General features: G+C 54.3%; 35 protein-coding genes, 4 tRNA genes, 1 other RNA gene and 2 pseudogenes. 19 read left to right on the top strand and 23 right to left on the bottom strand.

All coding sequences use genetic code 11. The features are described 5' to 3' along the window. The coding region (locus tag EV12_RS03195) for an iron uptake porin (protein ID WP_036911852.1) at nt 1-1,398 on the top strand (1,398 nt) is incomplete at its 5' end. A 348-nt stretch (nt 1,399-1,746) separates the two neighbouring features. Here EV12_RS03195 and EV12_RS03190 read toward each other — a convergent pair. Both EV12_RS03190 and EV12_RS03185 read right to left on the bottom strand, forming a co-directional pair. After that, nucleotides 1,747-1,995, bottom strand: coding sequence for a hypothetical protein (locus EV12_RS03190; protein WP_011826666.1), 249 nt, complete (start codon nt 1,993-1,995; stop codon nt 1,747-1,749). Nucleotides 1,996-2,088: 93 nt separating this feature from the next. Continuing rightward, nucleotides 2,089-2,754: a Fe2+-dependent dioxygenase gene (locus EV12_RS03185; RefSeq protein WP_036911839.1), complete on the bottom strand. Its 666-nt coding sequence runs from the start codon at nt 2,752-2,754 to the stop codon at nt 2,089-2,091. A 149-nt stretch (nt 2,755-2,903) separates the two neighbouring features. On the opposite strand from EV12_RS03185, the gene EV12_RS03180 reads away from it, so the two are divergent. From EV12_RS03180 to EV12_RS12870, 5 genes are all read left to right on the top strand, one after another. Continuing rightward, complete coding sequence (locus EV12_RS03180; protein WP_036911838.1) at nt 2,904-3,932, top strand: Fe(3+) ABC transporter substrate-binding protein; 1,029 nt, start codon at nt 2,904-2,906, stop codon at nt 3,930-3,932. Nucleotides 3,933-4,094: 162 nt separating this feature from the next. Further along, nucleotides 4,095-6,215, top strand: coding sequence for a ComEC/Rec2 family competence protein (locus tag EV12_RS03175; protein ID WP_241477265.1), 2,121 nt, complete (start codon nt 4,095-4,097; stop codon nt 6,213-6,215). A gap of 27 nt (nt 6,216-6,242) precedes the next feature. After that, nucleotides 6,243-6,327, top strand: a tRNA-Ser gene (locus EV12_RS03170). Between the two features lie 56 nt (nt 6,328-6,383). Further along, nucleotides 6,384-7,028, top strand: a complete 645-nt coding sequence (locus tag EV12_RS03165; RefSeq protein ID WP_036911836.1) for a TVP38/TMEM64 family protein — start codon at nt 6,384-6,386, stop codon at nt 7,026-7,028. A gap of 330 nt (nt 7,029-7,358) precedes the next feature. Then, nucleotides 7,359-8,207 (top strand): DUF4912 domain-containing protein, encoded by an 849-nt coding sequence (locus tag EV12_RS12870; RefSeq protein WP_052043457.1) that lies wholly within the window; start codon nt 7,359-7,361, stop codon nt 8,205-8,207. 109 nt (nt 8,208-8,316) lie between these two features. Here the strand turns inward: EV12_RS12870 and EV12_RS03155 are convergent, their stop codons facing one another. Together EV12_RS03155 and EV12_RS03150 are read right to left on the bottom strand one after the other, a co-directional pair. Next, the gene (locus tag EV12_RS03155; protein ID WP_036911835.1) at nt 8,317-11,991 is read right to left on the bottom strand and encodes a hydantoinase B/oxoprolinase family protein; all 3,675 of its coding nucleotides are present in this window, start codon (nt 11,989-11,991) and stop codon (nt 8,317-8,319) included. A gap of 78 nt (nt 11,992-12,069) precedes the next feature. After that, the gene (locus EV12_RS03150; RefSeq protein ID WP_011826631.1) at nt 12,070-12,312 is read right to left on the bottom strand and encodes a hypothetical protein; all 243 of its coding nucleotides are present in this window, start codon (nt 12,310-12,312) and stop codon (nt 12,070-12,072) included. Between the two features lie 90 nt (nt 12,313-12,402). On the opposite strand from EV12_RS03150, the pseudogene EV12_RS03145 reads away from it, so the two are divergent. Together EV12_RS03145 and EV12_RS03140 are read left to right on the top strand one after the other, a co-directional pair. Continuing rightward, nucleotides 12,403-13,636: pseudogene (locus EV12_RS03145) on the top strand (glycosyltransferase). 30 nt (nt 13,637-13,666) lie between these two features. Next, the gene (locus tag EV12_RS03140; protein WP_036911834.1) at nt 13,667-14,425 is read left to right on the top strand and encodes a sugar transferase; all 759 of its coding nucleotides are present in this window, start codon (nt 13,667-13,669) and stop codon (nt 14,423-14,425) included. 10 nt (nt 14,426-14,435) lie between these two features. Here the strand turns inward: EV12_RS03140 and EV12_RS03135 are convergent, their stop codons facing one another. The 6 genes from EV12_RS03135 to EV12_RS03110 form a co-directional block, all read right to left on the bottom strand. Continuing rightward, entirely contained in the window at nt 14,436-14,633 is a 198-nt protein-coding gene (locus EV12_RS03135; RefSeq protein WP_036911831.1) for a hypothetical protein, read from the bottom strand. Nucleotides 14,634-14,641: 8 nt separating this feature from the next. After that, complete coding sequence (cbiB, locus tag EV12_RS03130) at nt 14,642-15,634, bottom strand: adenosylcobinamide-phosphate synthase CbiB (RefSeq protein ID WP_152562316.1); 993 nt, start codon at nt 15,632-15,634, stop codon at nt 14,642-14,644. A gap of 2 nt (nt 15,635-15,636) precedes the next feature. Then, nucleotides 15,637-16,632, bottom strand: coding sequence for a ketol-acid reductoisomerase (gene ilvC, locus EV12_RS03125; RefSeq protein ID WP_036911828.1), 996 nt, complete (start codon nt 16,630-16,632; stop codon nt 15,637-15,639). Between the two features lie 104 nt (nt 16,633-16,736). Next, a complete protein-coding gene (locus EV12_RS03120) occupies nt 16,737-17,339 on the bottom strand; it encodes an ATP-dependent Clp protease proteolytic subunit (protein WP_011826624.1) in 603 nt (200 codons plus the stop codon). A 91-nt stretch (nt 17,340-17,430) separates the two neighbouring features. Beyond that, a complete protein-coding gene (locus tag EV12_RS03115; RefSeq protein WP_036911824.1) occupies nt 17,431-18,102 on the bottom strand; it encodes an ATP-dependent Clp protease proteolytic subunit in 672 nt (223 codons plus the stop codon). A gap of 30 nt (nt 18,103-18,132) precedes the next feature. Continuing rightward, nucleotides 18,133-19,254: a PIN/TRAM domain-containing protein gene (locus EV12_RS03110; RefSeq protein WP_241466987.1), complete on the bottom strand. Its 1,122-nt coding sequence runs from the start codon at nt 19,252-19,254 to the stop codon at nt 18,133-18,135. Between the two features lie 97 nt (nt 19,255-19,351). Between EV12_RS03110 and hemW the strand changes: the two are divergent. Beyond that, nucleotides 19,352-20,356 (top strand): annotated as a pseudogene (hemW, locus tag EV12_RS03105) (radical SAM family heme chaperone HemW); the annotation flags it as partial. Nucleotides 20,357-20,537: 181 nt separating this feature from the next. On the opposite strand, the gene panB reads toward hemW, so the two are convergent. Next, a complete protein-coding gene (gene panB / locus EV12_RS13105; RefSeq protein WP_072014269.1) occupies nt 20,538-21,356 on the bottom strand; it encodes a 3-methyl-2-oxobutanoate hydroxymethyltransferase in 819 nt (272 codons plus the stop codon). A 43-nt stretch (nt 21,357-21,399) separates the two neighbouring features. On the opposite strand from panB, the gene ffs reads away from it, so the two are divergent. Further along, nucleotides 21,400-21,496: signal recognition particle sRNA small type (gene ffs, locus EV12_RS13100), an RNA gene on the top strand. A gap of 14 nt (nt 21,497-21,510) precedes the next feature. On the opposite strand, the gene ftsZ is transcribed toward ffs, so the two are convergent. The 6 genes from ftsZ to EV12_RS03075 all read right to left on the bottom strand — a co-directional run bounded on the left by ftsZ (nt 21,511) and on the right by EV12_RS03075 (nt 27,003). Next, complete coding sequence (gene ftsZ, locus EV12_RS03100) at nt 21,511-22,620, bottom strand: cell division protein FtsZ (RefSeq protein WP_241466988.1); 1,110 nt, start codon at nt 22,618-22,620, stop codon at nt 21,511-21,513. 188 nt (nt 22,621-22,808) lie between these two features. Beyond that, complete coding sequence (locus EV12_RS03095) at nt 22,809-23,618, bottom strand: cell division protein FtsQ/DivIB (protein ID WP_036911816.1); 810 nt, start codon at nt 23,616-23,618, stop codon at nt 22,809-22,811. After that, on the bottom strand, nt 23,615-24,025 hold the full coding sequence (locus tag EV12_RS03090) for a hypothetical protein (RefSeq protein WP_036911846.1): 411 nt from the start codon (nt 24,023-24,025) through the stop codon (nt 23,615-23,617). The genes EV12_RS03095 and EV12_RS03090 overlap by 4 nt, the downstream gene beginning before the upstream one ends. A gap of 48 nt (nt 24,026-24,073) precedes the next feature. After that, nucleotides 24,074-25,135 carry a D-alanine--D-alanine ligase family protein gene (locus EV12_RS03085; RefSeq protein WP_036911813.1) on the bottom strand — a complete coding sequence of 354 codons (1,062 nt, stop codon included), beginning with the start codon at nt 25,133-25,135 and terminating at the stop codon, nt 24,074-24,076. 40 nt (nt 25,136-25,175) lie between these two features. Further along, a complete protein-coding gene (miaB, locus tag EV12_RS03080; RefSeq protein WP_036911844.1) occupies nt 25,176-26,618 on the bottom strand; it encodes a tRNA (N6-isopentenyl adenosine(37)-C2)-methylthiotransferase MiaB in 1,443 nt (480 codons plus the stop codon). Nucleotides 26,619-26,930: 312 nt separating this feature from the next. Next, nucleotides 26,931-27,003: transfer RNA gene (locus tag EV12_RS03075), tRNA-His, on the bottom strand. A gap of 120 nt (nt 27,004-27,123) precedes the next feature. Between EV12_RS03075 and EV12_RS03070 the strand changes: the two genes are divergently transcribed. The 3 genes from EV12_RS03070 (at nt 27,124) to EV12_RS03060 (ending at nt 30,560) form a co-directional block, all read left to right on the top strand. Continuing rightward, nucleotides 27,124-27,477 (top strand): DUF4359 domain-containing protein, encoded by a 354-nt coding sequence (locus EV12_RS03070; RefSeq protein ID WP_342626208.1) that lies wholly within the window; start codon nt 27,124-27,126, stop codon nt 27,475-27,477. Continuing rightward, complete coding sequence (locus EV12_RS03065) at nt 27,474-28,727, top strand: amidohydrolase family protein (RefSeq protein ID WP_036911810.1); 1,254 nt, start codon at nt 27,474-27,476, stop codon at nt 28,725-28,727. The genes EV12_RS03070 and EV12_RS03065 overlap by 4 nt, the downstream gene beginning before the upstream one ends. 492 nt (nt 28,728-29,219) lie before the next feature. After that, nucleotides 29,220-30,560, top strand: coding sequence for an FAD-binding oxidoreductase (locus EV12_RS03060; protein WP_052039468.1), 1,341 nt, complete (start codon nt 29,220-29,222; stop codon nt 30,558-30,560). Between the two features lie 11 nt (nt 30,561-30,571). On the opposite strand, the gene EV12_RS03055 is transcribed toward EV12_RS03060, so the two are convergent. The 5 genes from EV12_RS03055 to murA form a co-directional block, all read right to left on the bottom strand. Continuing rightward, nucleotides 30,572-31,111, bottom strand: coding sequence for a pentapeptide repeat-containing protein (locus EV12_RS03055; protein WP_036911805.1), 540 nt, complete (start codon nt 31,109-31,111; stop codon nt 30,572-30,574). 22 nt (nt 31,112-31,133) lie between these two features. Next, nucleotides 31,134-32,375: a bifunctional folylpolyglutamate synthase/dihydrofolate synthase gene (locus EV12_RS03050; protein ID WP_052039465.1), complete on the bottom strand. Its 1,242-nt coding sequence runs from the start codon at nt 32,373-32,375 to the stop codon at nt 31,134-31,136. Further along, nucleotides 32,376-33,557 (bottom strand): aspartate aminotransferase family protein, encoded by a 1,182-nt coding sequence (locus EV12_RS03045; RefSeq protein WP_036911802.1) that lies wholly within the window; start codon nt 33,555-33,557, stop codon nt 32,376-32,378. Between the two features lie 8 nt (nt 33,558-33,565). Then, a tRNA-Leu gene (locus EV12_RS03040) sits at nt 33,566-33,647 on the bottom strand. Between the two features lie 23 nt (nt 33,648-33,670). Then, nucleotides 33,671-34,975 (bottom strand): UDP-N-acetylglucosamine 1-carboxyvinyltransferase, encoded by a 1,305-nt coding sequence (murA, locus tag EV12_RS03035; protein ID WP_036911799.1) that lies wholly within the window; start codon nt 34,973-34,975, stop codon nt 33,671-33,673. A gap of 158 nt (nt 34,976-35,133) precedes the next feature. Between murA and EV12_RS03030 the strand changes: the two genes are divergently transcribed. From EV12_RS03030 to trpC, 6 genes are all read left to right on the top strand, one after another. Continuing rightward, a tRNA-Leu gene (locus EV12_RS03030) sits at nt 35,134-35,217 on the top strand. 1,118 nt (nt 35,218-36,335) lie between these two features. Then, nucleotides 36,336-36,560 carry a CCRG-2 family RiPP gene (locus EV12_RS03020; protein ID WP_036911793.1) on the top strand — a complete coding sequence of 75 codons (225 nt, stop codon included), beginning with the start codon at nt 36,336-36,338 and terminating at the stop codon, nt 36,558-36,560. 228 nt (nt 36,561-36,788) lie between these two features. Further along, nucleotides 36,789-37,037, top strand: coding sequence for a hypothetical protein (locus EV12_RS03015; RefSeq protein WP_036911790.1), 249 nt, complete (start codon nt 36,789-36,791; stop codon nt 37,035-37,037). 31 nt (nt 37,038-37,068) lie between these two features. Beyond that, entirely contained in the window at nt 37,069-37,896 is an 828-nt protein-coding gene (locus EV12_RS03010; RefSeq protein ID WP_036911788.1) for a TrmH family RNA methyltransferase, read from the top strand. Nucleotides 37,897-37,901: 5 nt separating this feature from the next. Beyond that, complete coding sequence (lpdA, locus tag EV12_RS03005) at nt 37,902-39,371, top strand: dihydrolipoyl dehydrogenase (protein ID WP_036911785.1); 1,470 nt, start codon at nt 37,902-37,904, stop codon at nt 39,369-39,371. Between the two features lie 63 nt (nt 39,372-39,434). Beyond that, nucleotides 39,435-40,319 carry an indole-3-glycerol phosphate synthase TrpC gene (gene trpC / locus EV12_RS03000; RefSeq protein ID WP_036911782.1) on the top strand — a complete coding sequence of 295 codons (885 nt, stop codon included), beginning with the start codon at nt 39,435-39,437 and terminating at the stop codon, nt 40,317-40,319. Here trpC and EV12_RS13970 read toward each other — a convergent pair. Then, a partial coding sequence (locus EV12_RS13970; protein WP_036911775.1) for a hypothetical protein occupies nt 40,296-40,780 on the bottom strand: 485 nt, incomplete at its 5' end. The genes trpC and EV12_RS13970 overlap by 24 nt on opposite strands.

Genomic DNA, 40,780 nt, shown 5'->3' with positions numbered 1-40,780 from the left:
TACCTCGGCAACAGAGCAATGACCCGCTTTGAAGCGGCTGCTCTATTGAATGCCTGCCTCGATCGCATCACTGAAGTTACCGACGAACTGCGTCGCTTGCTGCAGGAATTCGAGCAGGAGCTCGCAATCCTCAAGGGCCGTGTTGATGGCCTTGAGGCCCGCGTTGGTGAACTAGAAGCCACTCAGTTCTCCACCACCACCAAGCTGAACGGTAAGGCCCATATGGTGCTTGGCGGAACCAGCTATACCGGTGACGAGACCGATGACCTTACAGATGATGATGGTGATTACCTTGGCACTGACGCAGTTTCGTTTAACTACACTCTGCAGTTAGATCTGAACACCAGTTTTACGGGTAAGGATCTTCTCTATACTCGCCTGAAGACAGGCAACTTTGCAGATAGCGCATTTGGTGGCAAGGGTTACGTGAAGCCCGCCTACTTGAATGTTGCCAATAACAATCAAGATGTCGTTAAAGTTGACAAGCTCTGGTACACCTTCCCCATTGGTGACAGCTTCACTGCTTGGGTTGGTGCCAAGATTGAAAACTACTACATGCTTGGTAGTGCTCCATCGCTTTATCAGCCAATCTTGAAAGCATTCAAGTTGGGTGGTAACTACGGAGTTTATGGAGCCAGCACAGGGCAAGGCTTAGGTTTGGCTTGGAAGTCGCAAGTCGACGATCCGATGGATGCCAGGTTTGGTATTAGTGCCAACTATGTGGCCAAATATGGCTACAAAGGTGATCCTTCAGAAGGTGGTGTTGGTAACGGAAACTCCAAAGGTAAGTTCCTTGCCAAGGTCGATTACGGCAACCCTCAGTGGCAAGTTTCTGCTGCTTATGCCTACACCCAACAAGGCATGACTCAAGGCTTTGGTACAACAGATGGTGGTGCCAGTGTCTATAGCAAGTGCATAGGTACAAGTTCTTGTGGCGCTGATTCCAATGGAGTTGCGTTTAGAGCTTTTTGGCAGCCTGATGAGCCAGGTTTTATCCCTTCCTTCAGTGTTGGTTACGACTTCACTTCTTACAACCTGCCAGATGATGGGCCTGATGGCGTAGATCTGTCTGATAGCACACGTAGCCAAAGCATGGCTTGGTTCGCAGGCATGATGTGGAAGGATGCCTTCCTTCAGGGCAATACCCTTGGCGCTGCGGTCTCTGAGCTTCAGTGGGTGACTCAGATGAAGGGCGGTGACACCCCTGATGACGGCAACATGGCGTTTGAGCTGTGGTACAAGTTCCAGGTCACAGACAACATTTCTGTGACACCAGCTGTTTTCTACCTGAGCCGTCCGTTCGGACAGGAAACAGGTTCAGATGTAGAGCATGGTGGCGCCGGTGCTGATACTTTCGGTACCTTCGGTGGCCTCGTTCAAACAACATTTAAGTTCTGATCTGAGCTAGGGAGGGGATTTTCTTCCCTGGTTCGTCAGAACATCAAGGCGCCCCTCAAGCGGGCGTCTTTTTTTGTCTTTTGCAGTCATTCAATGCTGAAGAGAGCAAAGCAGAACACTTCATCACGCAAACAAGCTCTTGTTCTTTTATCAATAGATCCACGATCAGAGTGATAGGAAACTATGGGCCCCTTCTTTCTTTAGGGTTAGTATTATTGTCTCTTTTCTGAGCAGATTAGTTTTATTAGCCTTAATAAAAAAGGCTTCTTCCTGATTAGAAGAAGCCTGGGATTGAGCTTGTTTGTCTTCGTTTAGAGCGGTGTTCGTGAAAACTATTTCAGAATAGGTTCACCAGCAGTTTTCTCCTTCGCCGATCGGGACGCAAATATTAGATTTCTTTGCCTTTTTGGCAGCTTTCTTCGCATCTTCATCAGGTTTGCTTTCAGCATCGATGTCTTGATCAGTGGTCCACTCTTTCAGTCCTCCCATATCACCTTCACCTCCTTCACCAGCGTGACTCAGATTTGGCTGTAGTGCGTTTGCCGCCAGCAGAGCAGAAGCTGCAAGAAATATTGCTACGGGAGACTTTTTGCTCATGCTGATCGGCTCATTTTGAGATTCATTTTGACGCCTCCACGCCGCCATTGTTTGGCGATTCGATACCTGGCTTGGTATCAAATGACTCTGGCTTCAGTCGCCGAGGCGCCTGAGCAGGTTGGTGTAGGCCTGAAAAATCAAGTCCAGTTCTGGTGAACGGCCATGCTCGGCAAGAAGGGCGCGGGCACCAGCATTGAGGCCAAACAGAATGGTGCGGTCTTCATTGCTGCTGATATAGCTCTGGATCCAGCCAACACAAACCAGCCGCTCACCAGCAGTGACTGTTTCCACTGCATGCAGGCTTGTGCTGGGATAAATGATCACCTGGCCAGCTGGCAGCTTCACTTGCTTGCTGTCTTGCAAGGTTTGAATGCACAGAGCTCCTCCGTCGTAACTTTCTGGCTCGTTGAGAAACAGCGTGAAGGAGAGGTCGCTTCGTCCCGAGCTCATGTAAGCATTGTCGACATGCATTCCATAGCCCTGGCCCATACCGGATCGACTGAACATCACCCCGTGGATGTGCCTTGGCAAGGCAAAGCTCTTCACAAGCGGATCCGATTCAAGCTGCTTAATCACCAGTTGGCTGTTTTCTTTGGCGGTTTTTGAGTTGCGATCCAGTTGGAGGTTGTTCTTGACTGCGGCGGCTTGATATCCCGCTGTTTTACGTCCGTCCTGCCATGAGGTTTCGTCGGCCAAGAGAGTTGCACGCAATTGGCTCACAGTTGCCTCATCAAGCAATGGATGGGTCAGGGGCTCCATAGAGATTGCTGAGGAAATCCCATCATCAGAGCGTTGAGCCTCTTGGGTCGTGAGCGCATCATTTGTTACAGCGGCTGGTATGGAATGCGCAAGGAGGTTTTGAGTGCTCTCAATAGGGTGAGGCTTGCAACGTTAATGGTTTGTTGGCAATGGGTTTGAAGGCGCGTCTTACGTATTCAGGCTTGGCGGTCGTTCTCGCCCTTGGCACTGGATTCAGCCAAAACGGTGTTGCGAATGCTCGAGAAGTACGTGTTTATTCAGGTCGGCACTACAACACTGATCGTCAAATTTATAAGAAATTTTCTGAGCAAACAGGGATCAAGGTTCGGCTGATCGAATCTTCTGGTATTTCATTGGTAGAGCGTCTTAAACGAGAGGGGGCAAACTCTCAGGCAGATGTGATCATCCTTGTTGATGCGGCACGGATTAGTAATGCAGCAAAAGAGGGTCTTTTGCAACCTTCGCGCTCAGCACAATTGGATAGCGAAGTCCCTAGTGCCTATCGCGATCCGCAAGGCCGTTGGTATGGCCTGACCCGTCGCGTGCGGGTGATTGTTGCCAATCCATCGAAGGTGAACGTTGGCAGTATTCGCACTTATGCCGATCTGGCTAGCCCCTCACTTAAAGGGAAGGTGTGTCTACGCAAGCGCAACAACGTCTACAACCAATCTTTAGTCGCTGATCAGCTTGTGTTGCGCGGTGAGGCGGCAACCAAGAGTTGGTTGCAGGGAATGGTCTCTAACGTTTCCCAGCCTTACTTTGGAGGAGATGTCTCCCTGGCTCGTGCTGTCTCACAAGGCATCTGTGGCGTTGGCATCGTTAATCACTACTATGTTGCGCGGATGCGTGCTGGTGTGAGCGGATCGAAAGACAAGGCTCTTGCTAATTCGCTCACGGTTATCACACCTGATCCCGCCCACGTCAATGTCAGTGCTGGTGGGTTGGCTAGGTATGCAAAGAATAAGAAGGAGGCGATTCAGCTGCTCGAATTTCTTGCTTCCCCCGATGGCAGTCAAGGCATGGCTGGCCCCACCTATGAACATCCGTTGAATGGCTATGGAACGTCGTTAGAACTCAAAAAGTTCGGCACTTTCCGCCCCGATCGGGTCACGATTAACCAGCTCGGAGCCAATAATGCCAAGGCGATTCAGTTGATGGCTCAATCCGGTTGGAAATAGGGTTTTAGGCTTTTGGGTTCAGGGCTAGAGCCCTTCTTAGGGAGATCCTTTGAAAGGGTCTTCCTCGAACTCTGCAGACTGCGAAGCGCAGAGAGGGGAATTCTCGAGATAGTCGTTTGAGTTTATTTGCGAGGGTTTTCTTCGCCTTTGCTTGTTGCAGGTTTGGCCCTGACAGCACTAGTGCTTGGTGCCCAGCCCTTTCCTTCTCAGGCAATGGTTGTCGTTGCTCTGGTGTTGCTGATTACGGCTCGTTTCTGCTTGATTCGTCTCGGCATTACCCAAAGCAGGTCTACAGCATTGGCGTTGATGTTGCCATTGTTGTTGGCATGGGCTTGCTGGTGGGGGCAGCCGAGGCCGGGACCTTTGGACCCTGTGCGTTTGTTGGCGAGTGGCGATTCTTTTGATCATTCATCGCGCCTACCGCTTCGCAGCAGCATCGAAGGCCGGCTGCTGAGTGATAGTCGATTGCTTCGTGATAGCAGGTTTGTGGTTGATAGTTGCCGTGCATTGTTGGCGGTGAACCGGATCAATGGCCTGCCGAGGCATGGCCGTAGTGAAGTTCAGCTACGACCTTGCCCTCGGCTTTTGCAGCAGGGTTGGCGAATCCGTGTGCATGGTCTGTTGCGCGCTCCGGCTCTAGGGCCTCATTCGCTACTGCCTGGGCCAGCGGAGCGGCTTCAGCAGCAGGGAAGTTGGAGCCAATTTTGGGGTGATCAGGTGGAGGTGTTGGAACGTCCCTGGACGCCCATCGCCGATGCTCGTCGTCAGGTCGCCATGCGCTTACAGCAACTGGCCGGTCCACGTTCGGGCGGATTGCTGGCGGCTTTGGTTCTGGGTCGTGCCCAAGTTGATCTGCCGCTTGATTTGGTTAAGGCGTTCCGCGTTGCTGGCCTTTCCCATGCCTTGGCGGCTTCGGGCTTTCATCTTTCTGTGCTGTTGGGAGCGTCGCTGGGGATTGCTCGGTTGCTGCCAAGGCCCTTTCGTTTGACGTTTGCTGCAACGGCATTGATCAGCTTTTTGATGCTGGCCGGACCACAACCGTCGGTTGTGAGAGCTGTGTTGATGGGTAGCACGGTGTTGTTGATCAACGAGGGCGGAGGCCGCAGTCGTCCTCTAGGGGTGTTGCTAGCGACGTTGGTGCTGATGCTGTTGGTGAATCCCGCCTGGGCGCGTTCGATTGGTTTTCAATTGAGTGCGGCAGCTACGGCCGGATTGGTCGTCACAGCAGGGCCCCTAGAGCAGGCTCTATCCAAGCGTCTACCTACATGGCTTCGAGGGTTGGCACCGGCGCTGGCTATTCCTTTGGTCGCAATCGTCTGGACGATGCCACTACAGATTGTCCATTTTGGATCCACTCCTGTCTATGCCCTATTGGCGAATCTGCTGGTTGCTCCTTTGTTGGTGCTACTCACCCTCTCAGCGATGGCGTTGGCCTGGTTGTGTTTGCTCTTGCCTGCTGGTTTGCTGACTCCATTGCTGAACTGGATCAGTTGGCCGATCCAGCATTTGGCTGGGTTATTGATTGCTCTGGTGCGTTGGATCTGCACTTGGCCAATGGCGCAGTTGTTCACCGGTCATCCCCAGCCTTGGTTGGTGCTTTTGTTGGTGTTGGGATTGCTGCCTTGGTTGGTAACGGGATTGCGTTACTGGCGTCACTGGGGAGTGGTTGCGTTGTTGGTTTGTTCGTTATCGCAGGCTGTTGTACAGATGGGCGATGGATTCGTGGTGGTGCATCAGCGCAGTCGGCAATGGTTACTAGCTAGGCATCGTGGGCGGGCGGTTTTGGTTAGTACTCATGGAGATGGTCGTAGCTGTTGGCAGGCTCGTCGGTTGAGTGAAGCGTTTGGCCATGCCCGTCTTGATTGGGCGATGGTCTTGGATCCGGTTGCCAGTGAGGCGGCGTCCTGTTGGCGAAATCTGGCCCATACCGTGCTGGCTGAGCATCAGGGCGTGATGCCTTTGCAGGTTGGACAGCGGTTAGTCAGTCCTGGCCTGGAGGTGAGACCAATCGCTGCAGCAGAGCAGAGTTTGCAGTTGAGAGCTGGTCGTTTGCGTTGGCATCTGCTGCCAACGCGTCAGGCCTATTGGAGTTGGCGCGATCGTCAGGGTTTGGATGGCGTGGAGCGTCAACCTTTAGTCAAATCAGAGGGTTTGACAGGGGTATGGCTTGGCTTTGTACCAACCTCTCTTGAGCGGCGATGGTTGGTACAACACACTGCAGGGCGGCTTTGGGTCAGTGGTAGAGCCAGCGGCTCCTTCAGCATGGTGGCCTCAGCGTTTTAAAGTTGACTTGCGTCTTTACGGGCGTCTGGAGAGGTGGCTGAGTGGTCGAAAGCGAACGACTCGAAATCGTTTGACGGGAAACCGTCCGTGGGTTCGAATCCCACCCTCTCCGTTGCTTGATTCTTCTTCCCTGGTGCAAAATATGAAAATTGCTCGAGGTATTTCAAAATGAATAAATTGCGTAAGTTTTTCCTGATTGCATTTTGGCTAGGAGCATTTGTTGTTCTGGTTTACCTCATACAGACATATGGCATTGAGCCGCTTCGTAATGCGGTGGAAAGTATGGGCATTTGGGCCCCTTTGGGGATAATGCTACTTCGAGGGATTAGTATCATTTTGCCTGCTTTGCCTAGTTCTGCATATTCACTTTTAGCAGGTTCTCTATTGGGGTTTAAAACAGGATACATAACAATTGTTTTAGCTGATCTTATCTTTTGCCAAGCAGCATTTTTTATAGCTAGAAACTATGGAAGAGAGCCTGTTCGCCGCTTGGTTGGAGTTAAAGCAATGAAGAGAATCGAAGGCTTCAATCAAAATCAACTGGAAGGAAACTTTTTCCTTATGACCGGACTCCTTATGACCGGACTTTTCGATTTCCTTAGCTACGCCATTGGAATAGGCGGAACACGTTGGCGTCTTTTTACTCCAGCCTTAATTGTAAGTCTATTGATTAGTGATTCCATCATTGTTGCTGTCGGTGCTGGAGTAAGTCAGGGGGCTGGTTTGATGCTTGGAGCTGCTCTACTTGGGATGTTTGTACTTGCTAGTGTCGCTGGTCTTACTAAGAAGAAGGTCTCTAGTCCTAATCAATAGGATTCAAAAATGTCTTGTTACCACTATTTTTTTGAAATCAGTCTTTAGTAAAAGAGGCTTAGCAGAGATGGTTAAGTGCGCATGGATTTTTGAATCACTTTGAGCCAATTGTCACCATAGATTCCCCTTTGTTCTCTCGTCTCCCTAAATGCGAGGAGGCTCTTTCAGATTTTTGGCCGTTCAGCGGTGTTTGCTAGAGATCAGCACTACCAAAAGGTTTTGATTGCTGCTGGGCTCTTAGCTTTCCTTCCAGCCGAGGTTTGTTCTGCGTATGTCAGGAGATTCTGGCAAAAGCTTTTATCAAGCCAAAAATGGCCTAAATGAAATTAATTGATTTCTGCTGACCTTCCTGTGACAGGCCAAGAAAAGTCCACTAAAAAAGGGGTCTCTAGCCTGGTTCAGGGAATCCAGCAACGCTTTCAAGCCTTTGTTACTAAACCAAAGGGGGCGTCCAAGGCCACGCCACAGGCTTCTGCTAAGCAGCCCAGCAGGACCGAGGATAGGGTCCAGGATTTTAGTTATGTTTCACTGCAGCCCAAGGACTCAAACTGGGCACGCTGCAGCTGGAGCATCAGCAAAGCCGATCAGCAACGGGCAAAAAAATCAAAGGCAAAAGCCCTATGTCTGCGGCTGGTCGATCTGTACAGCCACGCCGATGCCTTGATCAGTAGGCATGCAATCAAAGAAATTCTTGTGGATAGCGAGGCTAATGAGTGGTTTCTTCCTGTGCCGATGGGCGGCCGTGACTATCTCCTTGAGCTGGGCTATCAGCTTCCTAAGGGAGGTTGGCTGTCACTAGCTTTCTCAGAACCGGTATATGTGCCGCAGAGCGATCCTTCTGAGCAGAGTTCTGATCCCTCATATAGCTCTTTCCGCCAGGAGCAAGACTTCGCCTCCCAACCTTTTTCTCCGACTTCGTCTGTTGCTGAAGTTGCTGATTTTGGTGATGACGGAATGCACGAGCAGATGTATCAGCGTGCAATTTCAAATCATCCCAACCCCAGCTTTGGCATTGGCTCGGAGACTCTTCAGGGAGATGGTCGTTCCGATCGCACCAGGCGGCTGAGTAATGATTCTGGCTCTGGATTGTTGGACAGTGGTCCTGGACAGTTTTTACGCCGCCGCCGTGAATCTCAGCAGAACGATTCCGACCATGCACCTGATTCTGATTGGTTCTGACCGGTTGGTGATCGCTTCGCTAATTGTTTACTTCAGATCTGTATTGGTTCAATCGTTGGTTCATACAGATCAGCAATAGGTGTATGAGTTGATGAATCGCTAATAAGGCTTAGTCAAGCTGTGTGCCGTAGCCTCCTGCCCCTGGGGTGCAGATCAGCAACGCCTCTCCAGCTTCGATATTGATCGTTGCGCATCCTTTCAGCGGCTCTCTTCTTCCATTGACGTGTTCAAGTTGGTTTGCTCCTAACGCCCCCGGCAGGCCGCCTGATAGCCCGAACGGTGCAATCCGTCTGGATCCAGAGAGAATCGACGCTGTCATTGGCGCTAGGAAGCGAAATTGTCGCAGCAGCCCATCACCACCACGCCATCGCCCAAGGCCGCCACTGCCATGTCGTAACGCAAAGAGCTCCAGCCGTACCGGATAGCGCTGCTCAAGGATCTCTGGATCCGTGAGGCGGGAATTGGTCATGTGCGTCTGTATGCCATCAGCACCATCAAACCCTTTGCCAGCACCACTGCCGCCGCCAATCGTTTCGTAATACTGATGTTCGCTGTCGCCGAAGGTGAGATTATTCATCGTGCCCTGGCTTGCTGCCATAACCCCTAGGGCAGCGAACAATAGATTGCAGAGCGCTTGGGAGGTCTCCACATTTCCTGCTACGACTGCTGCAGGTGGCTGCGGGTTGAGCAAGCAGCCATCGGGAACGATCAGTTCAAGCGGTTCAAAGCAACCGGCGTTGAGTGGGATCGTTTCTTTCACTAAACAGCGGAAGACATAAAGCACCGCTGCTTTTGTTACGGCTAGCGGGGCCTGGAAATTGTCAGAGCCCTGGGCTGAGGTGCCAGTGAAATCAAGCTTCGCTGTGCGCTGATGCTTATCAATTGAGATCTGTAGGCAAAGCTTTGCGCCATTGTCGAGCTCTACTGAGAAGGCGCGATTGTTCAATGTTGGGATCACATTGCGCACCGCTTCGGCCGCATTGGCCTGTACATAGGTCATGTATCTGTTGATTTGTCGATCACCTGTGCTGGCTACAAGAGCCGTCAGTTCTTGAACTCCTAACTGGTTGGCGGCGACTTGCGCTTGTAGATCGGCGAGCAATTCGGCTGGGTTTCGTGGCGGCATGTTGCCGCTGTGAAGCCTTTGCTCCCAGCTCTTTCGGTCGTGGTGACCATCGATCACAAAAGACACGTTACGGAGGAGAAGTCCTTCGTCTTTGATGCTGCGACTAAAGGGCGGCATCGAACCGGGCGTGAGTCCACCCACATCGGCATGATGCCCACGACAGGCGACGAAATAGCTTGGCTTGTCGCTTGTGGTGAACACAGGTGTGATCGCTGTGATGTCTGGTAGATGGGTGCCGCCATGGAAGGGATCGTTGCTGAGTACTGTCTCGCCTGGGCGCAGTGGCTCGCGTTCGCCAGCGGTAATCTGTGCCAGAAGATCGGCGACTGATTCACCCATCGAGCCAAGGTGAACCGGAATGTGAGGGGCATTGGCGACGAGTGCACCCTGATGATCGAATAAGGCGCAAGAGAAATCCAGTCGTTCGCGGATGTTCACTGAACGACTGGTTTGACGTAGTCGTTCTCCCATTTGTTCGGCGATGGCCATGAAGCGATGATGGAATAACTCCAGCAACACTGGATCTGGCGTTTGCTTGACGAGTGCTACAGGGTGTCTGGTAATCACTGAATCTGCAGGGATGGCATCGAGTACAAGAGCTCCTTGTTGATCGACGCTTGCTTGCCAACCGGGCTCTAGCACGATGCAACCTGTGGCTTCTAAGATCAGCGCTGGCCCTTCTAGTACAGACCCTGCTGTCAGACGATCGCGATGATGGAGGGGCACCTGCTGCCAGCCAAGATTTGGCCAATGCACCTCAGCATGTTGATGCTCGCCCCGTGGTGGAGTCGTATGTAGTTGGACGTCACCTCGACTTGATCGGCCTTGATCGCTTGGGGATGCGGTGGCCACTACTGCGACTTCGAGTCTTTCCACCACTAAAGGCTGATTGTGAGGAGGGATATAGCTAAAGCGCTGTTGGTGGGCGACCTCGAATGCCTTTTGTATATCCGTGATGCAAGTGGTTGGCTTCAGCGACAGCGTCAAGCCTTGTTCGCTGGATGCGTAGCGCAGTTCTATGCGGGCCCAACGCTTTGGGGGAGCTGCGTCAACAGCACTTGCAAGGTCTCCTGATTCTTGTAGTAGTTGTTCTGCTTGCGTCTGTTCCAGCTTGATGAGCTGCTGAAGTTTGTCCAATAAGTCTTCGTTAAGAGGTTCACGCACAGACCTTTCGCGTAATTGACGTTGACGGGCATGGCCCATCCCATGGGCTGAGAGCACGCCCGCTAAGGGGTGAAGCAGCACTCGCTTCAGTCCTAGCTGAGCTGCTAGTCGGCAGGCATGTTGCCCACTGGCCCCTCCGAAGGCCACAAGCACGCCTCCACGGATGTCATGACCGCGTAGTAACGAGACCTGTCGGATTGCATCAGCCATGCGTTCGATAGCGATTGCTAAGGCACCTTCTGCGCTGTCTTCTGGTGTGCTGCCGATCGTCTCCGCTAGTTGTCTAAAGCGCTTTTGGACAACGGTTAGGTCTGGGGGCTGGTTAGCCGATGGGCCGAAAAGTGCTGGAAATTCGTTCACCTGTAGGCGACCCAGCAAGAGATTGGCGTCCGTGATCGTCAGTGGACCGCCACGGCGGTAGCAGGCTGGTCCGGGGTCAGCACCAGCTGAGCGAGGCCCAACCTGTAGCCGTTCGCCATCACTGCTGATGATTGATCCACCACCTGCTGCCACGGTGTGGATTGGTAACCTCTGCGCCATTAAGCGCTGGCCGGCCACCTCTGTTTCAGGGCTGCGCTGCCAGTCTTCCTCCTGTTGCCCGGCAGGGACATGAAACACATCGGTGGAGGTTCCGCCCATGTCGAAGCCCAGTAGAGGTTGTTGGGCGAGGCCTGATGCTCGTGCTGCGGCGACAGCACCAACCATCCCACCTGCCGGTCCGGAGAGAATGGTGTCTTTAGCGAGTAACCATTTAGGTGTCAGCAATGAACCGCTTGAGCCCATGATGCGTAGACGTGTTGACGGTCCGAGCTCCTTGCGGACTTGGTTCAGATATTTGAAAAGTACTGGTGAAACAGTCCCTTCCACAAGTGTGGTTTGTCCTCTGGGTACCAGGCGTGGCAGGGGGCAAACTTGATGGGAGCAAACCACGGAGTTAAATCCCAGCTGATTTAACCAGTCCTGCAAGTGCAGTTCGTGTTCGGGGTTGCGGTAGGCATGTAGGAGAGCAATGGCACAGCTTTTCAAGCCTGCCTTGGCATGCCGCTGCACTTCATCTTCTAGGGCTGCATCGAAGCTGATCGGTTCGATTTCTTGCCCTTTGGCATCGAGGCGGCCTGGCACCTCGATCACGGCTCGGGCCAGGAAGGGCGTGCGGCGGATCTGTAGAGCAAATAATTCAGGCCGATGCTGATCGCCGATGCGGAGCAGATCTCTGAAACCTCGATTGCAGAAGAGAAGAACCGCTTCTCCTGCATTTTCAAGCAAGGCATTGGTCGCCACGGTGGTGCCGAGGCGCACTTCTTCAATCAAGCCGATGGGAATTGGTTGTCCTGCTTTGAGCTCCAACACCTCCCGGATCGCTCGGACGGCTGGATCACCAGGCTGGCCTGGCTGTTCCGAGAGCACCTTGCGGACAATGCATTCTCCAGCGGGATTGATTCCGACAAGATCTGTGAAGGTTCCGCCGCGATCGATCCAGAACTGCCAAGGCATGCAATTGAGCCAGTGGCTTGGCGGAGAATCGTGCCTCCATTATCGAGCCTTGCGGGAGTTGCTTACTAGGCCTTGTGTTCAGGAGTGAAACAGAAGCACAAGGCCTTGGCTGACTTGGTGGAATTCTCTCTCTTCGCGACTTAGGTCCAAACCGACTTGAAGAGCTTCTTTTAGTGCATCTTCAAAGGGGGGGGTGAGTGGGGCATTTTGTTGTCTACATAAAGCTGCAATGCCCACGGGAGTGGCATGCCAGCGAAAGCGCCCAGTTTCACCAATCGCAGGTTGATTGAGGGCATCTTCAAGGAGGGAATTGATCGGCATGCTTCAAGTGGGCTTACCCCAGCTTCGGAACGCAGCACTCTTGCTGCAATCGGCTGAGAGACTTCGTGATGAACTGAGGATCAATCCGCTATGGCTGGCAAGGCCCCAGAAGACTTGCCCAAACGGATTGCTTTGGTGCATGAATGGTTCACGCCCCGTGCCGTAGGGGGGGCTGAGCAGGTAGTGCAATCTATCGATGCTCTGTTGAGCAGATTGGGCTGTCAACCAGACTTGGCAGCTCTGGTTGATGGAGAAAGCCTTAGGCCAGGAAGCTGGCTGGAAGGTCGCGCCATTCAGACCAGTCCGATTCAACATCTCCCCTGGGGAGTGAGCCATGTGCAGCAATACCTGCCCTTATTGCCCCTTGCGATTGAGCAGTTAGATGTGGGTGATTACCCCTTGGTGATCAGCAGCAGCCATCTTGTGGCCAAGGGGGTACTCACCTCTCCTGAGCAGCTCCATGTGAGTTACGTGCACACTCCCGTTCGTTATGCATGGGATCAGATGCATGCCTATTTTGCGTCGCTCGGCCTTGGCACAAAGCGGTTTAGGGCCGTTGATCCGTTGGCAATTGCATGTTCTCAGGCAGTGGGATCAGCTCAGTGGTGCGCGCGTGAATCATCTTTTGGCCAATTCCCGCTTTACAGCGCGGCGGATTGCTTGTTTCTGGGGGCGTGAAGCGGAGGTGGTGCATCCACGGGTGAAGGTGGATCGCTTCCGCTGGGATCAGCCTCGCAATGATGTGTACCTCTGTGTTTGTCGCCTTGTTCCTTACAAGCGAGTGGATCTTGTGATTGAGGCCTTCAATCGATTGCGCTTGCCTCTGTTGGTGGTTGGCGATGGACCGGAGCGGACATTCCTAGAAGAGTTGGCAGGGCCCACAGTGCAGTTGCTAGGTCGTCAAGCCCAGGCGCAGGTTGAGGCCTTGATGGCAAGTTGCCGAGCCTTCGTTTATGCCGCTTAGGAGGACTTTGGAATTACACCAGTGGAAGCCATGGCAGCAGGTGCCCCAGTGATTGGCTTAGGGAGGGGTGGCTTGCTCGATAGCGTGCGTTGTGCGGCGGCGGGAAGGCCTTACCCAACAGGGGTCTTGTTCCCTGAACAGACAGTCGCATCAGTCGCGCAGGCGGTTGCCTGGTTTGAGGAACGTCAGCTTTGGCAGCAATTGACCCCTGAAGTCGTACGCCTTTGCGCAGAACAATTCCGTCCGGAAGCTTTTGCGTCGCGTTTTGAGACGGCACTGCGTCAGGCCTGGCAACAACATCAGCAGGCCTGTGCCGTTGCTGCGAGTGACCCTGTGGAGCTTTTAGAGTTTCGATCCTGATCTTGAGTAGGCGAGCCGCTTGGAGAGATCATGAGATTGGCCTCCAGGCGCTTTGTGTTTCATGGGGGTAGTAGAGCCCTTGGCCGAGGGGCTTCTCGTCGTCATCTTGAGGTGCTTGCAGCCCCAGCCTCAACGTTGCCTGCGAATGCCTTGATTGGGCAGCAGAGTCGCTTGGGGAGATCGATTAAACGATCTGGAGATGTGGTGTTTTCCCTTGCTGTGATCAGCCTCGGCTCTCCTGTCTTTCTCCTTTTGGCGTTGCTGGTCAAACTCAGCTCACCTGGGCCTGTTTTTTATGTGCAGCGACGAGTAGGTCGTGATTATCGACACTTTGGCTGTATCAAGTTCCGCACGATGAGAGCAGATGCCGACGACATCCTTGCAAATTTGCTTGTTAAATCTGCTTCGATGAGGGCTGAATTTGAGCGTGATTTTAAGCTTCGTAAGGATCCTCGGATCACACCAATTGGTCGATTTTTGCGTCGTTCCAGCCTTGATGAACTGCCTCAGTTTTTGAATGTGCTGCGGGGTGAAATGAGTTTGGTTGGTCCTAGACCAATCGTTGATAAAGAACTTGAACGCTATGGGGAGTTTATGCATGAAGTTGCTTCTGTACGCCCTGGGCTGACTGGTCTGTGGCAGGTGAGTGGTCGCAACAATCTCAGCTATGCCAAGCGGGTTCGCCTTGACCTTGCTTATGCCCGGGGGCGCTCATTCATGTTGGACTTAGCGATCATTCTGCGCACCTTTGGTGTGCTGTTGCTGCCTATGGATCGCGGTGCCTACTGAGGCGAAGGGTTCAGTCTCGTGCCCAGCGCTGGTTGCAACGAGCTGAACACTTCATCTCGCTTTCCGGATAGCTGTAACCAGCCTTACGAGCGTTCTTCTCCACTTCGGCGGGATTGGAACCGCTGAAGGTTCTGGTGGTTTTTGCCTGAGCAGGGATCTGCACCAACAGCAGCAGCAGAGCTGTGGCTGTGATGGTGATCATTCGCATTGGCTTGGTTAGAGCAGAACCAGCGCAATCATGATCCAGACCAGTTCAAGCCAACTGGTGAGTGCCAGGATGCGCTGCAGAGCATTTTGGTCTGCCGGCGGTTGATCGATTGCCAGCAAGGGTTTGTCCACCCATCGGTTGCCGTATCGGTTGCGTCCGCCCATTCGCACCCCGGCACAGTGGGCATAGATCGCTTCGGACCGTCCGGCGTTGGGGGAGTGATCCAAGCCTCCGTCTTGTTCCGCTGCCATCACCACAGCCGGCAGCTGGCGCCAAGGCTTGCTGATTAGAGGAAGGGTGAGCATCACCAGGCGGCAGGGGAGCCAGGTGAGTAGATCATCGAGTCGTGCTCCGGCAGTGCCCAGCCATTGCAGTTTTCCCTGCCGATAGCCCAGCATCGAATCAAGGGTGCTGGAGGCCTTGAAGCTCCAGGCCAGAGCTAGAGGGCCTGGCCATGCATTGGAAACATGCCAGAGGCCAACACCGATCAGCATCCAGAACAGCGGTGCAAACACGCCATCCACGGCGTTTTCGGCTGCGCTTTCAGAGGTAGCCCGCAGAATCTCCTGCTTATTCAACTGGGATACATCGCGTCCCACGATCCAGCTCAGCTGCAGACGGGCGATAGACAGGTCTCCTCCCGCGTCTGTGGGCAGCGCCTTCAACACCTTCAAGATGCTGTGACGGAGGCTGCCGGCGGCGAGGGCACTGGCCAGAGCGATTACCAGAAGGGGGATCCCGAGCCAGGGTGGGGCGATGCCCTCCTGCAGGGCGAGGCGTTCGATCGCCCAACCAAATGCACCGCTGCCGCTGACCAGCACAGCAGTGATCAGAACGCCACCAATGCGCAGCAGCACGGGGCGATTCCCGGCGATCGCTTCGGCAACATGGCGCAGCTGTTTGATCACAGCTCCCATCAACTCAACAGGATGTAGACACCAGCGCGGATCACCGATCAGCAGGTCGAGACCTGCTGCAGTGATGACTAGCAGAATGGCCAGGGTCAGGCTGTTTTCAGCCAGCTGAACATGGCGCGGAGACCTTTTCCGACCTGCTCAATTGGATGGGCGGCATCGCGATCGCGTATCTTCTTCATCTCAGGTTTGCCTGATTCGCATTCGGCGACAAAGTTTTTAGCGAAGGTGCCGTCTTGGATGTCAGCGAGGATGCGCTTCATCTCAGCTTTGGTATCAGCGTTGATCAGTCTTGGCCCACTCACGTAGTCGCCGTATTCAGCCGTGTTGGAGATCGAATCACGCATGGCAGTGAGGCCGCCCTTCACCATCAGATCCACGATTAACTTCACCTCGTGGAGGCACTCGAAGTAGGCAAGCTCAGGCTGGTAGCCAGCTTCTACAAGGGTTTCAAAGCCTGCTTTGACGAGCTCTGAGAGCCCCCCACAGAGCACGGCTTGTTCGCCGAACAAGTCGGTTTCGGTTTCTTCCTTGAAGTTGGTCTCGAGAATGCCCGCTCGGGTGCCGCCGATGCCCTTGGCGTAGGCCATGGCGAGTGCACGTGCTTGGCCGGAGGCATCTTGTTCAATTGCGAATAGGGCTGGGACGCCCTGTCCATTCTGATATTCCCAGCGCACGGTATGACCGGGGCCTTTGGGAGCGATCATCACCACGTCGACATCAGCCGGTGGCTGAATTAGCTCAAAGCGGATGTTGAAGCCGTGAGCAAAGCTCAGCACCTTCCCCGCATTGAGATGCGGGGCGATTTCCTTGGCATATACGTCTTTCTGGAATTCATCCGGCAGTAGCACCATGATCCAGTCCGCTTTGGCGGCGGCATCAGCGACGCTGAGCACTTCCAGTCCATCGGTGCGGGCCTTATCGGCGGAGCGGCTGCCTTCATATAGGCCAACTACCACATCTACGCCGCTGTCTTTGAGGTTGAGGGCATGGGCATGGCCCTGGGAGCCATAGCCAATGATGGCGACGGTCTTGCCATTGAGTAGGCCGAGATCGGCATCGGAGTCGTAGAAGAGCTGGGCCATCCTGGCTGGATTGCGTTCAGGGCAAGGTCAGAGCTTACGCAAAGGCCCCATGGCTTTGGCTGAAGGCCCAATAGTCCTTCTCGGTTGTCAGTGCAATCAACGCATCAGGCTTCGTTCGGGTGGGCAATGACACGATCGATGAGGCCATAGTCTTTGGCCTCGGCTGCACTTAAGAAGTAGTCGCGGTCGGTGTCTTTTTCGATTTTCTCAAAGGTCTGACCTGTCAGCTCTGCCATGGAGTGGTTGAGCATGTCTTTGATGCGCAGAATCTCACGGGCTTCGATTTCGATGTCGCTGGCTTGTCGTTGGTTGGTGCCACCCAGCGGTTGGTGGATCATGATTCGGCTGTGGGGCAAGGCGAGTCTTTTTCCTTTGGTTCCTGCAGTAAGAAGGAAGGCGCCCATCGAAGCTGCCAAGCCAACGCAGATTGTTACGACATCACTTTTGACGTATTTCATCGTGTCGTAGATCGCCAGGCCAGCAGTGACTGATCCACCTGGGGAGTTGATGTACAGATAGATCGGTTTTGTGCTGTCTTCAGAATCGAGGTAGAGCATCTGGGCTACCAAGCTGTTGGCAACACCATCACTGACTTCTTGGCCAAGGAACAGGATCCTTTCCACTCCCAGGCGGGTATAGATGTCGACCCAGCGCTCCATCTGGCTGCCGGGAAGACGGTAGGGAACGCTTGGGGTACCGATCGGCATGGTGAAAAGAGAAAGGAGGAAATCAGAACTGGATTAGGAATGATCTGAGACAGAGACTGGAAGGGTTGTGTCCAGGGTTGCAGTGGATCGATCAGCTCAGTGACTCTGAACTGGGTAGCTCTTTGCGGCTGCTGAGAATCCGATCGATGATGCCGTATTCGACAGCGTCCTCAGGGGTGAGATAACTCATCCGATCAGAATCCTTTGATAACTGCTCAATGCTGCGGCCTGTATTGCCGGCAAGAATTTTGAGCATGGCTTGCTTGTTATGCAGTACTTCCTTGGCACGGATCTGAATGTCGGTGGCTTGACCTTGGGCACCACTGCGAGGTTGGTGCAGCACGATTGAGGCGTGGGGAAGTGCAGCCCTGTGGCCCTTGGTGCCTGCCGAGAGAATCACCGCTGCCGTGCCCATTGCTTGGCCGATGCAGATGGTGTGTACAGGGGGTTTGACGTAACGCAGGGTGTCACAGATCGCAAAAGCTTCGGTTTCAAAGCCGACGGCATCACCCGTATACCAGCTGGTACCAGTGGAGTTGATATAGAAGTAAATGGGCTTTTCTGGGTTGTCGAACTCCAGATAGAGAAGTTGGGCAATGATCAGTTCGGTCACATCCATGCCCAGTTGCCGCTTGGCATCGTCGTCGGAGAACAGGGGCAGTCCTAGGTAGACAATGCGTTCCTTGAGAAGTAGCGATGGCAGATCCGGAGGCGGTGTACGCATCACGGTTGATTCGCCGTAGTAGGGAGCGGACACCGTCATCTGCAGCAAATCTTTGGCGGAGTTTGGAGACTAGCGGGGGTTAGCCGGTGGGCGCTCGCTGGTCTTACTCGATTTGCGGGTTGGCTGATTTTTCTCGAACCGACCGAAGACCATCCTGCCGGTAGGGGTTTGCAGAGCTCCGGTGACCACAACGGGTAGCCGCTGTCCTATGGCCTCTCTGCCGCCCTCTACCACTACCATCGTGCCGTCTTCTAGATAGCCCACCCCCTGGTTGTCTTCCTTGCCCTGTTTGACGATCTTGAGCTTCAGCTCGTCACCGGGTTGTACTTCAGGTCGCAGGGCGATCACGATTTCGCTGAGGTTGATTGCTTTGAGGTCTTTGACCTTGGCGACTTGGGCGAGGTTGTAATCGGCAGTGATCAAGATTCCGCCTGTATCGGCAGTGAGTTTGAGCAGTCGGTCGTCAGTGCCGGATCCCTCGTATCGGGTGCTGTTTAAAACCAGCCGCCTTCCATAGCTTTCGCGTAATTCAGTGAGCAACTTCAAACCGCGTCGACCTTTGGCTCGTTTTTCGGCATTGCTTGAATCGGCCAGCTGTTGCAGTTCATCAATCACGGTTTGGGCCACGATTGCCTGACCTTCCAGTAGTCCGCAGGCCAGTAGCCCACGAATGCGGCCATCGATGATCACGCTGGTGTCGAGAATCTTTGCAGTGGCAGGTGTTAGAACCCCATCGGCGACAAGTAACGCCTCGGTGCTGTTGGGATTGAACAGGCGTAGCAGGGTGCGGCCGTGGACCTCCGCCAGGTTGTATCCAAGGACCCCAAAGAACACATTGCTCAGTACTGCGGCCAGAGGCTTCACCAACACCACCTCCCATGGGAGGGGCAAAAGAAGGATTGGTGCCAGCAGCAAATTGGCAACCAGTAGGCCAAGAATGAGGCCTACGGCTCGGCTGACCAAGAGGTCGGTGGGCATGGTGCGAACCTGCTGCATCAGCCTTTGCCGCAGTCGCTGGAAGAAGAATCCAGCCAAAAGTCCAAAGCAGGCGCTCAACCCACTCAGGACCAACCTCAATCGATCGATGTTGATCGTTTGTTCCAGAAGCCGTTCTGGCAACAGCTCGACTCCTAGCCAGCCAGTGGCCGCGCCAGAGATCAGAAACAGCACCAGGATGAGCAGGTCCACCATGGGGTCAGATCGTGTCTGCTCGCTCCGGATGCAGGCAGCATGCACCATCCTCTGGAGCTTGGCCCGGGCAGATGTCCGCACCTTTGCGGATTGATTGATGAAAGACGGTCTTGCTGTGCTGCCACCTCGCAGTGCCTATCTGCACATTCCTTTCTGCCATCGGCGTTGCTTTTATTGCGATTTCGCTGTCGTGCCCCTTGGCGATCATGCCAATGGGGCTAAGGGCCCTGGCAGCGCCTCGATTCAGTCTTATCTGCAGCTGTTGCAACGGGAGATCGCGCTTGTTAAGCCTGGGCCAACGCTGGCCACGGTGTACATCGGCGGCGGAACACCATCTCTGCTCAGTTCAGCTCAGATTGGTGCCCTGTTGGATCAGCTACGGCAACGGTTTGGCGTTCAGCTTGGTGCAGAGATCACGCTGGAAATGGATCCAGCTAGTTTCGATCAGGCTTATCTAGAGGCCGTACTAGCGGCTGGTGTCAACAGGGTGAGCTTGGGGGGGCAGAGTTTTGATGATGCAGTGCTCGAGAAGCTTGGGCGCCGTCATCGTCGCCACCATTTACAGGAGGCTTGTGGATGGTTGCATCAGGCTCATCAGTGCGGAGAGCTGAAAAGTTGGAGTTTGGATCTCATCCAGAACCTGCCTGGACAGGAGTTGGTGGCATGGAAGCAACAGCTTGTTGAGGCCATTAATACAGGTTCACCTCATCTTTCGATCTACGAGTTATCTGTTGAACCAGGCACGGTATTTGCTTGGCGTCAGCGGCGGGGGGAGTTGGATTTGCCCGATGATGATTTGGCAGCTGAGCAGATGCAGACCACCAGTGTCTTGCTTCGTCAGGCGGGATTTGGCCGCTATGAAATCTCCAATTACGCCTTGCCAGGGCACGCCTCACGCCACAACCGCGTGTATTGGAGTGGGGCAGGCTGGTGGGGCTTTGGTCAGGGTGCGACCAGTGCACCCTGGGGCCAGAGGCTGGCTCGTCCGCGCACAAGGGATGGTTACTGCAGCTGGATTGAGGTTCAGGAGGCAGAAGGACTGGATTCCTCTCTAGTTGCGGCTAAGGCAAGACCCTTACCTCTGGATGAACAGTTGTTGGTGGGTTTGCGTTGCCGTGAGGGAGTTGATCTTGAGGCCCTCAGTAGAGCTTGGGGCTGGACTCATGAGCAGTGCAACGCTCTATTGCCGTCGTTGCAGGTGCGCTGGCAGGCGGCGTTGGATCGGGGCTGGTTACAGCTGCATGGACGACGTTGGCAGCTCAGTGACCCCCAGGGGATGGCCATCAGCAATCAGGTTCTGGTGGAGATGTTGTTGTGGTGGCAGTCTCTGCCTGCTGATGCAGTTGCTTCACCCAACCTTGAAGGGCTTCCACGCACAGCTGTCGACCTTGGATCAATGGCGGACTGAAGGGGGGTTGGCTGGGAGTCAGTCCCAACAGGTCAGCGGTGACCCTTACCTGTCCATCGCAATCTTCGCCAGCGCCGATACCGATCACGGGGATGGAGAGTTGTTGACTTAGGCAACGAGCGATGGAACTCGGCACGTGTTCGACCACCAAGGCGAAACAGCCTGCTTGCTCAAGTTGTTTTGCTTGTTGCAGCATTTGCTCTTGGCTGCGAGGGTCCTCCGCCTGACGGCGGTAGCCGAGCCGATGTACTGCTTGTGGAGTGAGGCCCAAATGCCCCATAACTGGGATCCCCATTCGCACCAGACGCTCAATGACTGCCAGGACCTCTGGCTCTGCTCCTTCTAGCTTCACGGCGGCGGCACAGGAGTGCTTGAGCAGGCTTCCAGCTGCAGCTACAGCCTTGTCTTCTCCGCATTGATAGCTCAGGAATGGGAGGTCGCAGACGACGAGGGGCTGTTGTGGCAGAGGGCGAGTAAAACCACGGCCCACGGCTTGGGTGTGGTGGAGCATCTGCTCCACTGTCACAGGCAGGGTGGTTGCATGGCACAGTGCCACCATCGCTAGTGAGTCTCCTACTAGAACCACATCGGCTCCAGCGGCCTCAACCAAGGCCGCGCTTAAGCCATCCCAGGCTGTGAGGATGCTGATCGCTCGCCCGGCTTGTTTGAGTTGAGTTAATTCGCTGGGGCGCATCTGCTTTTCCAGACCCTCGAGGGTCCATTGCTAGCATCGTGTTGACTCGGACCCATGCGGCCGCGACGCCTAAATCTGGTCAGGACCGGAAGGTAGCAGCCACACGGGATGCTCGTGACAGGCGTGGACTCCGGGTCACCCACATGGACGAAGGTTATATCTCGTTATCGTTGCGAGGTTGACGCTTGCGCAGGAATTCGGGAATTCGTGCACCCGATTCGTTTGCTTCAGGCTGGCTATAGATCGATTGAGAGGCAATCTTGTTGATTGAGCGTTCGCTCCGGTAGGGCTGGTTGCCTTCAAAGCCTGTGGCGATCACGGTGACGTGGACTTCACCTTCGAGTTTCTCGTCCACCACAGCTCCAACAATGATGTTGGCTTCAGGATCGACCACGTCATAGATCACTTCCGATGCGGAGGTCATGTCCTCAAGGGTCATGTCGCGACCGCCGCTGATGTTGATGACGCAACCTTTGGCTCCGTCGATTCGGGCCGCCTCCAGTAGCGGACTACTGATGGCTGCCTGGGCTGCTTCTATCGCCCTGGAACGTCCTGAACCTTCACCAATCCCCAGCAGGGCCGTGCCGGCTTCGGTCATCACTGAACGCACGTCGGCGAAGTCCACATTGACAAGGCCAGGGCAGGTGATGATGTCGCTGATGCCTTTAACACCCATACGCAGGATGTCATCCGCACTTCGGAAGGCTTCTTGAAGCGGAGCTTCGGAGATGACGTCTTTAATGCGGTCGTTGGGGATCACAATCAAGGTATCCACATGATCGGCCAGGCGGCTAATGCCTTCAGCGGCCTGTCGCATGCGACGACGTCCCTCAAAGCTAAAGGGTTTGGTGACGATGCCCACAGTGAGCGCGCCGCTTTCCTTGGCAACTTCGGCAACCACTGGAGCGGCACCAGTGCCGGTCCCGCCACCCATGCCAACGGCGATGAAGACGAGATCGACTCCTTGCAGAGCTTGTTGCAGTTCTGCTCGAGATTCCTCCGCCGCCTTCTGACCGATGCTGGGATTACCGCCAGCGCCCAACCCCCTCGTAAGGGTCTGACCCAGCTGCACGCGGTTACTGGCTGCAGACTGAAGCAGGGCCTGAGCGTCCGTATTCATGACCCGATAGTTCACACCATCTAGGTCACTGAGAATCATGCGGTTGACGGCATTGCTGCCGCCTCCGCCGACGCCAATTACTTCAATGCGAGCTGATTGGCTGGGAAGGATCCCTGCGGTCTCCATGGAGGTGGACACGGACATGTTTTTGATCGCCATCTCCATTGTCGATGTCGAACCATTGAGGTGTTGATGCATTATGTCCGTGTTGGAGCTTTTCGCTGAAAGTTTCAACACAGTTGATTGTTTGCGCCATCTCTGCAACGGACAGTTGGTGATTTCAGATCACCTGGAATTGCTTTTGCTTGGCATGCCTTGCAGGACGATTGATCTCACTTAGAAGGTTGGGGCATTTGCAGTTCCGGCTTGGAGGGATCGCTCATGTCGATGGTTGTGCCTGTTTTATGGCGAAAACTTGACGGCAGGGTTTTGCTCAATTGGGCCACAGTTTCTAGTTGCTCCTTCAGCAGGGTGCTATTGCTGCCTAGCTGGATCAGGCCAAGGGTTTTGGTTTGCAGGCTGAGATCTCCATCAGGAGCTACGAGGATTCGCTCTAGGGGACTACCAAGCTGATTTCGTTGCTCAAGCACCTGGGAAATGGCTTGCCGTTTGCTGGCCGTCCAGCCTTCCACAGTCAAGTTTGTAGAGGGACGCTCGCCTTGTTTTGCCACGTTGAGTGGTATCCACATCGCAGTGCTGTCGACCATGCCCTGCTCTTGGCCATAGGCGCGTTTTCGTAGTGCATAAGCAACGGGTTTTCGTTCTTGAACAGCCACATCTATTCCTGGAGGGAGTAGGCGCCTTTGCACGACGACCGAGTTGAGCGGCAGTTTGCGCAGCAGAGTCTGCTCTAGTTCTTTGGGATTGAAACCAAGAAGTGGCTGGGGGAAGTGGAGCTCACCGGCCTTGATCACGGTGTTTGTTTGGATGTTGCGGCTGCCTTGCACATGGATTTGCTTTGCGTTGTTGAGGCTCCATCCTTGGCTGAGTAGTACCCATCCCAGACCTGCGGCAATGGAGATGAATGCCAACATTCGCCAGAGGTAGATCAGTTGCTCTCGGCGGCGTTGTTGGCGCAACCGGCGCCGCCTCTCTACCCCTGGGCCGTTTGCAGACCGTCGATCAGGGGTGGATGAGCTCACAGGTCACAGCGTGCCCGGGCCATCAGCTGATCCACCCAACGGCGGGCCTGTTCTGCATCGGCAAAGGGCACATCCATTTCTTGGCCATTGCCGATCAGCCGAAGTCGACAACGGCCCTGAGATTCTTGTGTGAGAGGGGCTTCCCCTGAGGTAAGGGCCATCAGTTCCAGCATCTCCAACTTGGTGACTTCAAAGTTTCCCTGCTCTTGAAAACGGCCTGCTTCAAAGCTGCTCCAGCTGAGCATGCCTTGTTTCAGTCGAGCAGCTCCTGAGCCGTCCAGTTTGGATAGCTCAGAGTCCTCAGCCCAGACGCGGAACAGGTTTTGCCGCCGCCTCTCTAGCCACCCGAGAGCAGTGAGAAGCACAAATACCAGGAGCAGGGGGAACCAGAGCAGACCGTGAATCATTGGCAGGTCAAAGATGGAAGTCCGGAATGCCATCAAGTTGGAACTTGTTTATTCTCCCGCTGTGATCACAAGTTGGCTCACGAGCGCTTCGAGCGTTACACCAGAAGCCTCCCAGAGCATTGGATACATGCTCTGAGATGTGAAGCCTGGCAGGGTGTTGATCTCATTGAGCCAAATTTCATTGCGTGCAGCGTTGTAAAAAAAGTCGACCCTGGCCATGCCATGGGCGGCTACGCAGCGACAGGCTTGTAACGCAAGTGTGCGGATTTGTGCTTCAACTCCCTCTGGTAGAGGCGCTGGAATGAGCGTATGGCTGCAATTATCGCTGTATTTGGTGTCGTAGTCATACCAGTCCGCATCAAAGCAAATCTCCCCTACGACAGAGGTTTGTAGCTCACGCTTGCCTAGGACAGCGCATTCAAGCTCTCTTGCGCTCACTCCCTGCTCCACCACAATGCGCCGATCAAGGCTGGCAGCCTTATCGAGACCGATAAGCAGCTCGTTGCGGTTTTGAGCTTTGCTGATGCCGACTGAAGAACCCAGGTTGGCGGGTTTGACAAAACATGGGTATTTGAGTTTGGCCTCCAAGTGTTTGGCGACGCCTTGACGCGATTTAGTGTCGAGGAGATCTGCGGCATCAACGGCGGCGTAAGGCACCTGGGGTAACCCTGCTGCTGCGAAGGCGGCTTTCATGGCCAACTTGTCCATGCTCAGGGCCGAGCCGAGCACGCCTGAACCCACAAAAGGTTTTCCCATCAGGGTGAATAGGCCTTGCACGGTGCCGTCTTCGCCATTGGGACCATGCAGAACTGGATACCAGACCTGTACCCTTTCGCTCCCTTCAGGCAGTTTGGTAAAGCCTTGCGGGGCAAGGGGCATCGACAGTTGTTCCGGTTTGGCGGGTTGTCCTTGCTTCAGCACTGCTTCGGCAACGCCAGCTGGCCACCAGCGGCCTCGTTGGTCGATGTAAATCGCAATGACCTCGAAGCGATTGTTGTTTTCTCCGCTGCGTAGGGCACCGACCACGGTGATGGCTGATCGGATGGAAACGGCATGTTCCTCGGACGCGCCGCCGAACACCACGCCTACACAGGTGCGGGAGGAAGGCATGGAGATGCTGCAAGGCCGCGGTGGTTAGCGACCAAAGGTATCAGTGCCGCCTGCTGGTTTGATCACAAGGGGTTCCGCTAAGGGAGAAAGCACGCACACTGCTGATCTGAACGTCGACGAGATCGCCTGGGCTATAGCGGCAACCTTGGGGTCCTTCGGCCGCAAAGAATGTGAGTCGGTTGGTGCGGGTGCGTCCCATCAACTGTTGTGGATTTTTTGGATTGATCCCTTCAGCTAGCACCTGCTCTACTTTTCCGGAGTAGCGGCTATTGCGCTGCCGGGCTACGCGTTCCACCAGCGCATTGAGTTGCTTGAGTCTCTCCACTTTCACCGCTTCGGGGAGTTGGTTGCTCCAGGTGGCTGCAGGCGTATTTGGACGGGGTGAGTAAGCCGCGGTGTTCACCTGGTCGAAACCCACCTCCTCGACGATGTTCAAGGTGTTTTGGAACTGGGCGTCGGTTTCGCCGGGGAAGGCCACGATCACATCAGTACTGATAGCGGCATCGGGCATAAGCTCCCGGATTCGGTTCACGATGCGTCGATAACGCTCCACTGTGTAACCCCTAGCCATGGCCTTAAGCACATCGTTGTCACCGCTTTGGAAGGGGATGTGGAAGTGTTCGCACAATTTGGGTAGATCAAAGCAAGCCTCGATCAATCGTTCCGTGAAGTAGCGCGGATGGCTTGTCGCAAAGCGGATGCGCTCAATTCCTTCCACGTCATGAATGTGATGGAGAAGATCGGTGAGTGTGTTTTGGCGGCGGCCTTCAGGCGTGATTCCGGGCAGATCGCGTCCATAAGCATCAATGTTCTGTCCAAGCAGGGTGATCTCCCGGAATCCACGGGCGGCCAGGCCCTCGATCTCCAGTCGGATCGCCTCTGGCGATCGTGACTGCTCCTTCCCCCTGACGGAGGGCACCACGCAATAGGTACAACGCTCGTTACAGCCGTAGATCACATTGACCCAGGCGCAGATTGTGCTGTCCCGTCGAGCTGTGGTGAGGTCCTCGAGAATGTGGTTGTCATCTGTGGCGACAACCTGCTGACCATTGTCCACCTGGGTGAGTAGGGCTTCAAGGCGGTTGGCGTGTTGGGGGCCCATCACAAGGTCGAGTTCAGGGATTCGTCGCAGTAGCGCTTCTCCTTCTTGTTGTGCCACGCAACCGGCAACGACCAGCTTCAGATGGGGGTGTGTTCGTTTGCGGCGGGCCTGGCGTCCTAAGTAGCTGTAAACCTTCTGCTCGGCGTTATCGCGGATTGTGCAGGTGTTGTAGAGCACGAGATCCGCTTCTAGTTCTGCTGTTGCCTCGTGGTATCCCATCGCCTCAAGAATTCCGGCCATGCGCTCCGAATCGGCCTTGTTCATCTGACAACCGAAGGTTTGAATCCAGAAACTGCCTTGATGTTGTGCGGTTGTTGCTGGATTAGTAGCGAGGGCGGTGGTGGCGACCAAGGCAAGAGGCGACGCGAACGATCGAAACAATCTCATCAACTCCTTCAGTGTGTCGAGCCCTGATGGGTTGTGTTGATTTGGAGATGAGGCCTGTGAGCGTTATTTATTTAGTTGAGTTGCTCAGCAGTTGGAGTGTCTTCAGCATTGCTGGCAGAGGCTGCTTGCCACCCCTATGAAGCTTAATTTGGTTCCCCCGAGGCCTCGATGATCCGCTGACCTTCTTCTAGCCGTGAAGGCGGCCATGACACCGGTTAGCAGGCTTCGTAGAGCTTCTAGGCGTTGCAGCTGAGGCTTGCTCGTTATCGAGGCTTCGACTCTTATGAAGCCATGGGAAGAGTTGAGGGCGAGCGAGGGGATTCGAACCCCCGTATAGCGGCGCCACAAGCCGCTGCCTTAACCACTTGGCGACGCCCGCCGCGTCGGTAAGAATTTACCAATTCGCCTTGCAGCCATCCTGCAGAACCCATTTGATCAACGTTGGTGGCCAACCGGACCATGGCTGGCTGGTGTTTTAGTCCTTGCAGGTTGTGGTGCGGTGTTGGTTTGGACCAACCCTTCCATGGAGGATTACAGCGATTATGCAGGTGATCAGTTGGTGGAACTTGCGACTGAGGAGTTATGTGAGCAGAAGGGGCTACCGATGGTGTTGAGGCTTTGGATTAGAAATTGTCCAGAGCTGATCGCAGCGCAACAGCCGGTGTTGGCATCCGTTGCAGGAGAGTTCACCACAAGACTCAATTTTGGTTTGGGCAGTATTTACACGACCAAGTTGGATGGTCGGAATTTGCTCCCGAAGATGCGTCTGCCCTCCTATACCGCGACAACCATTGCTGGCGCTGGGCGTTTCCTGACCATTCAGACTCGGACGGATCCGGGCAATGTGGAGTGAGCCAGGAGCGCAAGGGATGCCTCGAGGCTTGGGTGCCGCGTGGTTTGTTGACAAGGGAAGTGGATGTCTTAGCAGCACGGGTAACCGATGAGGGTCTATGTCCTCTTCGCATTTTTTGGCAGGACGGGCGCCTTTGCTCTTTTGAGCTGATTGATGCTGATGTTTTATCGCCGAAGCGGCTGCTTTTGCCGAGGTTGGCAGAGCCCCATGCTCACCTCGACAAGGCATTCACCTGGCTTGAGTTTCCCAACCTGCAGGGCACCTATCGCGGTGCCCTGGTTGCAAACCGTAAGGAGCATCAACGCCGCACATACGATCGGGTGAGGCAGCGTGCACAGAGATCTCTCAAGCTTGCCTTGAAATATGGCTTGAGAGCCATTCGCAGTCATGTCGACAGCGTTGGTCCAGCTACCGATAGCAGCTGGGAGGCTTTGCTGGATCTACAGCGTCAGTGGCAAGAGTGGATGGAGTTGCAATGGGTCGCTCTGGTGCCGGTTGAGTACTGGAGCAGCCAAGAAGGACAACAGTTAGCTGCTCGGGTCGCAGATGTAGGAGGCTTGCTCGGCGGTGTACTTGTGCCCCCTTTTAACCCTGGGAAGACGCGAGATTCATTGCGGCAGATGCTGCAACTTGCCGATCGCTTGGGCTGTGGCATTGACCTTCACATTGATGAGTCGCAAAGCCATCCTGCGGCTGGCTTAAAGCAACTGCTGCTGGTGCTTGATCGCATGTCAATCACAGTGCCGATCACTTGTAGTCATGCCAGCAGCATGGGGTTGCTGCCGCCGGGAGCAGTGCGTCGTTTGGCTGATCGGATGGCGCATCATCGACTCAATGTGGTGTCTCTGCCGCTGACCAATGGCTGGTTGTTGTCGAAGCAACCTCGTCGCACCCCTGTGGAGCGACCTCTGGCACCTATCCATCAACTCCAGCTGGCAGGTGTAACTGTGGCTGTGGGAGGCGACAACGTTCAAGACCCCTGGTTCCCGGCTGGCAACTTTGACCCTTTGGCATTGATGGCTTTTGCGTTGCCTTTGGCTCATCTGGCACCTTGGCAGCGCTTAGGGCTTGCTCCTTTCACCACAGCTGCGGCCAGGGTGATGAACCTGTCGTGGGACGGAACATTTCAGCCAGGCAGCCCAGCTAACCTGCTGCTTTTGGAGGCTGGCAGCTGGGCTGAGGCCCTAGCTACTCCACCCCGCCGTCAGGTGATTGTTGATGGAAACTGGCTGCAAGACCTAGACCAATAAGCGTCTTTCCTTAATCAAGAAAGAGTATGTTTTATTGTTTGAATGTTGAAGTCTTTTGAGTTGGCATTCACATTATTGTTTTTTTGATCCTTGGCTTGAGCGATTGAAGGATTAATTAAGCGATATTTATTTGTAATACTGAAGGGAGCATGGCTTCGTAGCAATGACGGAAATCAAGGCATTAAGCCTTCTGAAAGAGAAGATTTCACCCTAAAATTGTGAGCCTATTAAGGCTGATGGACTTTAACGGAGAAACTGGTATTGATTGTGAAATTTGCACATGCAACTATAATTCTACGGGTAGAGATATTATTTAGATGTAGTCACTAATAGTGGCTTTACAGGGCTATGTAGGGGCCAGTTTGCTTCGACTTTGAAAGTTAAATGAGCTGCTAAGTCTAGAGATCTAACCACTTTCGAGGCTCGCTTGGCTGCTTAGCGTTTGCTCTGTCGATGGATTGCCGCTATCAATTTGTCTTAGTGGTTTGGCCGATGACCAGCACCAGACTCCTTGCCGATTGTTGTGCCGAGCTGACGGCCGTTGCTGATTTGGAGCTCATTGATGCGCCGGTTGAGTTGAAGCGCTTTTCAAGGGATGCCTATGACTTCTCTCCTGTATTGCGTGAGCAGCTGGAGGGCTGTTGCGCCGATGTTGTTGTCCGCCCCCATACGGTGGCGGCGGTGGCGGTTGTTGCTGGTGCTTGTACAAGGCATGGCATCCCCTTAACACTGAGAGGTTCAGGAACAGGGAACTACGGCCAGTGCGTTCCTCTCCAGGGGGGGGTGGTCATGCTGATGGGTGCACTTTCTAAGGTTCGGCATCTCGATCCCGACACGGGAGTGGTGACGGTGGAGTCAGGCTGTTTGCTGCGCGATCTAGATCAACATCTTTCTCGCCATGGTCGGCAGCTGCGTCTGCTGCCATCCAGCTGGCGAAGTGCTTCGGTGGGTGGATTCGTGGCTGGGGGCTCGGGTGGGATTGGTTCGGTGCGCTGGGGCTTCTTGCGTGATCCGGGCCATCTGTTGGCCTTGGAGGTCGTGACTGCTGAGGATTCGCCCCAACAGTTGCAGTTGGATGCGGCTGGATCAGAAGCCCTCAATCATGCTTATGGCAGCAATGGCATCATCACGGCCTTGAGCTTGGCAACTGCTCCGGCTGTCGCCTGGCAGGAAGTGATGATTGATTGTGAGGATTGGTCAGAGGCCGTGGCCCTTGCCCTCCGATGTGCTCGTGCCGCGGTTGATCTGCATCTCTGTAGCTTGCATGAGCGACAAATTGTCGATCAGCTACCACACTGGTGTGGTGCTTCTAATGGCCAGCATCGCCTGCTGCTACTCGTCGCTCCCGATGGTGTTAGCACCCTGGAGCGTCTGGCAGCAGCCTCAGGAGCTCATTGCAAGGTATTGGGCCCAGAGGCTGATCGGGGCGGCACAGGGTTGCGTGAGCTCACCTGGAACCACACCACGATGCACATGCGTGCTGTGGATCATGACTGGACCTACTTGCAGATGCTTTTGCCACAGCCGGAGTTAGCTGCCATGCAGGTTCTCAAGCAGCAATGGGGCGATGATCTTCTTTGGCATCTGGAGGCGGTGCGACAACAGGGTGTTCAACGCTTGGCGGCGTTACCCATCGTCCGCTGGCACGGTCGGCAGTTGTTGGAGCAGTTGATGAACGATTGCCGGCAGCTTGGGGCTGTTGTGTTCAACCCGCATGTGATCACTGTTGAAGATGGTGGGCTTGGGGTTGTTGATGCCGATCAGGTATCTGCCAAGCGTCGTTATGACCCCAAGGGTGTGCTCAATCCAGGCAAGCTGAGGGGCTGGTTTTAACAGCCGTTTGCTCAGCAATTCAAGCTCTCGAAGGTTGCGATGCCGGTGCTCTGATTGATGCCGTCGGCATCGAGGCAAAGGCGGCGCTGGTCATCGAGATCGAGCAGCGCATCGCTGAAATCGGCACCAGCAATCTGCGCTCCTGCGAAGCTGCTGCCGGAGGCAATCACGCCTTTGAGGAGAGTATTTCGCAGATCCGTATCGACGAAGTCGACACGATCCATCAGTGCATCAGAGAGGTCAGCGCCGCTGAAGTTTGATTGGGTAAAGGTTCCTTGGGTGAGGATCGCGCCATGCAGATTGCTGTCACTGAAGTTGGCAGCTCGTGCAACGGCACCGGCGAAGGATGTGTTGGAGAGGTCTTGTGCGTGGAAGTCTTTCCCGTTTTGGTTGGTGAGGGTGTAGTCCAGCCGTTCTTGGAACAGGGCCCGATCCTGTAGTCCAACCCCTGAACTGGTATCGAGAGCCTGAGCAGGGATAGCGATCAGCAGGCATAGCATCCAGCCCAGAAGCGTCATCAGGCTTAGACGTTGCGACAACGAGCTAGGCATCGGCTTTACGGCAGCACCTCTCTCACTCTGCCCTGATGATTTGCTTTGCGAGAAGATCACCTAATAAATAGAGGGAACCAGCTACAACCGGAGATGGGTTTGGCCATCGATTCTGTTTGAGCAGGATGGAGAAGACCTGTTCAACATTGTCAGCAGATCGGAGTTGACTTGATAGGTCCGGGCATTGGTCTGTGAGTTGGTGCTGCGTCCAGCTGCAGTGTTCCGGCACCGGCACGATCCAAGCCAGATCGCCTGGCTTGATTAAATGGCGAAGCATGGCTGGTGCTTGCTTGTGGGCCTGTAGACCAAGCACCCAGCAAACCCCAAGCTCTTGATTGCTCCACTGTCGCCGTTCGTGGGCCAACCGTTCGGCTGCTGGCGGGTTATGGGCACCATCAATGAGTACTGGCTGGCTTTGCCAGTGAACGGTCTGCAGCCGTGCAGGCCAGTAGGCGTGCGCCAGCCCTGTGCGAATGACGTCTTGATTGAGGCGCCAACCAAGTGGGGCCAAGGCTTCAAGAGCACCCTTGGCTACCGCTGCGTTTTGCCGTTGCAGGACTCCTGGGAGCCCCAAGGCCCAGTCCTCTGGGAGGGGTGAAACCCATTGCAAGCGGGCCTGTTGATGTTTTGCCTTGTCTTCAAGAATGCTGGCCACTTCATCTACTTGTCGGGCACTGATGACAGCGGCCCCAGGGCTGATGACGGCGCTTTTTTCTGCTGTTATCTCTTTAAGGCTGCAACCAAGGTGTTCGCAGTGGTCTAGGCCGATGTTGGCCATGGCAATGATTGGTCTGTATGGATGAGCTGTGGTGGCATCGAGGCGCCCTCCGAGGCCCACCTCAAGCACAAGCAGTTCCACCTCTCGGGATCTGAAGTGATCAAAAGCTGTGGCCAACAACAGCTCGAAGGGGGTAAGTCGGTGGGTTTGGGCAAGGGGTTGAAGGGCGGTGAGTCGTTGGCGTAGCTCAACGATTGAGATCAACTCCCCATCGCTGCTGATCCGCTCACACCAGCTCACGAGGTGAGGAGAGGTGGTCAGCCCCACGCGAATGCCAGCAGCCTTAAGGCTGCTGGCAAGGAAGCTGGCGATAGACCCTTTGCCATTGGTGCCTACGACCTGAATGGCTGGAACAGAGGCACAGGGGTTTCCCATGGCTTGCAGTGCTTGTTGCATGCGCTCAAGGCCAAGATCCATCCCCCGCTGATCAAAGCGAGGGATCAGATCGCTTAAATCTTCCCTGCTTGGAATTGTGGGTTTAGCCACTTAGTGGAAGTGCGCCAGGGTGGCCTCCAGGCGTTGGAGCAGTTGGCGGATTTCGCTTGGTTTGATCACCAGCGGCGGCACCATCCGCACAACCTTCGGGCCTGCTGCTATCACCAGTAGCTTTTCTTCAAGGGCGGCTTGGGCGACATTAGGGGCTGTGAATGTGCTCTCGTCTTGGAGCACCAATCCCTGCAGTAGCCCCCAGCCTCTTACCCCTTTGAGTTGCCTCGGGAAACGTTGCACCAGGTCAGTGAGGCCTTCGCGAAGCTGTGCGCCTCGTTGCTGGACCTTTAAGAGCAAACCCCGTCGTTCGATCTCCCTCGCAACTGTGAGAGCTGCCTTGCAGGCAAAGGGATTGCCGCCAAACGTACTGGCGTGGTCACCTGGTTCGAAAAGATCAGCGTGCTGTTTGACAAGCAACGCTCCGATGGCATGGCCTCCACCGAGTCCTTTGGCCAGGGTGAAGGCATCTGGTTCGACCCCAAGTTGCTGATACCCCCACCAGTGGCCACAACGGCCCATCCCGACCTGAACTTCATCAAAGATCAGCAGGATCTGATGCTGGCTACAGAGTTCTCTAAGGCGCCGGAAGAAGCTTGCTTCGCCTGGATTGACGCCACCCTCACCCTGCAGTGGTTCGATTAACACGGCGGCAACAGAGGGGCCCTGAGCTTCGAGGCGATTTAGCTGCTGCTCGAAGGCTTTGAGGTCATTGAAAGGGAAAAATTCAAAGCCCTCAACCATGGGTTCGAAACCTTTGTGGTAGTTGGGCTGACCTGTGGCACTTATGGCGGCAAGTGTGCGGCCGTGGAAACTGGACTTGGCGGTGAGAATGATTGGCCGCTCAATGCCGCGACGGCGATGACCGTGTTTGCGAGCCAGCTTGATGGCGGCTTCGTTGGCTTCTGCACCGGAATTGCAGAAGAACACGCTGTCTGCACAGCTGTTTTCTACTAACCAATGGGCAAGAGCCTCTTGTTCAGGAATCCGATACAGATTGGAAACATGCTGAAGTTGTTTCAGCTGCTGGCCAAGAGAGCGGCGCAGGGCCCTGTCACTGTGACCGAGGGCGCAGGTCGCGATACCGGCAACAGCGTCAAGGTATTGATGGCCATGGTCATCCCATACCCAGCATCCTTTCCCGCGTAACAGAGTGACGGGAAAGCGTTTGTAGGTGCCCATCACAGCAGTGGGAGCGGTGGGACTTGAACCCACATGCCCGAAGGCGCTGGATTTTGAATCCAGTGCGTCTACCAATTCCGCCACGCTCCCGTGGAGGTGATGTTATGCCAGGGTCATCCTGAGGGCTGATGCCGAAGGATATGGGCTCCAGATGCATTCAATTTGCTTTCAATCCCGTCATAACCGCGATCGAGGTGGTTGAGGCCATCGACTTGACTGATGCCGCGTGCGGCTAGACCTGCTAAAACGAGCGCCGCTGCGGCTCTTAAGTCGTTACCACTGACTGGTGCAGCACTGAGCTGGGGTACGCCTTCGACCACAGCCGTGTTTCCTTGAAGGCGAATCGAAGCTCCCATTCGTTGCAGCTCAGCGACATGCTGCATGCGGTTTTCGTAGATCTTTTCTGTCACCACGCTTGTGCCTTTGGCTGTGGTTAAAAGGGCCATAAAGGGGGCCTGTAAGTCCGTTGGGAAGCCTGGGAAAGGTTGGGTGATGATGTCAACGCCATGAAGATCTCCCGGGATAAGCGTGATTCCTTGCTTGTCAATCTCAAGGGTGCAGCCGCAATCTCTCAGCTTCTGGAGCACGGCATTGAGATGCTCAGGGATGACTGGAGAGACTCGAACGATCGAGCGGGTGATTGCCGCTGCAATCAGGAAGGTACCGGCTTCAATGCGATCAGGGATCACCGAATAGTTGCAGCCGTGTAAACGTTCGACGCCTTCGATGGTGATGATTGGACCACCAGCACCGATTACACGAGCGCCCATGGCATTGAGCATTTTGGCCAGGTCTTGAACCTCAGGCTCCTGAGCAGCGTTTTCGATGGTGCTCGTGCCTTCCGCCAATACAGCTGCCATGAGAATGGTCTCGGTTGCACCGACACTTGGGCAGTCGAGCACGATTGCAGCACCCTTAAGTCGCCGTGACGTTCCTGGTACTGAAGCTGTGACAACGCCATGCTCAACTTTCACCATGGCACCCAGAGCTTTAAGCCCTCTGATGTGCTCAACAACAGGCCGGGCTCCGATGCGGCAACCACCCGGCAGGGGGACTTTGGCGTGTCCGAGTCGTCCTAGCAGTGGGCCGATGCAGAAAAAACTAGCTCTAAGGCCATTGACTAGATCGTAGGGAGGTTCGGCGTGATGAAGGTCATCAGCCTGTAGCCAAACGGTCTCCTGACTACGTTTTACATGTACCCCTAAGGAGGCGAGGATGTCTGCCATCCCCTGGATATCTGTGAGCTGAGGAACATTGTGCAGCTCAAGAGGGCCTTCGCTGAGAAGGGCCGAGGTCATCAGAACCAGGGCAGAATTCTTAGCTCCGCTGACTTTCAGCTCTCTGGAAAGAGTATGTCCGCCTTGAATCTCCAGATGCGGCTTGAGAATCTCTTGAGTTATGGATACCGCTGCGGGCATGTCCCGTTAATTATTCTTGAACGAGGACATATTGACAATTACACCTGAGACAGTCTAGACGTCCAGACCTCAAACTGGTTCAAAACTGCCAGGTTGAGATAAAGCTGGCAGGCAGTCGATGTCTTATCGTCATGATGTCGCTTGCGCGACGCACGCCAGCGGATGTGGCGGAATTGGTAGACGCGCTAGTTTCAGGTACTAGTGAGAGCAATCTTGTGGGAGTTCAAGTCTCCCCATCCGCATCAAAACCCTAATCACTAACTAGGTTTTGAGTTAAGAATGCTTATACTATTAGGCGAGTCTAAGTGATATATAGGTGGGTCACTTAATTAATAACTAGTGCTTATTGGGTGGGCGGTTTGATGAGAGATAAAAAGACCCCCCTCTTGGGAGCTAATGCCTGCGCCAGGGCTTGAACCTGGCTGCACAGCCTTTGCTGCTCAGGTGGGCAGGTAAATCAGCACCTATTGCCGTAGTAGTAGTTGTACGGATTTTGGGTGGTCGGCTGGATTACGGACATATCTCTCTGACGCTGCTGTTACTGAAGCATCTGTTGTGTACGCATTCTTTGGTTGATCGAACTTTGAACTTGAGTCGAATACAAGCTTTGAGCCTCCACAGCAGCTGGCATCGATACCGAAAGGACGGAGAGACCAGAAAGAAGAATGTTTTGAATCATTGCTTTGTTTGGTAAGTGGTGCTCCGCGAAGGGCAGATCTGAAAAGGGGTCTTCCCCTCGAACACATTCGCCATCGTTCAAGTACTACTGATCACACATCACCTAAGTGGGTGATTTCATTTGTGAGCTGCTCCCCTGTTCAGGTAATGCGCTCTCATTAGGCAGTCCTGAAGGACGCGTAGGCGTCACGCGCTTGAACGGTTTAGCTTTAGAGCAGAAATACTTATATACAAGTCAAGCTATTCTCAATAGCAGCCTTTTGCTGAGAAGAGGGGGTGGCAGCAGGAAAACATGCAAAGGAGCGAATGCGTGTGCATTGCAGCACGCTTGCGTTGAGCTAGGCATTAATACTCAGGATATTTGTGCTAGTTCGAGGTGGTATTGCTGCGCGCTAGATCAGTCATCTAGTGAGACCACTGGTCATGGCAAGGGATCGAGGTTCTCCTCCCCTCCCCCTCCCAGAAGCAGCAAAGAGAGGAGCCCTCTCAATTTCACTAGTACAAGGGTGCCCCCGAGGGGGGATATTCCTCCACGGCCATATGCCTATATCCCAGATAAAATTGGGCCGAAATACTCCCAAGTGATCAAGCTCACTCAGGCGAACGACTAAGAACACCACATCAACAATTAATCCACGAGAAGTTGAATACACGGAGGGACACCTCCACCACAACTCAAACCATGACCAACATCGAACTCACCCTCGACCAGCTACAGACCATTAACGGTGGTTCTGCATTCGTCAAGCTCGGAGGCATCAAAAATCAAGGGCTAAGAATCATTCACCCTGGTCTCGATTGCGCGTGGGGGAGTAGACCAGGTTTGCAAAATCCTTCCGATAACAAGCTGGGGAGTAGTAGACCAGGTTTGCAAAATCCTTCCGATAACAAGCTTTGGTGGCAATAATCAATAATCTTGATTGATTTTGAATTAACAGCCCAGATTCGCCTGGAAGGGGGAGAAAAGCCTGTATCGAGGGATATTTACTTATCCCTCGATACAGGCCCCTTACAGAGCCTTGTAGAGAAATCAACGGCTGAGAAGCCTTGCACCAGAACGGCTCATTATAGTGTGGGAGTTCAAGTCTCCCCATCCGCATTATCTTGACTGAGTAATCGACCTCAAGCTGCATCCATGATTGTGCTCAAGATTACCAATGCCCCGGAGTTGGTGGCTTCAAAAGTGGGTCGCTTCCTTGAACGTCTAACCCCTGATGATTTGGACAGTTCAACTGTGGAAGATCAAGTCATCAAAAAGATGATCGAAAGCCTTGCTGCTGAAGGCTTAAAGGGTGAAATTGCAGCAGTCAATGGTCTTGATTTTGATGGTGAACAGCTTGTCCTGAATGAAGGTTTGAAGGTGCGTAAGCAAGCAATATTCTGAGGTTCTGTAAATCGGAGCTAATGCCTCGCTATTGATTTCAAGTCGACGCAACCCTCTTGTGCGCAGATTGAAATTCCTCGCCAGCAGGGAAGGACGTCAAGAGCAGTCTTTGTTGCTGCTTGAGGGGACCCACCTGCTTCAGGAAGTGTTGCGAACCACACACCGTCCTAAAGAGATTGTGGCGACCAACTTTTGGCTGGAGCGTCATGGGGATCTTGTGCAGGCTTTGCCTGCAGAAACCTTGATTCATCTGGTCACCCCAAGTGTTTTGGAGGCTTCGTTAACGACAGTCAGCCCAGATGGTGTGGCGAGCCTTTTGCCTCTTGATTCTCTTCCGCAGGCTGCTAATCAAGCCAAGTTTGTGTTGGCATTGGATCGGCTGCAGGATCCTGGCAACCTTGGCACTTTGCTGCGAACAGCCTTGGCTGCAGAGGTGGAGGCGGTTTGGCTTGCGTCTGGGGCGGATCCGCTCAGCCCAAAAGTGCTGAGGGCTTCGGCGGGGGCCATCCTTCAGTTGCCCCATCAGCGCTTCGGGTCATCAGGGCAGGAGGCTGTGGAGCAGTTAGCTGAGCAACTTGAATGTGCCGCTCGTCGCGGTTTACAGGTCGTGGCCACCATGGTGCCGGGCTCTTATGCAGCCCATGCTTGTTTGCCTTATTGGCAGCTGGACTGGAGGCAACCGACTGTGTTGGTGCTGGGCAATGAGGGATCCGGCCTGCATCCGCGTCTGCAGGCGTGTTGCACGGCTTGCGTCACCTTGCCGCATAGCGCTGCGGTTGAGTCGCTTAACGTGGCGGCGGTGGCGGTGCCACTACTGCTTGAGCGGCGACGAGCCACAATGACCTCTTCCACGCAGTAGTTCGGGTGAGCGAAGCCAGTTTCGACTTCGATGTGATCGTGATCGGTGCGGGTTATGGCGGTTTTGATGCCGCCAAGCATGCCGCTGATGATGGTCTCAAGGTGGCGATTGTGGAATCAGGTGATATGGGCGGCACTTGCGTGAATCGAGGCTGTGTGCCATCTAAGGCATTGCTTGCTGCCAGTGGAAGGGTGCGTGAGTTGGCTGATGCTGAACATCTATCTGGTTTCGGCATTCATGCTGCACCTGTGCGTTTTGAACGCCAAAAGATTGCTGACCATGCCAACCAGTTGGTGGCCACGATTCGCAGCAACCTCACCAAAACGTTGCAGCGGGCTGGTGTCACGATCCTGCGGGGCCATGGACGATTGGAGGGAAGCCAGCGAATTGGCTTGAGAGAGAAAAGTGGTGTGGATCGGGTGCTCACTGCCAGGGATGTGATCCTTGCAACAGGCTCTGATCCATTTGTGCCCCCTGGGATTGAAACCGATGGACGCACGGTTTTTACCAGTGATGAAGCCGTGAACTTGGAATGGCTGCCGCGTTGGATTGCCATCATCGGCAGTGGTTATATCGGCCTTGAATTTGCCGATGTTTATACGGCTCTCGGCTGTGAAGTCACGATGATTGAGGCGTTGGATCGGGTCATGCCAACCTTTGACCCCGACATCACCAAGATGGCAGCTCGGCATTTGATTGAAGGACGTGACATCGATGCACGTGCTGGTGTGCTGGCTAGCAAGGTCACCCCTGGCTGCCCGGTAAGGATCGAACTGGCGGAGATGAAAAGCCGTGAGCTGGTGGATAGCTTGGAGGTGGATGCGGTGCTCGTCGCGACTGGTCGGGTGCCAAGTAGTAAGGGGCTCAATCTTGATTCGGTTGGTGTGGAGACCAATCGCGGCTTTGTACCGATCGACGACAGCATGAGGGTATTGGTCAACGGAAAGCCATTGCCTCATCTTTGGGCCGTCGGGGATGTCACTGGCAAGCTGATGTTGGCCCATACAGCCGCAGCACAGGGCACGCTGGCTGTCGACAACATCCAGGGACACTCCCGCACGATTGATTACCGCAGCATTCCAGCGGCGACCTTCACTCATCCGGAGATCAGCTCCGTGGGGTTGAGTGAAGCCGATGCCAAAGAGCTTGCTTCCAAGGATGGGTTTGAGTTGGGTAGTGTGCGCAGCTACTTCAAGGCCAATTCCAAAGCACTAGCAGAGCTGGAGAGTGATGGATTGATGAAGTTGTTGTTCCGCAAAGACAATGGTGAAGTTCTTGGTGCTCACATCTATGGATTGCATGCCGCCGATTTGATCCAGGAGGTAGCCAATGCGGTGGCACGTCGTCAGAGCGTGGCTCAATTGGCCTATGAAGTGCATACCCATCCCACTCTTAGTGAAGTAGTGGAAGTGGCCTATAAGCAGGCGGCCAAACAGCTGGCTAAGGCGGTTGTTGCATCGGCTAGTGCTGCCTAGGCCGCTGTTCTTCAAGCAGGTCTTAGCCCTGCGGTTCATTGTTGTTCATTGCATTGTCACCCTATGGAGATCCGTCGACGTCCACCCAATCCAAGCGTCAAGGTGGCGCATTTGGAGTACGCCATTCCTCACGATGATGCGGAGCCGCGCCACATTCTGGAGAAGATTGTTTGGGAGAAGGACCGTGAAGTTGAGACGGCACGACAGCGCGTACCTCTAGAGACGCTTAAATCTCAGATCGCAGAATTGCCCATTCCTCGAGATTTCATTGCTGCCTTGCGTCAGGCTTCGGTGGCTCCGGCAGTGATTGCTGAAGTCAAGAAGGCCAGCCCAAGTCAAGGTGTGATTCGCGCGGACTTTGACCCTGTTGTGATCGCCAATGCCTATGCGGAAGGTGGTGCGAGTTGCTTGTCTGTGCTGACCGATAAGAGCTTCTTTCAGGGTGGATTTGAGGTGCTTGTTGAGGTGCGGCAGACGGTTGGACTACCGCTTTTATGTAAGGACTTCATCCTTACGCCATATCAGCTTTATCAGGCTCGTGCTGCAGGTGCGGATGCTGCCTTGTTGATTGTGGCGATCCTCTCTGATCAGGATCTGACGTATTTGAGCAAGGTGGCCAACAGCCTTGGTCTGACTGTCTTAGTGGAAGTGCATGATGCTGAGGAACTTGAACGGGTTCTCAACCTTGGTGGTTTCCCACTGATTGGCATCAACAATCGTGATCTCACCACCTTTGAGACAGACCTTGAAACCACTGAAATACTCAGCAATCAATTCGCTACTCGATTGCAGCAGCAGGGTGTCTTGTTGGTGAGTGAATCGGGCTTGTTTAACCGCGCTGATTTGGACAGGGTTGAGGCGGTAGGTGCTGAAGCTGTGCTGGTAGGAGAAGCCCTGATGCGTCAGTCGGATGTTTGTGTTGGCTTACGGAAGCTGATTGGAGGCTGAAGGACGAGTAACGGCTGATAATTCTTTCTGCTTGATTTGAGGAATCGTGGCGTTGAATTGTCGCAGTAGAAGGTTGATCTGAGCTTGCTGTGAGCTAAGGATCAGCCGTTGTTCGTTGAGCTCATCACGAGCTTGGTTGAGATCTTGTCGAGTTTGCTTGAGTTCATTGACGTGCTTGGCGATTTGCTGATCTTGTTGCTGGATGCGATCGATGAGATCGCGTTCAGCTTGTTTCTTGGCTTTGATTTCGCCTTGCAGATCTCTGAGGTAGGCCGAAATTTTGATTGGTTCACCAGAGACTGATTGTGCATCAACATCCTGCTTGATGCGACTTTTGAGTTCGTTGATTTCTTCTCTTAGTTGCTCGAGTTCAGCATTGGTTGCATCGAGCTCTTCTTTGTCTGTGACACCTTGATTGGCACTACTACCACCAAACCCCCAAGAGACACCAAGTTTTGCGG

Source organism: Prochlorococcus sp. MIT 0701, assembly GCF_000760295.1.
Taxonomy (GTDB): domain Bacteria; phylum Cyanobacteriota; class Cyanobacteriia; order PCC-6307; family Cyanobiaceae; genus Prochlorococcus.
This window is presented reverse-complemented; position numbering and strand designations above follow the sequence as displayed.

Bases quoted from the DNA above. Each gene is read 5' to 3' on its own strand.
- EV12_RS03150 (WP_011826631.1), bottom strand. From the start codon at position 12,312: ATGCCGATCAATTCCCTCCTTGAAGATGCCCTCAATCAACCTGCGATT.
- EV12_RS03155 (WP_036911835.1), bottom strand. From the start codon at position 11,991: ATGCCTTGGCAGTTCTGGATCGATCGCGGCGGAACCTTCACAGATCTT.
- ilvC (WP_036911828.1), bottom strand. From the start codon at position 16,632: ATGGCCCAGCTCTTCTACGACTCCGATGCCGATCTCGGCCTACTCAAT.
- EV12_RS03180 (WP_036911838.1), top strand. From the start codon at position 2,904: ATGGGTTTGAAGGCGCGTCTTACGTATTCAGGCTTGGCGGTCGTTCTC.
- EV12_RS03045 (WP_036911802.1), bottom strand. From the start codon at position 33,557: ATGGGCACCTACAAACGCTTTCCCGTCACTCTGTTACGCGGGAAAGGA.
- EV12_RS03140 (WP_036911834.1), top strand. From the start codon at position 13,667: ATGAGATTGGCCTCCAGGCGCTTTGTGTTTCATGGGGGTAGTAGAGCC.
- EV12_RS03085 (WP_036911813.1), bottom strand. From the start codon at position 25,135: ATGCCTTCCTCCCGCACCTGTGTAGGCGTGGTGTTCGGCGGCGCGTCC.
- EV12_RS03120 (WP_011826624.1), bottom strand. From the start codon at position 17,339: ATGCCGATCGGTACCCCAAGCGTTCCCTACCGTCTTCCCGGCAGCCAG.
- EV12_RS03015 (WP_036911790.1), top strand. From the start codon at position 36,789: ATGATTGTGCTCAAGATTACCAATGCCCCGGAGTTGGTGGCTTCAAAA.
- panB (WP_072014269.1), bottom strand. From the start codon at position 21,356: ATGCGCCCCAGCGAATTAACTCAACTCAAACAAGCCGGGCGAGCGATC.
- murA (WP_036911799.1), bottom strand. From the start codon at position 34,975: ATGCCCGCAGCGGTATCCATAACTCAAGAGATTCTCAAGCCGCATCTG.
- EV12_RS03190 (WP_011826666.1), bottom strand. From the start codon at position 1,995: ATGAGCAAAAAGTCTCCCGTAGCAATATTTCTTGCAGCTTCTGCTCTG.
- EV12_RS03135 (WP_036911831.1), bottom strand. From the start codon at position 14,633: ATGCGAATGATCACCATCACAGCCACAGCTCTGCTGCTGCTGTTGGTG.
- EV12_RS03020 (WP_036911793.1), top strand. From the start codon at position 36,336: ATGACCAACATCGAACTCACCCTCGACCAGCTACAGACCATTAACGGT.
- EV12_RS03060 (WP_052039468.1), top strand. From the start codon at position 29,220: ATGACCAGCACCAGACTCCTTGCCGATTGTTGTGCCGAGCTGACGGCC.
- EV12_RS03110 (WP_241466987.1), bottom strand. From the start codon at position 19,254: ATGGTGGACCTGCTCATCCTGGTGCTGTTTCTGATCTCTGGCGCGGCC.
- ftsZ (WP_241466988.1), bottom strand. From the start codon at position 22,620: ATGTCCGTGTCCACCTCCATGGAGACCGCAGGGATCCTTCCCAGCCAA.
- EV12_RS03090 (WP_036911846.1), bottom strand. From the start codon at position 24,025: ATGATTCACGGTCTGCTCTGGTTCCCCCTGCTCCTGGTATTTGTGCTT.
- EV12_RS03185 (WP_036911839.1), bottom strand. From the start codon at position 2,754: ATGGAGCCCCTGACCCATCCATTGCTTGATGAGGCAACTGTGAGCCAA.
- EV12_RS03115 (WP_036911824.1), bottom strand. From the start codon at position 18,102: ATGACGGTGTCCGCTCCCTACTACGGCGAATCAACCGTGATGCGTACA.
- EV12_RS03165 (WP_036911836.1), top strand. From the start codon at position 6,384: ATGAATAAATTGCGTAAGTTTTTCCTGATTGCATTTTGGCTAGGAGCA.
- trpC (WP_036911782.1), top strand. From the start codon at position 39,435: ATGGAGATCCGTCGACGTCCACCCAATCCAAGCGTCAAGGTGGCGCAT.
- EV12_RS03055 (WP_036911805.1), bottom strand. From the start codon at position 31,111: ATGCCTAGCTCGTTGTCGCAACGTCTAAGCCTGATGACGCTTCTGGGC.